We start from the raw sequence: 57,671 nt of genomic DNA, 5'->3' as shown, positions 1-57,671 counted from the left end.
TACAGGCGAAACAGCTTGAGTGATAATAGGACCTTCATCAAGATTATTATTTACAAAATGTGCCGTAGCTCCAATTATTTTAACCCCTCTTTCAAAGGCTTGTTTATAAGGATTTGCTCCTATAAATGCAGGTAAGAAAGAATGGTGAATATTTATAATCTTGCCTTCAAAATGCCTAACAAAATCAGGAGATAAAATTCTCATATATTTTGCCAAAACCAAATAATCAAATTTATATTGTTCAAGACATTTTAAAATCTGATTTTCTTGCTCTTTACGATCTAAATTTTCAGCGCTGATAAAATGATAAGGAATTTCAAATTTCTCAACTAAATCCTTTAAAGAGTTGTGATTTGAAATCACAGCTTTGATATTTGCTTCAAGTTCGTTACTATAATGCTTTATTAGCAAATCTCCCAAACAATGACTTTCTTTAGTAGCAAAAACAACAATATCTTTTTTTCTCTTCTCGCAAAGCTCTATCAAAGCTTCTTGTCCAAGCATAGCCTCAAGCGTTCCTATAAAAGCTTCTTTATCAAACTCACCTTCTAAAAGAGCACGAAAAAAAAACATTCCTTCACCTACAAATTCATCGTTTTTTACTATATTGATATGATATTTAAAAATAACATCAGAAATTCTATAAATTAAACCTTTTTGATCTTTGGTGCAAATTTTTAATACAGAAATCATTTAGCTAAACCTTTTATATATTCTTTTAATTCATTCTCTCTTGCTTCTTGAAGCTTTAAACCAAGAATTTTACCACAAAATCCAGCATTTATGAAATCTTTTGCTAAAATTTTACTTTCAAACTTATTCTCATAAAGCCCTAATCTTTTAGCTTGCTCAATACGCTTTTTACTCCAAAGTCCAAGCCATTCCTTCAAAGGCATTTCAAAAGCAATTTTTGCTAGTTCAAAATCACTTATATCATCAAGATAAAAAGCTTGATTTGCGTATTTTAGGTATTCTTTTTTAAGTTTAGTTCTTTTAAAAAATATATCTTTTTCTAAATTAAAAAAATTCAAATACAAATACAAGAATAAAGCATCGCTTTTTACAAATTCTCTACTTTGTCTGAGTAAATTTTGAAATTCCGAACTCTTAAAAACACTCTCAAAGCCGAAAACCTGTTTCTCTAAGCCAAGTTCTTGTAAATATCTATAGCCAACATCAAGTCTAGGACTTTTAAAGAATTTACAAAGCTCCGCATTGATCCTATCTTTGCTAAGATCAGTTATATCCATACTTTGCATCAATTTCAAGCTTTCACTAGTTATCTTAAAGTTAAACCTTGAGGCAAATACTACTGCTCTTAATACCCTTAAACTATCCTCTTGAAAGCTTTGTTTATCAATATGCCTTAAAAAGCCTACTCCTAGATCTTTTAATCCTCCATAAAAATCTAAAAACTCATCGTTAAAAAGATTAATCATCATAGAATTTATGGTAAAATCGCGTCTTTTGGCGCCAAGTTTTTCATCATTGCAAATTTGAACTTCAAAACCTTTATGTCCATAGCTTATTTTATTTTCGGTTCTAGCAAGAGCTAAATCATAATTTTTAAACTTATATACAAAAAAACTTTTTCCAAAGCCTTGTGCGCCCAATTTTTGCATAATCTTTTCAAAATCTTTAGGTTTTATATCATAAAGCTCTATATCATAGTCGCAAATTTTTAAACCTAAAAACAAATCCCTAACGCTACCTCCAACCAAATACGCTCGTTTGGTATAAGGCTTTAAAAACTCAGCGATAAACTGTAAATCGGGATTATTTTTTAAGCTTATCTTCGATATTTGCAAGCAAAAACTCTAAAAAATTTATGGTCAAGTTTAACCTATTTTCAAGATCATCTTTTTTTATGCTATTTAAACCTTCAAAAAGAACTAAAATTCTCTCTCTAAGATGTTTTAAAAAAATATCCTCATTAAGCGTTTGAACCTCTGTCATAACACTAGGATTTAAAATTTCATTTTGTAAAAAAGGCTCTTCTTTTTTAAACTCTTTATTTTCCTGAGTAGAAATTTCAATATTATTTTGTATTTTTTGCTCTTCTTCAAATTTTGCCATAGAAATTTTATCTTCTAAGTCTTGCGGAGTATCAAGCTCTTCGCATACAAACTCCATAGGTGGTAATTCATCTTTTATTTCAGTTTTTCTATTTAATTCTTGTTCTTTTAAAATTTCATTTTGTCTTCTTTGCTCTTCCATGATAGAGCTAACTTCGCTAATGGTTTTTTTAGCTAAATCTTCCAAATTCATATTTTTATCAACCACCTTTTAAATTCATTAATTTCTTCATCGCTTTTCATATTAATAAAAAAATCCAACATTTGAGTGTTTAAGTCTTTATGCTTGGATCTAAAACCACTAAGACGACGAACCGCATCGATAGCGTTTTGGTTATTCGGATCTTCTTTTAAGATATTTTTATAAATTTCTAAAGCTTCGTCTTTTAACCCTTGAGCCTCATAGATAGAAGCTTCAGTGACTGTATTTTTCATCACTGTTTCCTAAAATTTTTCTTTAATTCTAGCAAAAAGCTTTTTAATTTATCTTTAAGAAAATAATATGATTTTTAATGCCTATTTTGTTTTAAACAATTTTTCTATATATTCTTTTTTTTCTTTCTCTAAGCTAGAATTTAATTCTTTTTGTTCTTTTTTAACTTGCACTTTTAAATCTTGATTTTTAAAATACACATAATCAATTCCAAAAATAACACCAATTATAATAAGCAATGGGATTAAAAATACCATATACTTTACACTTTAAGAAAATTGATTAAACACACTACCATAGTAGCGAACATTCTCAGCATTTTCATTTTTTTCTATCGTTTCTATTGCGCCACTATTGATTGCTTTTTGGATATCATCATTTAAATCTTGATAAGAAAAAACCATATTAATACTGATAATATTTGGCAATTTCTCAAGCATTTTATAAGAGTTTAACTCATCTTCTAAATTTTCACTTTCAATCACAACTATAATCTTTTCATTTTCACAAAGTTCTACAGAACAAAAAGGAATTTCAGATATAGCCTTTTTTAAATCATTTATATATTCTTCTTTTGCTAAAATCAAAACACTAGAAAGATTATTCATCAATACTCCTAAACATTATACTATCACCAAAGCCTGAAACGATAAAATCTTTATTGTTTAAAAAAATAATAAACTCACTCATCAAATTTTCATTATTAAAAGTTTTAACAGGCTTAAAATCACTTGTGCTAAAAACTTCACTAACTCCAGCTTCATTATCGCTATAAACAGCGAATTCTCCACTAGGACTTAAAGCACAAGTATATATCAAAAAATCTTTTTGTAAAAAATTTTGTTCTTCATTTTTTACAACTCCTATACGCCTATCCGTTCCACAACTTAAAATAACATTATTTTTAAAATCTACTTGATAGATATTATCTTTATGCATTTTATCATAGTTTTTCAACATCTTCCAATTTTTCAAATCAAAAAGTTCTACTTCGCCACTCTCAAAACCTGCAATTAGTCTACTCTTATCTTCATTTAAAACTGCATCATTAAGACTAGAATGGGAAAAATTAAATTTTTTTATATTTTTTAAACTTTTATCAATCAATTCTATTTCAGAACCAATAGAAATCAAAAGATAAGTATTTTCATTGATAAAAAATGCTTTTATTATGCTATTTTCTTCGAGCTTTTTGATTTGTAAATTTTCCTTATAAAAACTTAAATTTTTAGCACCAAAATCACCCTCGCTAAGTATTAAAAGTGTATGTTTAAAAATATCAATGTTGTAAATTTTAGCAAAATCATCACCATAATAATTTTTAATCTTTGGCAAAGATAAAAGTTCTTTTAAACTTTTATCTTTAATGTTATATTGCAAAATTTCACCTTTATCAGTGCCTATATATAAGTTTTGCTTATCAAGCTTTAAAGCTGTTATATTGGCATTTAATTTCAGCTCATAAGCATAAGACAAAACACAAAAAAGACTCAAAATAAAAAGAAATTTTTTCATTTATTTACTTTACACCCTCATTAATCACATCAATTAAATTTGAACGACTTTTTAATTGTTCATTTTTAAATTCAGGTTTAAAGCTATTTCCCACTAAAGGTTTTGCATCACTTTGTGGAACATGACACTGAGTGCAATTAAAACGACTATCGCTAATCATATCTCCTGTGGTTTTATTGTGTCTAAAATCATAATAATGACTAGCAGGAAGTGGAGTTGCACCAGCATCTGCTGCTATAGCCTTATCATGGCAGCTTAAGCACATATTGTTATCTTTAGTTATAGGTAACAAATCTTCAATAGCATGCGGAATTAATGGTGGTGCATTTTCATAAGAACGCTCAAAACGAGTAGATTCCCCAGGCTGTAAAGTTGTGAAATTTGCCTCCACTAAATTTACTTTATTTTCATTTTCTAAACTTGCTTTTCTAAGTCCAATTTGTTCTGAACTTACCCCACTATTCATTGCACAAGCGGCAAAAAATACCACTGCAGCACTTCCTAATAAAACCAATTTCTTCTTCATCATTTATTCCTTAAATCAAAAATATTAAAATTCAAAGCATTATCATTACAAACTTCTATACATCTTGCACACCTTATACACTCTCCTGATTTCACGCTAGTACTTTCTTTTCCAACCATCCACAAAACCTGTTTTTCAGGACAAATACGGATACATTCATAACATTTAGTGCATTTATCACTATCATGCTTTATTTTAAGCAAAGCAAAACGAGAAATAAAAGCATAAAAAGCTCCTAGTGGACAAAAATGTGAACAAATTGCCCTAGGACTTAAAAAAGTATCGATACAAAAAAGTATAAAGGCTACAAAAATCCAAGAACTTGTAGCAAAAATAATCCCTCTATGTATCATTCCTATATAAGAAAAACTTTCAAACACAGGCAATGAAAATACAAAAGAAAGGACTAAAACCAAGACCAATACAAAATAGCGTAAATTTTTAGGCAAAATTAAAAATTTATTATTAAGGGTTAATTTATTTCGCACAAAAGCAGCAAAATCTGTGATTAAATTAACAGGACAAACCCAAGAGCAAAAAACCCTTCCTAAAAGCAAACCATAGATAAAAAATATAATCAAAGCTCCTATTAAAGCCATTAAATCTATACTCCAGCTTGCTAGAATGATTTGCAAAACTGCAAAAGGATCACTTAAAGGTATGGTATTAAAAAGTCTAGAAGAACTTAAATTTCCCTGCAAGATAAAATCTGTAGCTTTAAAACTAAAAAGCGCTAAAATTCCAAGCTGAACGATGCGTCTAGCAATTAAATACTTCATCACAGTTCTCCATCATTTAAATAATTGGTTGCTTTTTTAACATTAAAATGTTTTGAAGTATCTGCATTTTTTATACGACCTTCATCTTTTTCATCCCAGCCTTTTACATAATGAGATCCTGCTTTTCCCAATACATACTCCCTTGGCAAAACACGAATGGCCGGTTTTTCAGTAATACAAGCCAGTTCACAAAGCCCACAACCTACACACACTTCATGATCCACACTAGGTAGTAAAAAAGCATGTTTGGCGGTGCGTTCATTGCGTTTAAGCTCAAGTTTTAAAGCCCTATCTATCAAAGGACAAGCTCTATAACAAGCATCACATTGAATTCCCCAGTGTGCCACACAAGAAGCACTATCAACAATAGCAATACCCATTTTCAAAGATTCTATACCCTGCTCTAAATGCTTTTTATCTAAAGCATCAGTTGGACATTCTCTAATGCAAGGAATATCCTTGCAAAGATAACAAGGAATTTCTCTTGCCTTAAAAAAAGGCGTACCATTTTTTGGACTATCTAACAAGCTAGCAAGCTTTAAAGTATCATAAGGACAGGCTTTTACACAAAGCCCACAACGAATACATTTACTTAAAAATCTAGCTTCATTTTCAGCCCCAGGAGGACGCAAGGCATAATTATCATCAGCTTTTAAAGCCAAATTAGCCAAAAATCCACCTCCTGTACATAAACATGCAGCCTTAAAGGCACTAACGAAAAATTCTCTTCTACCTTTCATTTAATCAAAACCCTAAATTAAGCTTTATAAATTTTTACAGCACATTTTTTAAAGTCAGTTTGTTTTGAAAGCGGACAAGTCGCATCCAAAGTAACTTTATTGATATATACATTCTCATCAAACCACGGCACATACACAAGTCCTACAGGCGGTTTGTTTCTTCCACGCATATCTACTCTTGCTTTTACTTTACCACGACGAGATTCCACCCAAACCAAATCACCTTGATTTAAGCCTAATTTCTCTCCATCTTTCTCACTCATATAGCAAAGTGCTTCAGGCACAGCACGGTAAAGCTCAGGCACACGCATAGTCATAGTTCCACTATGCCAATGCTCTAAAACCCTTCCTGTTGCAAGCCAGAACGGATACTCTTTACTTGGTCTTTCAGGTGCTTTCATAAATGGCCTAAAGAAAATTTTAGCCTTATTTTTAATACTGTGCTCTTTTTCATCTTTAGGAGCTATTAAATCCCCATTTGTAAGCATTTTGTTAAAATCACCATAAAAAGCAAAATCTGAATTTGGAGCCGCTTTTTTAGCATAATAATCAAATTTAGTATTAAATCTCCACTGTGTTTCCTTGCCATTAACCACAGGCCATCTTAAACCCCTTACTTTATGATAGGTATCAAAATCCGCTAAATCATGTCCGTGTCCTAAGCCAAATTTACGATATTCTTCCCAAAGGTATTTTTGAACGAAAAAGCCATAGCCTGTAAATTCTTTTCCATCACTGCCTTGAATTTTTCTCTCATCACCTTTAACATCGGTATTATCAAAGCCTTTTGCGATGGCATCGTTTGGATTAAAGCTTTTTGCTTCTTTATTGGCAAATAGCACATCAAAAAGTGTATCATCTTCGCTATAACCCATAGCTTTTGCCTCTTCTAAAACGCTTGGCAAGGTAAGCTTATTATCCACTTTTTGCTCTTTCCAAACTTCTTTAAGCTTAAAGCGTTTTGCAAATTCTAAAATTTGCCAAGTATCACTCATGGCAGCACCTACAGGTAAGACTTGTTGTTTCCAATGTTGAGTTCTTCTTTCAGCATTACCATAAGCACCCCATTTTTCATAAATCATAGCGCTTGGTAAAATAAGATCAGCTACTTTTGCTGAAATTCCAGGATAACAATCACTTACAACAATAAAATTATCCATTTCTCTTGCTGCTGCAATCCAGTGATTTGCATTTGCAGTGTTTTGCCATGGATTATTCACTTGCACCCATGCAAATTTAATTTTTCCATCTTCTAAATCTCTCATGATATTAAGATAAGGAGAACCTGGTTTTGGGTTGATAGTCTTTGCAGGAACTTTCCAAATTTTTTCAGAAATTTCTCTGTGTTTTGGATTGGCTACAACCATATCTGCAGGCAAACGATGTGAGAAAGTTCCTACTTCCCTAGCTGTTCCACAGGCACTTGGCTGTCCTGTTAAAGAAAAGGCTCCACTACCTGGTTTAGCTTGCTTTCCTAGCAAAAAATGTACCATATAAGCTTGTTCATTTACCCAAGAACCTCTTGTGTGTTGATTAAAGCCCATAGTCCAAAAACTTACGACTTTGCGATTTTTCTCTATGTAAAGATTAGCTAATTCTTGAAGTTTTTTCTTAAAATCTTCCAAAGACTCATTATTATCACCTTTGGCTACTCTTGCAGTGTATTCTAAAGTATAAGGGGCTAAACCTTTTTTAAATTCGTCAAAAGAAATTTCCCAGTTTTTATCAGCCACACCTTGATGTTTCATTTCAAATTTATCACCCGCTTTAACGCCAAGATAAGATAAAGAAGTAGCCTCTTCATCATCTAAAGTGATTACATTTTCTTTTTCAACCGTATCTTTTTCACTTTCTTTAAATTTTGGATGATTTGGATTATTTCTCATACCATAACCAATATCAGCATAACCAGTTGCAAATACGCAGTGATCTTTGATAAATTTCATATCCATAGCCTCTGGATGATTATAAACAATCTCTCTTGCTATGTAGTTCCAAATAGCCAAATCTGTATTTGGTTTAAAAATAATTTCAATATCAGCAATATTTGAAGTACGGTTAGAAAAAGTGCTTAGATTAACAACTTTAACCTTATCAAGATTGCTTAGTTTTCTATCACTTACTCTTGACCAAAGGATTGGGTGCATTTCAGCCATATTAGCTCCCCAAGTGATAATAGTATCTGTAAGCTCTATATCATCATAACAGCCTGATGGCTCATCTACACCAAAAGTTTGCATAAAACCAACCACTGCAGAGGCCATACAATGTCTTGCATTTGGATCGATATTATTTGTTCTAAAACCCGCTTTTGCAAGCTTTAAAGCAGCATAACCTTCTTGGATAGTGTATTGCCCACTACCAAAAATCCCTATACCTGTAACGCCGAGTTCATTGTAGGCTTTTTTAAATTGTTTTTCCATTTCATCAAAGGCTCTTTGCCAAGAAACTTGTTGAAATTTGCCTTTTTTATCAAATTCGCCTTTTTCATTCATGCGAAGCAAAGGCATAACAAGACGATCTTCACCATACATGATCTTAGCATTAAAATAACCTTTGATACAATTAAGTCCGCGATTTACGGGTGCTGCAGGATCACCTTTTGTTGCTACGATTTTGCCATCTTTTCTGGCTATCATAATTCCACAGCCAGTTCCACAAAATCTACAAACAGCCTTATCCCATTTCCAATCTTCTTCTTGTGCACCAAGCATAGAGCTTGGAACACTAAGTCCTGCAACACTAGCAGCACTTGCAATAGCGGTATTTTTAATAAAATCCCTTCTATTCATCCTTATTCCTCCAAAATAAAAAAATCATCTTATTATAAAAAATGGAGTATAAAAATCTCTTGAAATTTTAATAAAAATAATAATTTTAAAGCTCTATTTTATAGGAGTTTTATTGTCCTTTTTATATTATTCTTACACAAAATAAATATTAAAAATAATCAACTTAACAATTAAAATATAATCAACTTAAAATAATAAAAAAATGAAGATATAAAAATTAAGCCCTAAGAATGGGCTTAATCAAAATTAATGGCAACCACAACCACCGCAGCAGCTAGAACCACCAAAAAATGCATCAAGTTTTGCAATATCTGGCATTTCTGTGATTTCATTTACAAGTTCTTTATATGCCACTTTACCCTCTTTAATCACAAATACGGCACGAGCTAAAAGCCCTTCTAAAGCACCTTCATTTATCAAAACACCATATTTTTCACCAAATTCTTTTGCCACAAAATCACTTGCAACACTTAAATTTTCAATACCTTCTGTACTGCAAAATCTTCCCATAGCAAAAGGTAAGTCCATACTTACTACAATCACTTCAGCACCATTGTAACTGGCTACTTTTTTATTAAATTCTCTAGCCTCTGTAGCACAAACTGGTGTATCTAAGCTTGGAACACTTAAAATGATTTGAGTTTTACCCGCTGCACCGATTTCAATCACGCTTAAATCTTTAGCTTTAAGATTTACCTTAGGAGCATCTGCTCCAACTTCTACTGAATTTCCTTTAAGTTTTACAGGATTTCCTTTAAAATTTACTGTACTCATTTAATTTCCTTTTTTGATATTTTAAACATTATTGCAATTAATGTTTTAGGAGTGATTATATCCTATAAATATTAATTATTTTTTAATTTCACTCAAAATTATTTTACTTCTTTCCAAGTATATTTTTTCCACACTTTTTGAGCTTCCTTACTCTTAATAAAATCTACAAATTCTAAAGCTTTTTTATTTTCTAAACCTTTTTTTGTAGGAGCAATTTCAGCTGCACGATAAATCACTGCATTTTTATCTTTGATAAATAAAGCTTTATCATCGCCTAAAGCCTTTGCCCAATGAGACCAAATGATTAAAGCATCAATATTTGGATTGTTATTCCACTCATCTACAGCAGCTTTGGAATTTTTAGCATAAATTTTTATATTTTTACGTAATTTTACCAAATTTTCTCTTTTTGCACTTTTTAAAGCCATATCTTCATAAAGTCCAACTTGTCCTGCACCATCAACCACCATAACATTTATGCCATCTTTTAAAATGTCTTCAAAATTTTTAATATTTTTTGGATTATTTGGACGCACGATAATACCTGATGGACGCACATTTAAAACGCTTAAATTTTCCAAACTTAAACTTGGAATTTTTTTAGCAAAATCATCCATCATTGAAGTATTGCCTGAAAAAATCAAATCTGCATTTTCTTTTGCTTTGTCTACCCAAGCTGGAGTTGGACCTGCGGTTACAATCACCTTTTCTTTTGTTTTTTCTTCAAATTTTAAAGCAAGCTCTTTTAGCACAGGAGCAGGACCACCTGGACCATAAACTAAAATTTCAGCATTTAAAAAACTTGCTGCTGCTAAACTTAAAATTAATATTTTTTTCATAAAATAAACCTTTCTTTGATAATATAAAGGAAATTGTATCAATCTATAGTTAACTCTCCCTTGCAAAGCCCTGCTTCTATAAGAAAACGAGAAGGAGCGAAAGAAGTTTTTTTATTTTTATCATATTTAGCATAGCTTAAATAAAGTATATTTTTTGCCCTAGTTACTGCAACATAAAAAAGCCTTCTTTCTTCTTCTAAGCTTCCACCCATTCCCATAAGCTTTTGATTAGGAAAGCGACCTTGCGCAAGATCAATCACAAAAACAAGATCAAATTCCAAGCCCTTACTTGCATGTACGCTAAGCAAATTAACTCCTTTGCCACTACTCATTTCACTTGCACCTAAAGTTAGAAAATTATAATACTTATAAATATCGCTATAATTTTTTGTAAGCTCTTTTAAGACATTAAATTTTGTTTCTATTTTTTCTAAATTTTCACTCTTTCTTAATAAATCCACCTGCCCTGCTTTGTTCGTCGCTCTTTTAGTTGCAAGTTCTTCGCAAATTTCTCTATAAAAAGAATTTTCGCAAATTAAATTGACTAAAGTCAAAGAATGTTTTATTTCCATAGCTTTTTTTAAAAAAAGATAGATTTTTTCCAAATTTCTAGCGCACAAATCATTGATTTTTGAAAGTCTTAAAATAGGATGTGCGTCAAATTCACTCTCAAATTTAAAACGAGTTTCGCTAGCTAATTCTTCTAAATCTGCAAAAAGCCCAAGTTGATAATTTCTTTTTTGATGATTTTGCAAATTTACATTTTTATCAGGATCTAAAAAACCTTTTATTAAATTTCCATGCCCTAATTTTAAAAGTGCGTCAAAAATTTCTTTTGCTAAAACTCCACCCACACCTTTGGTATATTGAACCAAATGAATAAAAGCCATGATATCTTTAGGATTTACCACAAGCGCAAGCATGGAGCTAAAAGCTTTAACTTCCAAACTTTCAAAAAAACTTCCACTTCCCTTTCTCACACTTGCAATGCCCTGCTCCCTTAAAGCTACTTCAACCCCATCAGCACTTGAGTTGTTACGAAAAATCACGGCAATTTCTTCCAAACTTACTCCGCTTGTAAGTATCATTTTGGCTATATTTTGATACTGATCAAATAATTCTTCAAAAGTAAGCAAAGATGGGGCTTTAAACTCATCATTTCTTGTAACAATAAGTTCTTTTGGATATAATCTTTCGTTATTTAAAATCACTTTATTAGCCAAAGCTAAAATACTTCTTGATGAACGGTAGTTTTTATTTAAAGAAAAAATTTTTGCATCTTTAAAACGATCTTTAAACCCACCTATGATATTAATATCCGCTCCATTAAAAGCATAAATACTTTGATCATAATCCCCTACGCAAAACAAACTTTTACTATAAAAAGCCTCTATTAAGGAACTTTGCAAAGTATTTGTGTCTTGATATTCATCTACTAAAATTTCATCAAATTCATATTTTTCTTCTTTTAAAAGATCTTTTAGATTGATAAGCAAGTCATTAAAATCTACATAATTAAAACGCTTTTTTTCATTATCATATTCTTTTAAAATATCTTCATAAATTTCAGCATAAATACTTTGATCTTCGTAGTTTTGGCAAAACCAAGTATAAAAATCTTGATTGTGCGCTTTGTTTTGAAACAAAGAATAAAGATCATATAAATAACTTGATTGATAAGGTTTTATATCACTTAAATGCCTAAAAGTTCTTTTTTCATAGACACTTTTAAGTAGAGTTTTTAACTCGCTTGCTTGCTTTAAGGCTATATTTTTATCCGCATTTCTAAGTAAAGTATAAGCCGTACTATGAAAAGTTCCTGCAAGTATTTTACTGGTAATATTTTTATCAAAAAATTTCCCTAAACGCCCTATCATTTCTTTACTGGCTTTATTTGTGAAAGTTAAAAGCATGATTTTTTGAGGTGCCACTCCCTTGCTTAAAAGATAAGAAATTCTTGCAACAATAGTAGAAGTTTTTCCCGTCCCTGCACTTGCAATAACAAGATTGTGTCCAAAATCAGCAGTAGCAGCAAGATATTGTTCATTATTTAATTTTGAAAGTGGCATTATTTTCCTTATAAAAGTTAAAATTATAAAAAAAAATTACTTAAAAATATAAAAATTTAAAATTACTTTATATTAGATTATAGTACAATGCTAAAATTATTTAACTTTCTGTTTTTAAGGGATAGCAAATGAATTTGAAAATTTTTTCTATTATTGTTGGCATATTAATTGCTGTTATTATGATATTAGGTGGAACATATTATTATCTTTTTGAATATTCAAAACCAAAGAATTACACCTTAAATACCAACACTTACACCGAACAAAAATCGTATACCAATAACTACGATAATCCCTATTCACCCTCGATCCAAACCAACAATAGTTCATCAGATATAAATATTAATAACAATACCATCCAAAAGCAAGAAACAAACCCATTAGATGAAAATCAAAGCTTAAATAACGATACATTTAATACATCAATAAGCGAAAACAATCAAAGCTTAAATAATGACACCAATACAAGTAATAATATTAATACAAATGAAAATAAGCAAATTTTAGATACGGATAAAGAAAAATTAAAACAAGAAAATAAACAAGCCAAAATAGAAGCTCTTAAAAAAGAAATCAGCAAACAACAAAAGATCTTAGAAAGAGAAAGAGCTGTAAAAAAAGAACTTCAATCAAACAAATCAAACAAAAATAAATATCTAAATACCGCTAGAGAGTATCTAAGCATAGGAAAAAACAGTCGTTTAGAACCTGAGCTTAGCACAGAAAATATGAAAGTTTACATTTTAGATGGAAAATTTTTAAGCCAATACAGAATCAATCTGTTAAAAGATATGCTAAGCATTATACAAGATAATGCAAAAGATTATTATCTAAGTATTTTTGTTAAAATGCTACCAAAAGGGGAAATGAAATTAACTATCTATAACAAAGAAATTATCTTTTCAGATATGAAAAAAGCTTATAAATATATTAGTTTAGATAGATTAAGCCCATATTTAAACAATCCAAAAGAATTAAATGAACATGTAGCACGTGAAGAAATTTTAGAAAGACTTAAACTTCAAATTAAAAAAGACGGCAAAGGAAGTGATTTTTCTAAACATATCAAAAGTTTGAAAACTGGACTTAATACAGCACAATATTTCTTCCCGTTTTGTGAAATTATAGAAATTAGCTCTATTAAATAAGCTAAAACAATAAAGGCAAATAATGTATGATAAAAATTTAGAAAAAGAGTATTATCAAATTTGCGAAGAACGCGGATATTTTGAAATCGATGGCAATAAAACCATACAAGAAAAAGATAAAAATTTCTGCATTATGATGCCTCCTCCTAATGTCACTGGAGTTTTACACATAGGACATGCTTTAACTTTTACTCTACAAGATATTATGACGCGTTATAAAAGAATGGATGGCTATAAGGTTCTTTATCAACCAGGGCTTGATCACGCAGGTATTGCCACTCAAAATGTTGTAGAAAAACAACTCCTTGCTCAAGGCATTAAAAAAGAAGAACTAGGTAGAGAGAAATTTATAGAAAAAGTCTGGGAGTGGAAAGAGCAAAGCGGTGGAAAAATTTTAGACCAAATGAGAACTCTAGGCATCACTCCTGCATGGAGTCGCTTGCGTTTTACTATGGATGAAGGTTTGGTTAATGCCGTAAAAAAAGCCTTTGTAGAACTTTATGATAAAAGACTTATTGTACGTGGAAACTACATGATAAATTGGTGTACTCATGATGGCGCTTTAAGTGATATAGAAGTTGAATACAAAGAAAACAAAGGAAAACTTTATCATATTAAATACTTTTTAAAAGATAGCGATGAATTTTTAGTAGTAGCCACAACGCGTCCTGAAACTTTTTTTGGCGATACTGCAGTTATGGTGCATCCTGATGATGAACGCTATACTAAATTTGTGGACAAAGAAGTGATTTTGCCTATAAGCAAAAAAGCCATTAAAATCATAGCCGATGAACATGTAGAAAAAGAATTTGGAACAGGAGTTGTAAAAGTTACTCCCGCTCATGACATGAACGATTATGAAGTAGGACTTAGACATAATTTAGATTTTATAAGTGTTTTTGATGAAAAAGGAATTTTAAACGAGCATTGTTTAGAGTTTCAAGGTTTAGAACGCTTAGAAGCAAGAGAAAGAATCGTAGCCAAACTTAAAAGTCTTGGTTTTATAGAAAAAATAGAAGAGCATAACAATCAAATAGGATATTGTTATCGTTGCAACAATATAGTTGAACCTTATATCTCCAAACAATGGTTTGTAAAAAAAGAAATCGCCCAAGAAAGTATAGAAAAAGTTGCGCTTGGAGAAAGCAAATTTTACCCAAATCACTGGATAAATAGCTTTAATGCTTGGATGAAAGATTTAAGAGATTGGTGTATTTCAAGACAACTTTGGTGGGGGCATCAAATTCCTGTGTATTATTGCGAATGCTCTCATGAATGGGCAAGCCAACATACGCCTAAAACTTGTCCAAAATGTCAAAGTCAAAATTTCAAACAAGATGAAGATGTACTTGATACTTGGTTTTCTTCAGGACTTTGGGCTATGAGTACTCTAGGCTGGGGAAATGAAAATTGGGGTAAAGATAAAATTTGGTCTGAAAAGGATTTAAAAGATTTTTACCCTAATTCTTTACTCATTACAGGTTTTGATATTTTATTTTTCTGGGTGGCTAGAATGATGTTTCAAAGCACTAATGCCTTACATCAACTTCCTTTTAAAGATATTTATTTACATGCTCTTGTGAAAGATGAGCAAGGTAGAAAAATGAGTAAAAGCCTTGGAAATGTCATCGATCCAAATGAAAGCATTAAAGAATATAGTGCTGATATTTTACGCTTTACTTTAGCACTTCTTGCTATACAAGGACGCGATATTAAACTTAGCAATGATAAACTTTTACAAGTTAGAAATTTTACAAATAAAATTTATAATGCTACAAATTATCTGCTTTTAAATGAAAGTAAATTTGAAGATTTGGAAAATATCACACTTCATTCAGAATTAGCAAAATATATTTATGCCAAATTTCAAACTTGTGTTAAGGATGTAAGAGAAAATTTAGACAATTATCGCTTTAATGATGCAGCCAATACTCTATATAAATTCTTTTGGGATGATTTTTGCGATTGGGGTATAGAGCTTAGCAAAGCCGAAAAATCGAGCGTTAAAGAACTTGGTAGTATTTTCAAAGAAGCTTTAAAACTTTTAAATCCTTTCATGCCTTTTATCAGCGAGTATTTATACCACAAACTAAGTGATACAGAACTTAAAACAAGCCCTTCTATTATGATAAGCAAATATCCAAAATTTAAAGAACAAGATAAAAATATAGAAAAAATCTTTTCTTTGCTCATAGAAAGCATAGTTAGTATCCGCCGTGCTAAAAGTTTAATCGATCTTGGAAATTCTAAAATAGAAAAAGCTTATATCAAATTTAACGATAAAAAAATCAAAGATGAAATCAAAGCTTATATGAATTTTATCATAATGCTCGCAAAGTGCGAGCAAATAGAATTTAGTGAAGAAAAATTACCAAAGGCAATATGTGATGTTAGCGAGAATTTAGAAATTTTTATTACGCTTGAAAATGTTGATTTAAGTGGTATTTTAACAAGACTTGAAAATCAAAAAAATAAGCTTGAAAAAGAAAGTTTCAAGCTTAACTCCATGCTTTCAAATGAAAAATTCATCGCTAACGCACCTAAAGAGGTGGTGGAGCAAAATAAAGAAGCTCTAGAAAATTTAAAAATTCAACTTGAAAAAATATCAGTTGAACTTCAAAATCTAAGAGGTTAAAAATTTGATAAAAATAAAAAATTTAAAAAAATATTATGGCAAGGAACTCGTGATAAACGATGTTTCTTTGGAGATTAAAAAGGGTGAAATTTACGCCATAGTAGGTCATAGTGGAGCTGGAAAATCCACTCTTTTAAGATGTATTAATGGACTTGAGAATTATCAAGAAGGAAGTTTAAAAGTCTTTGATCAAGAAATTAAAGATTTAAGTCAAAAAAAATCAAAAGAGTTAAGAATGCTTAGAAAAGATATAGGGATGATTTTTCAAAATTTTGCCCTAATGGAGCGCAAAAATGTATTTGAAAATGTTGCTATGCCTTTAAGAACACACTATACTCAGTGTAAATTTCATGCCAAGCTTTTTAATAAAGAATACATGAGCGAAAAAGAAATTGCCCAAAAAGTCAATTCCTTACTTGAAATCGTAGGGCTTGATCATAAAAACAAATCCTACCCAAGAGAACTGAGCGGAGGGCAAAAACAACGCGTTGCTATTGCTAGAGCCTTAGCTTTAAACCCAAAAATTTTACTTAGTGACGAAGCTACTTCGGCTCTTGATCCAAACACTACAAAAAATATTTTAGAGCTTATATCTAAAATCAATGCTGAATTTGGGATTACTGTTGTTTTAGTAACTCACGAAATGGATGTGGTAAAAGACATAGCTCAAAAAGCTTTATTACTTGAACATGGACAAATCATAGGAAGTGGAGCAATTGATGAGCTTTTTTTAAGGCCTAATGCCAAAATGAAAGAATTTTTAGGAGAAAGCGACTTCTTGCCTGAGCACGGACTTAATATCAAACTTTACTTTCCAAAAGAAGTTGCCCAAAATAGCGTCATCACTCATATGGCAAGAACTCTAAATATAGACTTTAACATAGTTTGGGGTAAAATAGAAAAACTGAATGGAAAAGCCTTGGGAAATTTAGTTATAAATATAAATGAAAAGGATAAAGACAAGGTTCTTGATTACATAGAAAAAAGTGGAGTATTATGGGAGGTGGCATCATGAATGAAGAAAACATCTCTATTGTCAGTGCTTTTTTTAGTAGAATTTCTCAATTTTTTAATGAATTTTCTTGGCAGGATATTAAAGAAGTGAGTTTAAGTTCTATCACGAGTTTCAATGAAAATTATGAAAACATTTTAAAACCTGCACTTAATGAAACAATTTATATGAGTTTAATGGCTGTACTATTTGGATTTTTATTGGCTATCATTCCTGGAATTTTACTTGCTATTTGGGATAAAAATGGAATTAAAGAAAATAAAATCGCTTATAGTATTTTAGATTTTATTACCAATATATTACGCGCCTTTCCATTTTTAATTCTTATAGTTGTTCTTTTACCACTTTCTAAAATCATAGTAGGCACAAGCATAGGTACAAATGCTGCCATAGTTCCTTTAGCTATCGGAATAGCTCCTTATTTGGCAAAGATGCTTGAAAGCGCTTTTAAAGAAATAGACAAAGGAATTATAGAAGCAGCAAAAAGTTATGGTGCTAGCAATATTCAAATTATCTTCAAGGTTATCTTTAGTGAAGCCCTTCCTGCTATAATTAGCGGAATTACCCTAACTTTGATCTTTACCATTGGTTTTTCTGCTCTTGCTGGAACTGTCGGTGGTGGAGGATTAGGAGATGTAGCTATTCGCTATGGTTATGAAAGATTTAACAAAGAAGTTATGATTCAAACTGTAGTTATTTTACTTATATTAGTTCAATTAGTTCAAATTCTAGGTAATTTATTTTATACTTGGGCTAAAAATAGTAAAACTACATATATCATTGCCACTCTATTGATTTTACTTGGAGTTAGTATAGTTATCAATATAAACAATGATGAAAATTTCTTTTGGCAAGTAATTGTTTTTATCTTATTTTTAGGAAGTTTGCTTTATAAAGGTTTCAAAAAATAAGGAGATTATATCTCCTTTTAAGATAAATATAAGTTTTTTTAAGTAAAATTTAAAAAAAATTAAAGGAATTAAAATGATGTATCAGATGCGTTAATCTGACTATCAACAAGTTTTTATATGCTTCTTCCTGATAGTCAGAGTGAATTTATTAAGATTAAAGCAAGCACAAAATGACTAAAAAGGAAAAAAATGAAAATCAAATCTTTATTTATAGCAAGTATTTTAACATTAAGTCTTAATGCAAATGCATTAGAAACCATCACAGTTGCAGCAACTCCCGTCCCTCATGCTGAAATCCTAGAACAAGTAAAACCTGATTTAGAAAAACAAGGCTATAAACTTGAAATCAAAGAATTTACGGATTATGTTTTGCCTAATCTAGCTGTTGATAACGGAGAAGCCGATGCAAATTTTTTCCAACATACTCCTTATTTGGAAGAATTTAATAAAAACAAAGGCACCAAACTTATCAAAGTAGCTGCCATACACATAGAACCTATGGCTGTTTACTCCAAAAAATACAAAAGTCTAGATGATATTAAAGAAGGGGTTAAAATCGCCATTCCAAATGATCCAACCAATGAAAGTAGAGCTTTAGATATTATTGCAAAAAAAGGTTTGGTAAAATTTAAAGATAAGGCTTTAAAAACACCTCTTGATATTATAGACAATCCTAAAAAAATTAAATTTGTAGAATTAAAGCCCGCACAACTTCCAAGAGCTTTGAATGATGTTGATTTTGCTGTAATTAATTCCAACTACGCTCTCTCTGCAAATCTAAATCCTGCAAAAGATAGCGTATTTATCGAAGATAAAGAAAGCCCGTATGCAAACATTCTTGTTGTAAGAGTGGGACATGAAAACGATCCAAAAATCAAAGCCTTAATCCAAGCTCTACAAAGTGATAAAATCAAACAATTTATCATAGAAAAATACAACGGATCTGTTTTACCTGCTTTTTAATTTTGTCCCTTACCTAGGGACTTTTTTCTTAAGTACAAAGGAGTTTTTATGAATTTATTTAAAATTATTATACTCGCTTGCATTCTAAATTTATCTAGCCTATTTGCACAAAACATTACTATAGGAGCCACTCCAAATCCTTTTGGTAGCTTACTAGAACTAATGAAAGATGATTTTAAAAACAAAGGGTATGATCTTAAAATAGTAGAATTTTCAGACTATATTTTGCCCAATCGTGCATTAGAGGAAAAAGAACTTGATGCAAATTTATATCAACACAAACCTTTTTTAGAAGAATACAACCTAAAAAAAGGTTCAAATTTAATTGCAACAACGCCTGTACTTATAGCTCCAGTAGGAGTTTATAGTAAAAAAATCAAAAATTTAGAAAATCTTAAAGAAGGTGCTAGAGTTGCTATACCTAATGATGCGACCAATGAAAGCAGAGCTTTAGAGCTTTTAGAGAAAGCAAAATTAATAGAGCTTAACAAAAATACTCTAAAAACCCCATTGGACATAAACAAAAATCCAAAAAAACTTAAATTTATAGAACTTAAAGCCGCACAACTTCCAAGAGCTTTAGATGATGTTGATATTGCTATAATTAATTCTAATTTCGCACTTGGAGCCGGTCTGAATCCAAGTAAAGATACTATTTTTAGGGAAGATAAAAATAGCCCTTATGTAAATTATGTTGTGGTACGCTCAGAAGGTAAAAATAGCGAAAAAACCAAAGTAATTGATGAAATTTTAAGAAGCGATAAATTTAAAGCCATCATTAATGAACATTATAAAGATATATTAATCCCAGCTTTTTAGGAGTATAATATGAATATTAAAAAAATATTTTTAAGTGTTTTATTTACAATTAGCCTTAGTTTTGGGGCAGATAAAACCATAATCATAGGTGCAACACCAACGCCTTATGCTGAAATTTTAAATTTCTCTAAACCCTTATTTCAAGAAAAAGGTTGGAAGTTAATAGTTAAGGAATTTAATGACTATAATATACCTAACATCGCTTTAAATGAAAAAGATTTAGATGCAAATTTATATCAGCATAAACCTTTTTTAGATGATTTTAATACCCACAAAGGAACAAAATTAAGTTCTTTAGGTGCTATTGTTTTAGTTCCTATGGCTATATATTCTAACTCCATAAAAGATATAAAAGACATTCCTAATGGTGCTAAAATCGCTATACCTAATGATGCTACCAATGAAAGCAGAGCTCTTGATTTACTAGCTAAAGCAAATTTAATAGAGTTTAAAAGTCAAAGCACCCTTAAAACCCCTATTGACATAAGTAAAAATCCAAAAAAACTTAAATTTATAGAGCTTAAAGCCGCACAACTTCCAAGAGCCCTAAATGATACTGATTTGGCTATTATTACCACAAACTATGCTCTTGGAGCAGGCTTAAACCCTTTAAAAGATGGTATTTTTATGGAAGATAAAGATAGTTTATATGCTATTGTTTTAGCTACAAGAAAAGGTGAAGAAACAAGTCAAAAAAGTCTTGTTATTAAAGAAATTTTAACAAGCGATAAAATTAAAAATTTTATCATAGAAAAATACAAAGGCTCTGTTATCCCTACTTTTTAACTCTATACAAAGCCTTCTAAAGGCTTTGTTAAACTTATAAAAGCTAAAATACTATTTATTGCATTATAATTCTTAGGATAAAAATGAAAATTATTTTTTTAACTTTTTTTATTGTGATAAATTATATCCAAGCAGCTAGTTTAGAAGAAATCAAAACAGCACTAGCTAAAGAATTTAGAAATAATTTTCCTAAAATTATAATTTCTCAAATTGATTTAAAAATAACATCATTGCCTAAAGATTTTGATCAATATGAATTTCTAAGAATCGCTAATGGGCGTTTTAATCAAGCACAAGGCTTTTTAAGGGCTGAATTTAAAACTCCGCAAAATATACAAAAAAATGTATTTTTTAGATATTTCATTCAAGCAAATTTAGAAGTTTTAAAAAGCGAACGCGCTATAAAAAGAGGAGATAAACTTGGAGCTTTTGACTATAAAAGCGTATTGATTGATTTTGATAAAGTTCCTTTAAATGCCTTAACCTTAGATGATGTAGATAATCTTGTAGCTAAAAGCAATATTAACAAAAACGCCATTTTAAGAGCAAATATGTTTAAAACCACAGCTTTAATACGCCGAAATGATCCTATAATCGGGGTTTTAAGCGAAGCAAATGTTGATGTTTTAATCGAACTTGTGGCTTTGCAAAGTGCAAATATGGGCGAAAGGATTCGTGCAAAAAACAAAGAAGGTAAAGTTATGCAAGGTATCGTAGTGGGTAAAAATAGGATGATTATACAATGAAGGTTTTATTAGGAATTTCTGGTTCAAGCAGTGTCAATTTAGGCTTAAAATTATTAAAAAATTTAGAAAATCAATGCGAACTTTATTGTATTTTAACCCAAGGTGCAAAACTTAACTTCAAAACTGAAAATCAAGCAAATTTAGAAGAAATTTGTCAAGAAAATTTTAAATACACTCATTTTTTAGATGATAAAAATTTAAGTCTAAGTGTAGCAAGTGGATCTTTTGGAATAGAAAAAACCATCATTGCTCCTTGTTCAATTTCAAGTTTAGCAAAAATTCACGCTGGTTTTGCAGACACTCTTTTAATGCGTGCTGCAGCAGTAGCCCTAAAAGAAAGAAAAAAACTCATCTTAGGGGTACGTGAAATGCCTTTTTCTACTTTAAATTTAGAACATATGTTAAAACTTAGCCAAATGGGAGTTATCATCGCCCCTCCTATTATCGCAAGCTATTCTAAAGCAAACAATCTAGAGCAAATGGAAAATTTTATCGCAGGTAAATGGTTAGATCTTTTAGAAATAAAACACAATTTATATGAAAAATGGCAAAATTTTTAGTTTAAATTTGTTATATTTTTAAAAAAAATTGGAGCAAAAATGACTTGTTTATATCCTGGGACTTTTGATCCTATTACCAACGGGCATTTAGATGTTATAAAACGGGCTTTAAAAATTTTTGATGAAGTCATCGTTGCCATAGCAAAAAGTGAACATAAAAAACCTTGCTATGATTTAGAAAAACGCAAAGAACTAGCCCTGCTCGCAACACAAAATTTAAAAAATGTTAAAATCATTGCTTTTGATAATTTACTTGTAGATTTAGCCAAAGAATTAAAAGTTAATACTATAATCCGTGGACTTAGAGCAGTGAGTGATTTTGAATACGAATTGCAAATTGGCTATGCAAATCACGCACTTTGGGAAGATATGGAAACCATTTATCTTATGCCAAGTCTAAAACATGCTTTTATTTCAAGTTCTATTGTGCGTTCTATAGTAGCACATGGGGGTGATGTAAGTTCTCTTGTTCCAAAAGAAATTCTACCTTTTTTAAAGGATCAATCTTGTATGTAGTTTTTGAAGGTATTGACTGCGTAGGAAAAAGTACGCAAATTTCACTTTTAAAAGAAATTTATAAAGACGCCATTTTCACACTCGAACCTGGCGGAACAGAACTTGGAAAACATTTAAGAGAAATTTTACTTAATAAAACTCATCCTATTAACAAAAGAGCTGAACTCTTGCTTTTTTTAGCTGATCGTGCTCAACATTTTGAAGAAATCTTAAAAACCAATCAAAACAAACTCATTATTAGCGATAGAAGTTTTATTTCAGGCATGGCTTATGCCAAAGATTTTGAAAACGATTTGCTTTTTGCTTTAAATAGTTTTGCTTTAGAAAATTTTTTTCCACAAAAAATTATCTTTTTAAAAGGAGATGCAAACCTTATCCAAGAACGCCTCAGTCAAAAAGAACTAGATAGTATAGAAAAACGTGGCATTGAGTATTTTTTAAGCGTGCAAGATAAACTCGAAAAAGTGCTTCATTTTTTAAAAGAAAAAATTTCTGTAGAAATTTTAACACTTGACGCAAAAGAAAGTAAAGAAAAATTACACCAACAAATAAAGGAATTTTTACAATGATTAACGCTTTAAAAGGAATGAAAGATTTATTAGATAAAGATGCATATTATTATGAAAAAGTGATTAAAATCTGCGAAGAAGTAGCTAAAAACTATGGCTTTACTTTTATCAATACACCGCATTTAGAACTTTGCACCCTTTTTAAAAGAAGCGTAGGAGAAAGTTCTGATATAGTAGGTAAAGAAATGTATGAATTTATCGATAAAGGCGAAAATCATGTTTGCATGCGTCCTGAAGGAACTGCTGGGGTGGTGCGTGCCTATATAGAAAAAAAACTCGATAAAAACACTAGTGTGAAAAGATGGTTTTATTATGGTTCTATGTTTCGTTATGAAAGACCTCAAAAGGGTCGCTTAAGAGAATTTCATCAATTTGGAGTTGAAAGCCTTGGCATACCTAATGTTTATGAAGATGCAAGCATTATTTTAATGCTAGTAGAAATTTTCTCACGCCTTGGTATTGATTTTAAACTTCAACTTAATTCTTTAGGCTGCTCACAATGCTTGCCAAAATACCGCGATAGGCTCGTTGAATTCTTAGATTCCAAAGAAGGTTTTTGTGAAGATTGTTTGCGTAGAAAAAATTTAAATCCTATTCGTGTCTTAGATTGTAAAAATGAGCATTGTCAAAATTTGCTTGAAAATGCTCCGCTTTTGATCAATAATTTATGCACCTCTTGCCAAAAAGACTTTGAAACACTGCAACAAATTTTAAAGGATAATGGAGTTAAATTTGAGTTAGATTCAAAACTTGTGAGGGGTTTGGATTATTATTCTAAAACGGCTTTTGAATTTATAAGCGATGAAATAGGAGCAAAGGCTGCTATCGCAGGTGGAGGACGCTACGATAGACTTATAGAGTATTTAGGTGGAAAAAGTGGCTATGGTATAGGTTTTGCCATGGGTATAGAAAGAATTATAACTATTTTAGAACAAAAAGAAGAAAAGATTCAAAGAGAAGGAATTTATCTTTGTGCTATGGATGAAATTTATATCCAAAAACTTTTGCATATCGCTACAAATTTAAGAAAAGAATATAAAGTACTTTTAAGCTATGAAGCAAGAAAACTAGCCAAACATCTTGAAAACGCGGATAAAAATAATACTGAAATTTTTCTTTGCATGGGAGAAAATGAAGCACAAAATGAAAGTTTGTTTTATAAAAATTTAGCAAAAAAAGAAGAAAAAATGATTAAAATTTCAGACTTAAAGAAGGTTTTATGATGGATTATGGTATTGATATTTGGGGAAATGAAAATTTCATTATCAAAAATGGTAAAGTTTGTATCAATTACGAGAAAAAACCTGCTATTATTGATATAGTTAAAGAATTAAGAGATGATGGATACAAGGGGCCTTTACTTTTAAGATTTCCTCATCTTATCCAAAAACAAATTGAAAATATTTACGGAAATTTCAATAAAGCAAGAAAGGAATTTGGCTATAAAGGAGGATTTAACGCTGTTTATCCTTTAAAGGTCAATCAATACCCTGGTTTTGTAAAAAATCTTGTAAAACTTGGAAAAGACTATAACTATGGACTTGAAGCAGGTTCTAAGGCAGAGCTTTTACTCGCTATGGCTTATAATAACGAAGGCGCACCTATTACCGTAAATGGCTTTAAAGATAGAGAACTTATCAACATAGGCTTTATTGCAGCTGAAATGGGACATAATATCACTTTAACCATAGAAGGACTTAATGAACTTGAAGCTATCATAGACATAGCTAAAGAACGCTTTAAACCTAAACCAAATATAGGCTTACGTGTACGTTTGCATTCTGCTGGAGTTGGAATTTGGGCAAAAAGCGGTGGGATTAATTCTAAATTTGGACTTACATCCACTGAACTCATAGAAGCGGTAAATTTACTCAAAGAAAACAAACTTTTAGAACAATTTACCATGATTCACTTTCATCTAGGCTCACAAATTACCGAAATTCACCCCTTGAAAAAAGCCTTAAATGAAGCAGGAAATATCTATACAGAACTTAGAAAAATGGGAGCTAAAAATCTAAAAGCTATTAATCTTGGTGGCGGTTTAGCTGTGGAATACTCACAATTTAAAAATGAAAAAAGTAGAAATTACACCCTAAGAGAATACGCTAACGATGTAGTTTTTATCCTAAAAAACATAGCCGAACAAAAAAAAGATTTAGAGCCTGATATTTTCATAGAAAGTGGACGTTTTGTAGCAGCTAATCACGCTGTTTTAATCGCTCCTGTATTAGAACTTTTTTCTCAAGAATACGCAGAAAACAAACTCATACTTAAAAAACAAAATCCAAAACTTATCGATGAGCTTTATGATCTTTATAAAAGTATAAAACCTTCCAATGCTTTAGAATACTTGCACGATAGCATAGATCATTTAGAGAGTATTTTAACTCTTTTTGATTTGGGCTATGTGGATTTACAAGATCGTTCCAATGCTGAAATTTTAACTCATTTGATTACAAAAAAAGCCATCTTGCTTTTAGGCGATAAGCAAAATCCTGCGGATTTACTTGCCATACAAGATGAAGTGCAAGAAAGGTATTTGGTAAATTTTTCGCTCTTTCAAAGCATGCCTGATTTTTGGGGTTTAGAACAGAATTTCCCCATCATGCCACTTGATCGCTTAGATGAAGAACCGACACGAAGTGCAAGTATTTGGGATATAACCTGCGATAGCGATGGAGAAATTTCATACTCTAAAGATAAACCTTTATTTTTGCACGATGTAGATGTAGAAAAAGAAAATTATTTTCTAGGGTTTTTTCTTGTAGGTGCCTATCAAGAAGTACTTGGAATGAAACACAATCTTTTTACTCATCCTACTGAAGCTATTATAAGCATCAATGAAAAAGGCTATGAAGTCGAGGGGATTATAGAAGCGCAATCCATACTTGATACCTTAGAAGATTTAGACTATGATATACACGCTATCATGGATATACTTAATGAACGCATAAGTAATTCTAAGCTTGTAAATGATAAGCAAAAAAAGCATATTTTAGGCGAACTTTATCTTTTCTTAAATGATAATGGTTATTTAAAAAGCATAGGAGTTTAGATGAATTTTTGGGGTATTATAAAAGAAGATTTTTCTCAGCCAAAGGCACAAGATCCAGCTTTTAATTCTTGTATAGAACTTTTTTTTAATTACCCTGGAGTATGGGCTGTAGTAAATTACCGCTTTGCACATTTTTTTTACATAAGAAATTTTAAACGCATTGCTAGAATGATTAGCGGAATTTCACAATTCTTAACTGGGGTAGATTTGCACCCTGGAGCAGAACTTGGAAGGCGTATTTTTATAGATCATGCCAATGGAGTGGTTATAGGTCAAACAGCAATTATAGAAGATGATGTTTTAATTTATCAAGGCGTTACTTTAGGTGGAACAAGCCTTGAAAAAGGTACTAAACGCCATCCAACTATAAAAAAAGGAGTGATCATAGGCTCAGGCGCAAAAGTACTTGGCAATATCACCATAGGAGAAAATGCCAAAATAGGCTCAAATGCTGTAGTGGTTAAAGATGTAGGTGCAAATTTAACTGCCGTTGGAATTCCTGCTTATATTATCGAAGAGCGTAAAAATAAAAATATTAGAGCCATAGATGCAAATTGCGATGACAAACTAGAAAAGTTAGAAAAGAAAATTTTAGAACTTGAAAATCTTATATTAAAACAACCTGAATCACAAAAATAATAATTTTTTATAATACATAAAATTATATGTATTATTATGCGTATTAATTTTTCCTAAAAATTAATACAAATTTTCACATTTATTGAAATTTATAACTCATTTTTAAATTAAATTTATTGTAAAAATGCAATTTTCTGCTAAAATTAAACAAAAATTATTAAGGATTGAAAAATGCTTACAAAAAGATCTCAAGTTTTAGAAGAATCTATCACTTTAGCTATCACTGCACTTGCCAATGAACTTAAAGCCAAAGGCGAGGATATCATTAGTTTTTCAGCGGGTGAACCTGATTTTGACACACCACAAACCATCAAAAATGCCGCTATAAGTGCTATTGAAAAAGGATGTGGAAAATACACTGCTGTTGCAGGAATTCCTGAAGTATTAAAAGCTATTCAAACCAAATTTAAAAAAGATAATAATCTTGATTATGAAACAAATGAAATCATCACCAATGTAGGCGCAAAACACTCTCTTTTTGAATGTATAGAATGCTTAGTAGAAAAAGATGATGAAGTGATTATCCCTAGTCCTTACTGGGTAAGCTATCCTGAAATGGTAAAATTTGCAGGTGGAAAACCTGTATTTATAGAAGGCTTAGAAGAAAATGGCTTTAAAATTACCGCTGAACAATTAAAAAAAGCTATCACAGCTAAAACCAAAGTTTTGATGCTAAATTCTCCTTCAAATCCTGTGGGATCGATTTATTCTAAAGAAGAATTAACTCAAATTGCTAAAGTTTTAGAAGGAACGCAAATTACTGTTTTAAGTGATGAAATGTATGAAAAACTTCGCTATGATGGTTTTGATTTTGTAGCTTTTGCAAGTGTAAGCGAAGATGCTTTAAAACGTACTGTGACCATTAACGGACTTAGCAAATGTGGAGCTATGCCAGGATGGCGTTTTGGCTATATGGCAAGCAAAAATAAAGCCCTAATTTCAGCCGTTAAAAGACTTCAAGGACAAAGCACTTCAAATATTTGCTCCATCACTCAACATGCAGCCATTCCTGCTTTAAATGGAGAATGTGATGAAGATATAGAAAAAATGCGTCAAGCTTTTGAAAAACGCCGTAACTTAGCCTTAGATATGCTTAAACAAATCCCAAAGATCAGTATTTATAAACCAGAAGGTGCTTTTTATCTTTTTGTAAATATACAAAAAATAGAAAAAGATTCTATGAAATTTTGCCAAAAATTACTTGAACAAGAAAAAGTTGCCGTTGTTCCAGGTATAGGTTTTGGAATGGATGGATACTTTAGACTTTCTTATGCTATAAGCGATGAATTTATCAAGAAAGGTTTAGAAAGAATAGCTTATTTCATTGCGAATTACAAATAGTTACCATGAAAAGACCTTTACCTTTTATACTTGCAGCCACAAATAATGGAACTATGATTATCAACCATCTAGATAGACATGATACATCCCAAGGAAGTTATGGAGTTGGTTTTCAATTTTTAAACTATGGTAGCTTTGATTCAGAGGAAATTGATCTGTGTGTTAATCTTTTAAAACTACGGAGAAAATACTACGAAGGCTATGTTTTTGCAATAGACTGCGGTGCAAATATTGGTGCTCATACTATTAAGTGGGCTATAGAAATGCATGACTGGGGGGGGGTATTAGCCTTTGAAGCACAAGAGAGACTTTTTTATGCTTTAGCAGGAAATATAGCAATAAACAATTGTTTTAATGCCAGAGCAATACATGCAGCCATTGGAAATCCTGAAAAAAATCAAAACGAACTTGAAATTTTAATCCCTGATTATACCCAAAAAGCTTCTTTTGGAAGTCTAGAATTAAAATCTCAAAACAATAATGAATTTATAGGACAAATACCTCAAAAAAAAGAAAAAGTTCCTTATTTAAAACTTGATAATTTCAATTTTAAAAGATTAGATCTTATTAAAATAGATGTAGAAGGTATGGAACAAGAAGTTATATTAGGATGTTTAAATCATATTAAAACTTTTAAACCCATTTTACAAATTGAAATTATCAAATCAAACATTCAAGATATTATCAATATATTAGAAAATTTAGAATATGAAATTTTTCAATCTGGAATCAATATCTTAGCTATTTACAAAGCAGATCCTGTAATTAATCATTTACGATCTTAACCCATAAGCCTTTAAACAAAAGGCTTATGACTAAGGCTTTTTAAGCACAGCATTTACCCTTTGAATACTATCTGATTTATTTAAACTCAATCTTATTATAGAATTTTCCAATCCACCTAAAGAATGCGCTACATTTGCCTCTAGGCTTATCATATCTAAAGCATTTAATTCAAATTTTTCCTTTTCCACTTCAAACCAAATTTTACCGCTTAAAACTTGAACATGTATAGCAAAAGGGGCTTTATGCTCTTTCATCACGCTATCTTTAGCTAATAAAATTTGAATTTCTTTACCTTTTTCATTATCAATTAAAACATTGATTTTCACTTCTTTTGGGCTAAATTCCGCTCCATTCCATTGAATGATTTTCACAAAATCTCCTTTTTTAGTTTTACAAAACTATAGCAAAAGCCAAAATATAAATTATAAACTTGTGTTAATTTATTCTTCTTTCCACCAAAAATCCTGTTTAAATTTAGCTCCTACTTCATAAGCCTCGCCCATTTTTGGTGTGATAAGGGGTAAATCTAAATTTTCATAAAGAAATTTTACCACCTCATTCCATGCATGAGTTCCTGCTAAAAATCTCCCCCAATGTATAGGCATGACAGCTTTTGTATTAAGATCTTTTGCTTCTTTTAAAATTTGCTCAGGAAAAGAGTGTGAATATGGCCAGGCGATATTAAATTGTCCGCTTTCAAGACAAGCTAAGTCAAAATCTCCAAAATACTCACCTATTTTTTTAAAATGTGTAAAATACCCTCCATCTGCGCTAAAAAACACTCTCTTATCTACACTTAAAAATTCCATCACAAAAGAAGCCCAAAGGGTTTTGTTTTTACCATCTCCCCTGCTTGAACTGTGTTGTGCAGGTGTTGCAATGATTTTTAAATCACCAAATTCTATGCCGCTCCACCAATCAAGCTCTATGATTTTTTTCTCACTCACTCCATAGCTTTTTAGATAATTTCCCACTTTTAAAGGTGTGATAAAAAATCGTGCTTTTTCTTTTAAAGCTTTGACACTCTTAGCATCTAAATGATCAAAATGCGAATGCGTGATAATCACAGCAAAAATTTCATTAAAATCATTTACATTATAAATAGGAGCATTTTTAAAAGCCTTGTTAATAAAAGAAATAGGCGAAGCATGAGTGTTAAAAACAGGATCGATCAAAATTTTATACTCTTTAAAACTTATAAAAAGCGAAGAATGTCCAAGCCAAGTAATATGTGGGGTGCTAAAACCACTCAAATCAGGCTTGAAAAAAGGTAACTTAAAAGAAGGGATGGCATTTTTTGGATAAAGATAATAATACCTCAAAATTTCTTTAAAAGACACTTTAGGAGTTATAAGACTGTGCTCATTTTCATTAAGAAAAATTTCATATTTTTTACCCTGCACTTTTTTAGCTTTTGATCGTTGTGTATTGGAAATATCAAAGGTTTTAAATGATAAATTCAAATTTTTCCTTTTATGTTTATTAAGATTATATCTAAAAAGTTTTTAGATTAATTTTATTTTATTGCTAATTTTTTAGTTTGCTTGCACTAAAATGAATTGTCTGATTTGAATTAGAACTTCAAAAAGAATTGGTTAAAAAATCAATGAAAAATTAGGTAGCAAGCTAATAAAAGAATTATATTTTACAGTTTTTGTCATTTCTTTAAAATTTTAAAAAATTTTCAAGCCTTTTAAAAAGGCTTGAATAGAGATTTTAAGATTACTCAACTTCAGCGTCGATTACATCGTCATCTTTTTTCTTTTTATCATTTGCTGTGTTTGGCTCATCTTTTTTATACATATTTTCGGCTAACTTATGAGAAACTTCACTTAAAGCTTTCATTTTGCTTTCAATCTCTTCTTTGCTTGCATTTTGATTTTTCAAAATCTCACGCAAATCATCAAGAGCTTTTTGAATATTTTCTTTATCAGCAGTGGCAACTTTTTCACCCAACTCACTTAAAGATTTTTCTACTTGATGCGCCAAGCTATCAGCTGCATTTCTAGCATCTACAGCTTCTTTGCGTTTTTTATCTTCTTCTTTGTGAAGTTCAGCATCTTTTACCATGTTATTAATCTCTTCTTCGCTAAGTCCGCTTGAACCTGTGATTTTGATCTCTTGAGCCTTACCTGTTGCTTTATCTTTTGCACTAACAGTTAAAATACCATTTGCATCGATATCAAAAGTAACTTCGATTTGTGGCATACCGCGTGGTGCTGGTGGAATTCCTTCAAGATTAAAATTTCCTAAAGATTTATTATCACGACTAAATTCTCTTTCCCCTTGTAAAACATTGATAGTTACAGCACTTTGATTATCTTCAGCGGTTGAGAAAACTTGCTCTTTTTTAGTTGGAATAGTTGTACCTTTTTCGATAATCTTAGTCATTACCCCGCCTAGAGTTTCTATACCCAAAGAGAGCGGAGTAACATCAAGTAAAAGCACATCTTTTACATCACCTTTTATAACCGCACCTTGAATCGCCGCACCGATAGCCACAACTTCATCAGGATTTACAGACTTATTAAGATCTTTATTAAAGGCTTTTTTCACTTCTTCTTGCACTAAAGGAACACGAGTAGAGCCCCCTACCATAACGATTTCTTTGATCTCATCTTTTTTAAGCCCTGCATCGCTTACTACTTCATTGATTTTAGTGATGGTTTCAGCTACTAAAGAATCAATCATACCTTCAAATTTAGCTCTAGTAAGTTTTTTAACCAAATGTTTTGGCCCACTTGCATCTGCTGTGATAAATGGTAAATTAATTTCAGTTTCATTAGCTGAACTTAATTCTTTTTTAGCATTTTCTGCTGCTTCTTTCAAGCGTTGCAAAGCCATAACATCATTTTTAAGATCTATGCCTGTTTCATCTTTAAATTCATTAGCTAGAAAATCTATAAGTTTATTATCAAAATCATCACCACCTAAGAAAGCGTTACCACCTGTTGCTAAAACTTCTACTACATTATCGCCCGTTTCAAGCACAGTAACGTCAAAAGTTCCCCCACCTAGATCATAAACCACAATTTTTTCACTATCTTTTTTATCAAGTCCGTAAGCTAGAGCTGCTGAAGTAGGCTCGTTGATAATTCTTAATACATTAAGTCCTGCTATCGCTCCCGCTTCTTTTGTCGCTTTTCTTTGTGCATCGTTAAAATAAGCAGGCACAGTAATCACCGCATCAGTAACACTTTCACCCAAAAAAGCTTCTGCATCTTCTTTTAATTTCATCAAAACTTTTGCTGAAATTTCTTGTGGGGTGTAAATTTTACCTGCGATTTCTATTGCGCACGCACCATTTCTTTCGGTGATGTGGTAAGGAAGTCTATTTTTAGCTTCTTTAGCCGCATCTTCATTGATCATTAAACCCATAATTCTTTTGATAGAATAAATGGTTTTTTCAGGGTTAGTTACCGCTTGGCGTTTTGCACTATCGCCTACTAAAACCTCGCCTTTATCTGTAAAAGCTACCACTGAAGGAGTTGTGTTTTTTCCTTCTTTGTTTGGGATTACTTTGCTCTCGCCGCGTTCATACACAGCAACACAAGAATTGGTTGTTCCTAAATCTATACCTATAACTTTACTCATTTTTTATCCTTTTATTAAAATTTATTTTGCTACACTAACTTTGGTTGGGCGGATCACGCGATCGGCTATTTTATAACCTTTTTGAAGCACTTGAACCACTTCACCACTTTGATGGTTTTCACTATCTACATGAAACATTGCTTCGTGTAAATTAGGATCAAACTCTTTTTCATCTTTGATAAGAGCCACTCCATGTTTTTCAAGTTTCTTAAGAAATAAATCTAAAGTATTTTGCACTCCTTCTTTGATTTTTAAGCTAATTTCATCTTGGCATTCGACATTAACAGCTGCTTCTAAAGCATCTAAAACATCAAGCAAATCCTTTGCAAAGCTTTCATTTGCATAAGCCATAGCACTTAGCTTTTCTTTTTCCATTCTTTTTTTAATATTTTCAAATTCAGCGTTTGCACGCATATATTTGTCTTTTAATTCATCATAGTCTTTTTGCAATTTGTTTTGCTCAACATCTTCGATATTTTGCAAATTCTCATCCTGCAAATTTTCAGAATTTTGTGCATTTTCATTTTCAATTTCTTGCTTTTGTTCGCTCATGCCGCCTCCTTTATGTATTGTAATATCTTTTTATAATCCGTATAAACACTACCTGCTAAGATAATATTTACATCTTCGCCCAAAAACTGCGCATCTACCTTAAGCCCCATAAAACCTTCTTTAAATAAAGGTTCAAATTCAAGACTTTCTTTAAAATGACGGTGAATTTGACAATCTAAGAGCTTAACAAATTCATCATTTTGATAAATTTGATAAGCTCTTTCTTCATTGCTTCTATAGCAAATCAAATTTTGTCTTAAGCTAGCTATTTTTTCTACAAGATCTATAAAATGAACTCTCAAAGCTATTTTTTCTATACTAGAAAGATCAAGCCCTATAAGACTTTGTAAAAAATTCCACGCTTCTTTTTCGTATTTTAAAACCAGCTCTTCATCTTCAAAATCAAGCACTATAAATTTAGTATTAAGATCTAGCACTTCTTTAAGTACTAAACTTCTACCTCCATAAACAAGACAATAAATTTCAAATTCTTTACTTAACTCTTTCAAAAAGCTTTCGTTTTTGATATGGATATTTTTATCTTGTTCTTTTTCCCAAAAACTTTGCCAATAATTTTGCATCGTTAAAATAGTAGGAATTCTACCACTACTTATATGAAGCTGAGTGATCAAACCCTCATCGCTAAGTCTTTTAAGATAAACGCGTATAGTCGAAGCAGGTATACAAAGGTTTGAATTTAATTCATTAGAACCAATAGGTGCATTATCCAAAAGATAAGTTTGGATAATAGACTCTAAAATCAAATCCTTTTTATCTCGACTTTTCATCATGTTTTCCTTTAAAGCTAGCACTCTATTTTTTGATTGCTAGATATATTATACAACATTGAGTGTTATTTTGTCAAGTATAAATATAAAAAAATATACTTAATTTTATTTAGTCTATATAACTAAAGTTTTATTAGTTACTTTTTTATAAGGATAGGATATATTTCAAGATTGGTAAACAGGGTGATAATTAGATAAGAAATTTTAAATAGATTCGATAATTTAACTTTTTTAAAAGCACAAGATGCTATAAACAAAAAACCAAAGAAGCCTTTACAAGCTCTTTGGCTTTTCTATCAAAGCTTAAAAACTACCATTAATGGAAATATATATTCTTCTTCCTTCTTCTATGCGATTGTAAGTATTGACCCAAGTAGTAGTACCGCTATTTTGATAAGATTCCCAACCATCTGTAAAACTTTTGTTAAAAAGATTATAAATAGCTGCGTTGATACTCCATTGCTTATTGATATCATAACGCACACCCATAGAAGCTAAAAAGATATCCTTATAATATTCCCTATTTATATTAGTATCACCCATATAGCGATCTATTTGCCATTCGCCTTTTATCCAAGGGGTAATTTTATTATAGAAGCTGTATTCAGTTTTTAACATGATATTGTGTTTTAAACTATCCTGTTCAGGTTTACCTATCACACTTTTATCTTGTGCTTCTTTAACCTCACTATCAAGATAAGTATAAGCAAAATTTACATTTAAATTATCAAGAGGGTTTATCCCTGCTCCAAGCTCTATGCCTTTATATTCGACCTTGCCATGGTTGATTGCCTTAAAACATCTATCAGCATCACAAGTACCAATTCCTGGAATCATATTGTCTTTATTATATCTTTGGGTTGAAATTTTATCTTTAAAATTTGTTAAAAAACCTGTCGCAGAAACATAAAACAAATCATTATTGTAAATAGCTGCTATTTCATAATTTAAAGATGTCTCTTCTTTTAAATCAGGATTTCCATATATAGGAAATCTACCTTGACCACTATAATTATAAGCTCCATTTATCAAACGATTTGCATAAGGAGTCCTAAAACCCGTAGATACACCGCCTTTTAAAGTAAGTTCATCAGTAGGATTATAAACTAGATAAGCTCTTGGCGAAACATTGTTTCCAAAAATTTCATGATGATTGTATCTTGCTCCAAAAGTCAATCTTAAGTTATCTTTTATACTATACTCATCCTCTGCAAATATTGCCAATAAATACTGATCAAAATTGGTCGGATTAGCTATTTTATCTTGCATTTTTTCAAGCCTATATTCACCACCTGCGCTTAAAATATGACTTTGTCCCAAAGGAATGACAGACTTAGTATCTAAGATAATATCTTCTGCGACTATATCTCTATTTTGTCCTAAAAATGGCTGATTAGCTTGTCCTACAACTTCGCGTCCATTATTGCTTACTCTATTATACTGCAAACCAGAAGTGATAGAAAAGTTTTCATAAACACCCTCATGGCTTAAATAAGTCACAAATTTATCAACTTCCATAATATCTGCATAACCACCCGTTAAGCTATCTGGCGCACTACCTGGGCTTGTGATGGTTCCTAATTGACCCTGTTTGTTATCGTAATGATTTCTTGAAAAATCTATATCAAATATAAAGGTATTATAATCATTAGCTAAATAACTAATTCTTGTTCCTATATTAAAATTATTTGCTTTTGTGGGACTTTGAGCTTGATCTCCTTGAACTCTTTGTCCACTTCCATTTGTAAATTCAACATTAGATTGCTGTCTGTAAAATTCTCTAAATCGAAGTGTTAGACCCAATTTGTCATTCATCAAAGGACCACTAGAATAAATACTCGTTCCATAAGTATTACCCCAATCTTTATTTTCATTTAAAAGAGCATCCAAACTTACAGAAGTTTCCCATTTATCACTTACTTTTTTGGTAATGATATTTACCACCCCGCCTAAAGCTTCAGAGCCATATAAAGTACTCATAGGGCCTTTTATAACTTCTATCCTTTCTATACTAGAAATCGGAGGTAAGAAAGAATTTGAAATTTCATTAAAACCATTAGGGCCCACCTCTCCGCCAATACCCTGACGACGCCCATCAATCAAAACCAAAGTATATCCAGTAATACCCCTCATAGTGATATTATAAGAACCTGTTTTTCCCTTGCTAGCATATAAATCAACGCCTGGGATATCTGCGATAGCCTCTGCAACATCTCTATAAGGCTTACTTTGTAATTCTTTTTTACTGATAACATTGATAGTAGCAGGAGCTTCTTTAATATCTTGGGTAAAGCCAGAAGCACTAACGATTGAGCTATCTAGTTCTACATTTTGCGATATGGCATTGGAGCTTAAGAGACCAATGGCGCAAACTGATAGACATATTTTTTTCATTTTTCTCCTTTTGTCAAATATTGATTTAGAAATCAAAATATTATGATAATAATTATTAATTTAATATAAATTTTGTATCAATTATGATAATTAGTATTAATTAAAAATTTATTTTTTCTTGCTATAATTCTTAAAAATATAAGTTTTTTTAGAGAAGTAAATAGCAAAAATTAAATATCTTTTAGATACAAGCTTGATTATTTGATTGTTATTTTTCTCTGTGAAATTTGTTTCAAAATTTATCTTTTTAAACAATTTACCATAGAATGTGTTTTAAGAAATAAAGATATTTAAATCAAAAAATAAAATCATAACGGAGTAAAAGATGAAAACATTTATAAGCAATCATAAAAACCAATCTTCTTTTATCACTTTATTTGTTTTTACACCTTTATTTTTTGTTTTTCTTTATTCTAAAGATTTTTTACACATACAACCCAATGAAATTATTAAAGAAAATAAATTTAATATGGCAATCAAACATTTTGTACAAAATTCCTCCGATATGAAACCGACACAACCCACACAAACTATACAAGAGCCTTCGAATGTGCAACCCAAAGAACCTGTGCAAGAAATAAAAAAAATAAAACCGAGAAAAGAAAAACCTATCGCTAAACCTAAAAAAATAATCCCTCCAGCAAATGCAAAGGCAATAAGTCAACCCAAAAAAGATACAAACATGCAGCAACCAATCATGCAGCAACAAACTCCACAAGCCAGCTCTTACCAAAGCGTATCTTTAACTAGTAATAGTGAGCTTTTAAAAGAAATAAAATCAGCAATCGATGAAGCCCTAATCTACCCTAGACAAGCTAGAAAAATGCGTATGAGTGGGGAGGTTCTTGTAGAATTTACCTGGACAAAAGAAAAGAAATTAGAAAATTTAAAAATACTTAAGCCTTCAAAATATGATTTTCTAAATAAAAGTGCTTTAGAAACTATACGCATAGCTTCTAAAAAATTTCCACAATATGAAAAAACTTTTCATATAAAAATACCATTGGTATATAAATTAAGCTAAATCTTTCACAATATACTCTATTTTTAATGCAAATCACTCCAGCTTTGCTAACGCTTAGAAGTAGAAGCTTCCTAGCTAAAGCTAACTAGTATTAGCTAATTCGAAAGGCTTTGAGTTTATAGTCCTCAAGGCTAATTCCTAACCCAAACGACTTTAATCCACGCTTTAAGATATTATTTGCAGCATTAATATCTCTATGTAAAGTGTTGCCACATTTTTCACAAAGATACACTCTATCTTTAAACATAAGATTTTTTTTGATATTTCCACATACACTACAAGTTTTGCTTGTATATTGTGGATTGACTTTTATAAAGAATTTGCCATTATGCTTTGCTTTATACTCTAGATATTGAGAGAATTGATAGAATGAAGTATTAAGAATAGATTTATTTAAACCACTTTTAGCTTTTATATTCTTTAATTTAGCTCTTTTACACATATTCTTAATTTGCAAATCTTCAACTGCTAGCAAGTCAAATTCTTGTATGAGTTTTGAAGTTATCTTGTGATAACTATCCTTTTTGATTTTGAACTTTTTTCATAGATTTTATTTAATTTTAATTGTGTTTTTTTGAAATTATGGCTTAACTTTGTTTTCTCCTTTTTTGTTTTTAATATTCTCCTGCTTTGTTTTCTTTGCAATCTTTTAATATTCAGCTCTACTAAGTAGCTTTGAGTTAGTAGCTATTAACTCTCCACTGCTTAAGGTAATCTCATTGATATTTAAATCAATGTCAACTGCTTTTTTAATATCAAAATCTTTGCTAGACATTAAAGAAACATTCGATTCATCATAAATGATACTAAAAGCTAAATAGTATTTATTGTGATTTTTGATAATAGTGATTTGATTAAACTTATAAGTATTTGGTAAATCTCTGTGATAACGCATTTTAAAAAATGTATTCATAAGTCTAAATATCTTAAACTTAGTAGTATCACTATCTTTGATTTTGTAGGCTTGATTATTCCAATTAAAGCTTTGCTTTGCAAATTTAGAGTTTTTAAATTTGAGAAAGCCTTTGTTTTTATCTCTAATTGCTTGCTCTAAGGCACGAGAAGATTAATCCTTGCTTGTTGGGTTACAACACTTTTATAGCTTAATTCTCTTGCTTTTATAAGGCTAGTTTTATTGATTATCTATCTTACTTGCCTTTAAATAACTCCTATCTTTTTTATCTAAATTCTTATTTTTATCCCACTCTCTTGCTGTAAATTTAAACAAATATTATAGGCTTGATATAGATGAAACATTGATGATTAATAAGCTTTTGTTGTTCTTTGTTTAGGTAGAATTCTATATTTAAAACCTTTGGTTATTTGCATTGCTTTGTTCCATTAGGGCTTTTTTTCTTTTTGGTTATATATTTTTTTAGGGTAATTATCTTCTATGCCTTGATTTTCTGCATATTTTTTAAGAGTTTCTAGCATTATTCCGCATAGGTATTCTATAAAAAATTACTGATTATGTCAAATACCTAACTAGAGCCGTACAACTAACACTGTAAGCAATTCATCTCCCACTTAAGAAGTGAGAGTTTTATTGAATAAAAAAAGATAAATTTAAAGCAAGTAATCTTTTTTTAGACAACACTAAACCCTTGCATGTATTTACAGCAATATTTATTTCATCATAAACAACCCCCAACCCATAAAACCTCAATAAACACTATAAAATAAAAGTATTTGTAAAGAACAAGCAAACAATAAATCTCAATCACCCAGACAAAAACAATCTCAACCGACCCATAAAGCAATAAATCAAGCAAGCATAATTAATTTAATTGATTAAACTAATAAATTTAATTTATAAGATTAACAATAAAAAACCATAAATTAACCAAGCTAATCCCACCCAAACCCAAACAAGCCATAAATTACACACACTTTTTTACAAACATCAATTAAATAGCAAGACTATCGATAATAAAAAATTTATCTCAAGTATAACATTCATTCTCGCCAACAAGAATAGACAATCATAGTCTATCCACCCTAACCCAACATTAACCCCTAACCCAACTAAGAAGTGTATAACAACCCCAACCCATAAACCTCAATAAACACTATAAAATAAACTTGAGTGATTAAAAATCCAACCCAATTATTGAACAAACCCAACCTACATAATAAAATATAAACTAGACATATAAAGAACAATTGACACATAAAAATAGATTGAATAAATAAACCTATACAAGTAAACATAAAGATTAATTATTGATACAAAAGATTCAATAAATAAATAAAAAGAATAATTGAGATATAAAAACATATAAACTAAACAACTCAAACAACCATTAAATCAACCCAAGCTAATTAAACCTATAAACATAAAAAAATAATTAAATATAAAAACAACGATTGACGTATAAAAACTAAGATTTTAAATCTATAAGAATAAGATAAAGTAGAATTAACAAGTCCGCAATGAGCTACTTTCCCCCTGCCAGTAAGGCGTAGTATCATCACCCACGATGTGCTTAGCTTCTTGGTTCGGGATGGAGCAAGGCGTTTCCACATCTGTATAATCACGGACATTGTTATTTAAATATTCTTTGAAAAATTGAATTTAAGAATAAAACTTAATCTTTTATTCCTTTACTTTTTTCTTTATTCTCTTTCTTCTTTTCTTATCTTTTATCTTTGATAAGTTTTTATATAGAATACTTAAAAAACAATGTTAAGAGCAAGTTCTAATACAAACTCTACTTGAAAGATTTCTATTAAACTCTAAATATTATCTATATTCAAAGTCTTCTAAAAACCTTAACAAGGAAGTGATGCTTTATTAAAGATAAGCCAAACGCTCTATTAGTACTGGTCAGCTAAAGGACTTTCATCCATTACACACCCAGCCTATCAAACTAGTAGTCTTCTAGAGAGCTTAGAGAAGATTCATCTTAGAGTTGGCTTCACGCTTAGATGCTTTCAGCGTTTATCCTTTCCAAACTTAGCTACGCTGCGATGCTCTTGGCAGAACAACAGCTACACCAGTGGTTTGTTCAACCCGGTCCTCTCGTACTAGGGTCAAATCTCTTCAATCTTCTTACGCCCACGGCAGATAGGGACCGAACTGTCTCACGACGTTCTGAACCCAGCTCGCGTACCGCTTTAAATGGCGAACAGCCATACCCTTGGGACCTGCTCCAGCCCCAGGATGCGATGAGCCGACATCGAGGTGCCAAACCTCCCCGTCGATGTGAGCTCTTGGGGGAGATCAGCCTGTTATCCCCGGGGTACCTTTTATCCTTTGAGCGATGGCCCTTCCACACAGAACCACCGGATCACTAAGACCGACTTTCGTCTCTGCTTGACTTGTATGTCTTGCAGTTAAGCTGGCTTATACCTTTATACTCTACGAACGATTTCCAACCGTTCTGAGCCAACCTTTGTAAGCCTCCGTTATTATTTGGGAGGCGACCGCCCCAGTCAAACTACCCACCAGACATTGTCCCACTTGAGGATAACTCAAGCTGGTTAGCTACCCAAATAAGAAAGAGTGGTATCTCAACAATGGCTCATATACAACTGGCGTCATATACTCAAAGCCTCCCACCTATCCTGCACATTCTTATCCAAGTAGCAGTGTCAAGCTGTAGTAAAGGTCCACGGGGTCTTTCCGTCTTGCCGCGGGTAGGAGGAATTTTCACCTCCACTACAATTTCACTGGATCCCTCTTTGAGACAGCTCCCATCTCGTTACGCCATTCATGCAGGTCGGTATTTAACCGACAAGGAATTTCGCTACCTTAGGACCGTTATAGTTACGGCCGCCGTTTACTCGGGCTTCGATCAAGAGCTTCGCTAATGCTAACCCCATCAATTAACCTTCGAGCACCGGGCAGGCGTCACACCCTATACATCCTCTTACGAGTTAGCAGAGTGCTGTGTTTTTGGTAAACAGTCGGGAGGGACTCTTTGTTGTAAGTTTCCTTGCTTTCGGAGTAAATCCTAATACAAAGCTAACCACACCTTATACCGAAGATACGGTGCTATTTTGCAGAGTTCCTTAAAGAGAGTTCTTCCACGCGCCTTAGAATACTCATCCCACCCACCTGTGTCGGTTTACGGTACGGGCAACATTAGCTAAACTTAGAAACTTTTCTTGGCTCGACGGCATCAGGGGTTCTTCTATCCATCCGAAGACTTCAAAAAGCCTTTCAGTTCTCGGAGTATTGTTATACGGATTTGCCTGTATAACCTCCTACGACCTTAGACTAGCACTTCCATCCGCTAGCCCCCTTAGCCCTAAGCGTCCTTCCATCGCACACTAATGTTGGTATTGGAATATTAACCAATTTGCCATCGTCTACCCCTTTCGGACTCGACTTAGGACCCGACTAACCCTACGATGACGAGCATCGCGTAGGAAACCTTGGGTTTACGGCGTTAATGATTCTCACATTAATTATCGCTACTCATGCCTGCATGCTCACTTCTATTCGCTCCAGCACTCCTTACCGGTATACCTTCGACGCAAATAGAACGCTCTCCTACCACTTAGTAAACTAAGTCTACAGCTTCGGTACTTACTTTAGCCCCGTTATATTTTCCGCGCAAAATCACTAGACCAGTGAGCTATTACGCTTTCTTTAAAGGATGGCTGCTTCTAAGCCAACCTCCTGGTTGTTTAAGTAACTTCACATCGTTTTCCACTTAAGTAAGATTTAGGGACCTTAGCTGGTAGTCTGGGTTGTTTCCCTCTTGACGACGGATTTTATCACTCGCCGCCTGACTGCTGTGATTACATATAAGGTATTCGGAGTTTGATAGGGTTTGGTACATTGGTGTATGCCCTAGCCCATTCAGTGCTCTACCCCCTTATATTACGACACAACGCTATACCTAAATATATTTCGGAGAGAACCAGCTATCACGAAGTTTGATTGGCCTTTCACCCCTATCCACAAGTCATCCCGGGGCTTTTCAACGCCTATGGGTTCAGTCCTCCACTAGTTCTTACACTAGCTTCAACTTGCTCATGGATAGATCACTTCGTTTCGGGTCTGCAGCATCTGACTAAGCGCCCTATTCAGACTCGCTTTCGCTACGGCTTCGCGTTTGCTTAACCTTGCCAGACACCACAACTCGCAGGCTCATTATGCAAAAGGCAGTCCATCACCCTGTATTGCTACATAGGGCTCTGAATGATTGTAAGCAAATGGTTTCAGGTTCTATTTCACTCTGATCACCTCAGTTCTTTTCACCTTTCCCTCACGGTACTTGTGCACTATCGATCTGGTATTAGTATTTAGGGTTGGATCGTGGTCGACCCGGATTCAGACAGGATTCCTCGTGTCCCGCCCTACTCAGGATACTGCTAGCTAAGGTTTGTTTTTCGCATACGGGACTATCACCCTCTATGGTTATACTTTCCAGAATGTTCTGCTAAACTTACCTCTTGCACATTGCAGTCCTACAACCCCCAGTGCAAGCACTGGGTTTGCCCTCTTGCGCTTTCGCTCGCCGCTACTGACGCAATCTCTATTGATTTCTTTTCCTGAGGGTACTAAGATGTTTCAATTCCCCTCGTTCGCTCCTATATAGGTAATGTATATCTCTATACATTGGGTTGCCCCATTCGGAAATCTACGGATCAAAGCTTCTTGACAGCTCCCCGTAGCTTATCGCAGTCTAGTACGTCCTTCATCGCCTTTACCAGTCAAGGCATCCACCATTCGCTCTTAGTAGCTTACCTTTTTTACCTTTTATTATTGATTCTAAAACGCATCACTTCCTTGTTAAAGTTTTTATGATAAGACTTCTTTATCTTAAGACGGAAAGCATTCAAACACTTAATATAAAACTAAATGATTTAGTCTCAACTAAGCTGTGAGTTTGAAACTTGTCTTTAATTTATAATCCTTAAATCTAATATTCTCTTTATTCATAGAAATAAAGACAGCTAAAAGTTAAGTTAAACTAAAGAAAAGATAAATAGGTTTTATCCTTTAACAAGTCCTGTAAAATTGTTTTTATTAAAACTTGCTTGTGACTCTTAACAATGATAATTAAAAAGAACATTTAGGTTTAAAACCTAAAGGAAGTATATATATTAACATAATCATTATAAATATAAATGCATAATGTATATGCTACTTATATCTATTAAAGTATATTCTTTTATAGTTAAAGATAAAAATAAATCTAAGTATAGAGTTTATATTTTATATTTAATCTATTTTATATACTTGCTTTAGATTTTAAAGCTTCTTTATTCAAATCTTTTTTATGGTGGGCCTAACAAGACTTGAACTTGTGACCTCACCCTTATCAGGGGTGCACTCTAACCAGCTGAGCTATAGGCCCTTAATAAATGGTGGAGAATAGCGGGATCGAACCGCTGACCTCCTGCGTGCAAAGCAGGCGCTCTCCCAGCTGAGCTAATTCCCCATAAACAATTAGCTTTATCATCAATCTTTGAAATCTAAACAAGAATCAATTGAGTTTATATATTGAAGTAATAGTTGTGAGACTTATTACTTTGTACTCTAGAAAGGAGGTGATCCAACCGCAGGTTCTCCTACGGTTACCTTGTTACGACTTCACCCCAGTCGCTGATTCCACTGTGGACGGTAACTAGTTTAGTATTCCGGCTTCGAGTGAAATCAACTCCCATGGTGTGACGGGCGGTGAGTACAAGACCCGGGAACGTATTCACCGTAGCATGGCTGATCTACGATTACTAGCGATTCCGGCTTCATGCTCTCGAGTTGCAGAGAACAATCCGAACTGGGACATATTTTATAGATTTGCTCCACCTCGCGGTATTGCGTCTCATTGTATATGCCATTGTAGCACGTGTGTCGCCCTGGGCATAAGGGCCATGATGACTTGACGTCGTCCACACCTTCCTCCTCCTTACGAAGGCAGTCTATTTAGAGTGCTCGGCCGAACCGTTAGCAACTAAATACGTGGGTTGCGCTCGTTGCGGGACTTAACCCAACATCTCACGACACGAGCTGACGACAGCCGTGCAGCACCTGTCTCTAAGTTCTAGCAAGCTAGCACCCTCTTATCTCTAAAAGGTTCTTAGGATATCAAGCCCAGGTAAGGTTCTTCGCGTATCTTCGAATTAAACCACATGCTCCACCGCTTGTGCGGGTCCCCGTCTATTCCTTTGAGTTTTAATCTTGCGACCGTACTCCCCAGGCGGTACACTTAATGCGTTAGCTGCATTACTGAGATGACTAGCACCCCAACAACTAGTGTACATCGTTTAGGGCGTGGACTACCAGGGTATCTAATCCTGTTTGCTCCCCACGCTTTCGCGCCTTAGCGTCAGTTGAGTTCCAGCAGATCGCCTTCGCAATGGGTATTCTTGGTGATATCTACGGATTTTACCCCTACACCACCAATTCCATCTGCCTCTCCCTCACTCTAGACTATCAGTTTCCCAAGCAGTTTAATGGTTAAGCCATTAGATTTCACAAGAGACTTGATAATCCGCCTACGCGCCCTTTACGCCCAGTGATTCCGAGTAACGCTTGCACCCTCCGTATTACCGCGGCTGCTGGCACGGAGTTAGCCGGTGCTTATTCCTTAGGTACCGTCAGAATTCTTCCCTAAGAAAAGGAGTTTACGCTCCGAAAAGTGTCATCCTCCACGCGGCGTTGCTGCGTCAGGGTTTCCCCCATTGCGCAATATTCCCTACTGCTGCCTCCCGTAGGAGTCTGGACCGTGTCTCAGTTCCAGTGTGACTGATCATCCTCTCAGACCAGTTAAGCGTCATAGCCTTGGTAAGCCATTACCTTACCAACTAGCTGATACTATATAGTCTCATCCTACACCGAAAAACTTTCCCTACTCAACTTGTGTTAAGCAGGAGTATAGAGTATTAGCAGTCGTTTCCAACTGTTGTCCTCTTGTGTAGGGCAGATTAACTATACCTTACTCACCCGTGCGCCACTAATCCACTTCTAGCAAGCTAGAAGCTTCATCGTTCGACTTGCATGTATTAGGCACGCCGCCAGCGTTCACTCTGAGCCAGGATCAAACTCTCCATAAAAAATTATAGATAGTTTAATCTTTTTCTTCAAAGAAAAAGTTATGAAAGATTAAAAGAAAAGTTTTTAATCTTTTTAATTATTAGATTGAATAGATTTTACATAATTGCTTATGCCTAAATCTGTTCTGGCTCAATCGATCACTTATTTAGATTTCAAAGATTGACTAATAAGATTTGAATAACAATACTAATTTAAAAGAACAAAACAAAAAATCATTTTTAAAAGAAAAGTTTTTAAATTAAAAAACAAGATTTATAAAAAAGCTTTTAGTTTATAAGACAAAAACCAAAAGAGTTAATTTATAAAATCTACTAAGCTAGTGAAACTTTATAATTTAAAAGATTTTAAGTCCTTTTTTCAAAAAAGGAAATGAAAGTATAACCAATTAAACTTAAAAGGGGATTAAACAAAGGATTAAATAGTATAAATATTTGTGTAAGTATTTATATAAGTATTTGGTGGGTTTAAAAATGGGGGGGGGGGGAATTTTCCAATCACCCCAAAGTTAAAAGTATTTTTCTAGGCTTGCATAAACTCTTGCTCGATGTTCTCCATCGTGTTTAAACTGATGAACAGCTCTTGCAGCATCCATTTTTACATAAAAATTAGCACTTCTTGTATAGAGTATTTATATACCCATTGCATCCATAAGATAATGATTTTCACTTTGATATTCTTTATTTTCATACCAAGAATACCCTATATCATAAAAAGGAGTCGAGTAAAGCCCTTCTAAAGGTGTTTGAAATCTTATTCCCAAGGCGCCAGAAACAACATTATCCGCACTTCCCTCACCTTCTAAACAAACACATACACCACAAGGTCTACCTAAAGATACGGATTCACTACTATCTAAAACAGCATCGCTGATAACTTTTTGATAATTGAGTTGAAAAATGTGAGTTAAGCGTTCTTAGAATTGATATTTGTTGCTTAAATTTAAATTCATTTTTCCAAAATTTCCTAAATTTACTCCATTAAATCCAGAAAAATCACCATCATTTTCAACATTACCATATATAAAATTTAAAGTATAACTTAGGACATTATTCTCCAAACCTCTATAAGTTCTTTCTATGCCCAAATTTACACTATTTCTCGCTTTTTCATTGCTTACTAAACCATCAAGATAATAATCTTTAATCTTTTTATGAGTAAAACCCGAAACAAGATATAAAGAATACTCAGTATATAAAAACACAGGATAAGAAAAATTTACTCCAACATTCATAGAGTCCCTATAAAAACTAAGATTTCTATAAATTCTGCCAGGAACATAATGTCCTTGAGTTGCAAATGGAGTAATTTTTAAATTCCCTATAAAAGTACTATAATTAATCCCATAATCTGTTTGATTTTCATCACTATCTTGAAGATAAAAATTTAAGTTATCCCCTTATCTTGCTATATTGTTTAAACTTTGACTCATTCCTGCTCTAAAACGACCTGTTTCTTTAGTCCCATAGTTGTTAGAATATAAAGTTAAAGTTACACTATCTCACCTTTGTTTACTTCTATAATAACATCGCTTTCTCCACAACCATCACCTGATTGTAAATTAGCATTGGTTTGGATTCCGTATATTTCATTGATTTTATAAATTTCATTTTCCACATTTTTAGTTGTGATAACTTTCCCTTTAAGATTTTTGTTCAATTTACTCTCTAAAGCATAATCTCTGACACCTGAGTTGTTTTTAATAATTACTTTTCCTATAAAGTTCCAAAAGCTATGTTAATTTGCACTTTGTTAGAACTTAAATCTTGCGGTGGTATATAAGCAGTTGCCGAAGGATGGCCACTTAATTGACAATAATAAGCTATAATGTTTGTTATATCTTTTAAATTTTGTAAGCTTAATTCTTGGTTGCGATATTCAGCTATTGCATCTTGAATTTATTTTTCGCTAATTCTTAATTTTTTAAATGTCAAATCTTTATTATCGATATGCAAAACATACTCTCTTACAAAAACCTTAGCTTCATTTTGATCAGTTTGTAAATTTGCAATATTTGTAGTATTTTGCTCTTTAAAATTTACAGGGCTTTTTTGATTTTTTAATGTATTTTTTAATTTTTATTTTGTGGTCCATTTGCTTCAGAAGAGCTTTCTATAAGCTCTCTTATTTTATTATTATTTAGCTCTTCAGCATGTGAAAATACTTGCAATAAGATTAAATTTCTCATTTTTATTTCCTATTTTGCATTTACACAAATGTTCATTGTCTTAAAATTATCACTTACAATACAACGCAAACCACTACTTCTAGCATCTGCTTTTCCTATGTCCACTTGATCATCATCTTCTTTTTTTTGTGTCTACTTTAGTTTGAATTTTTATAGGAGCTTCTACAACCTTTTCAGGAATTTCAGGCGGCAATACAGAAGGTTTGTCTGGGTCTTCACCCCCCCCTCCCTCTTTTTTTGTTTATCTGGCTCATAGATAGATATATTTGATTTTTCTGGCAATGAGGCTAATTTTCCTTCAAAATTATATTTTCCAGTGTACACTTTACCATCTACATCGCTTCCATTTATAGCAAAACCTTGAGAATTTAGAATCTCATTTTCAAGCTTATAGTGAAATCCTTCATTTCCACTAAGATCCGCAAACTGCTTTTCAAGAGCTTCTTTTTGTTCTAAAAGTTTTGCATACATAACTCTAAGCGTTTCATCGCTAACTAAGCCTGATTCTTTGATTTTTTCATAGTTTTTATTTTCTTTGTCAAGTTGAGCTAAGGCTTCTTGGTATTTTTGTAATTCTTCTTTAAAACTAGCGAAACAACCTTTGCCGGTTTTGATTTTATCCATAGCAGTTTTCTTTTGCGTCCATTTTTCATAAAGATTGGTATAATTTTTATAACTTTGTTCTTGCGAACCTTGCCATAACTTTAAAAATTCTTGTTCTACTCCAGTATCTTTAAATGTATTTAAGAAATTTAAACTTTGAGTGATCTCACTGGCTTCATTTTCCCCTGCCACACCCTTGATATCTGCGTAAATCCAAGTTTTGGTATCAAAATCATAAGTGTATTTTCCATTCATCAAATCATCTAAAATTCTTTGAAGCAATTTAGGGTCAAAGTCGTCTTTGGATAATTTCACAGCATCTGTTGCCTTGGTAAAAGAATCAGCAAAAGCATAAGAATTATTATCAAGATATTTTATATCGTTAAATTTCTTTCTTACAGCACTATCAAAATCTTTTTTTCCTGTTACTTCATTATTATATTGCACAGACTTAAAAAATTCTGTCCTTCATCAATGTAACCATTTTCTAAATTATGATAAACATAAATATTACTAAAATTATTATTTACACTAATTCCAGGATCACCAATAACTTTTCCAGCTTGTGTTTTATAGTTTCCAGCACTCAAAATTGCTCCATTTTATAAAATAAGTAAGCATTATTAATCTTTAAATTTCCAACTTTTCCAGTAAATCCTCCTGTTTTACTATCATTCCCAGAAGTTATAAGTTTTTCTATGTCATTAACCACAACATTATTAAAATTACCACCATCAATTTGTCTGCCTATGCCACCCACATAAGAACCTTCTTTGCTACTATACTTATATTATTAATAGCAACATTTGTAAAATTGATAGTGTTATTCCCTCCACTACCATTTCCCCAGCCTATTATTCCGCCAACTTTAGTATTTACAGCTGTATTAATAACGAGATCATTAACAGTCACATTTTCAAAACCCGTATAACTGTTTGCAATATTTTGCCCTACTATACCTCCAACTAAGCATCATAACCAGTTGAAGCAATTTTCAATCCTTGAATATTAAAGTTTCTTATATAGCTATTTTGAACAACTCCAAAAATTCCTACATATTGATTTGATGAATTAATATTAACATTTTTTAAAGCATAACCAGAACCATCGAAAGATTTAGCAAAAGCATTGCTTGTATTATCACCTACTATGTATGTTTTCACGCCACTAAAATCAATATCATCAATCAAACGAAAATGATCAAAAGCTGTTCTAAATTTTTCTTTATTTACATTCCAAAAATCAGCAAATTTATTCCATTCTGTTGCATCCGCAATACTTCCATATTTAGTCCAGTTTTTAACTTTACTACTATCATCAAAACTAAATTTACTACTAGAATTACCCAATAAAGCTCCATCTTCTTCAAAACTTGTTATGCTTTGTTGAATGATAGCTTCTTGCTCTGCTTTGGCTACGATATTTTTTGTATCTTTTACCACTCCAGCATCAACATAAACTTTATTACCTTCAAGTTTTAATACATCCAAAGTAATTTTTCCTTTATTGATTTCAACCTTATTTCCTATTAAAACAATATTATCTGCATTGATCTTTCCAAGATTTATAATATTTCCTTGTTTGCTTACATCAAATGCCGGAGAGAAACTAGCTCCTTTCTCTAAAAAAGTTTTGACATTATCATCACTTAAAGCTGTTGTGCTAGCTACAAATTTTCCCGCAGTAATAGTTCCTGTTTTGCCAATCAAAACTCCCATAGGATTAACTAAAAAGATATTGTTATTCCCTCTATTTAAAGCTCCGTCTATCTTAGAAGCATCTTTTTGATAAGCAATGTTTAGGTAGTTTTGATTTTTGCCGTTAAAATTTACACTTTCATTTTGTCCTATATTAAAACCGCCACCCCATTGGATAACATGATTTTGTCCTTTTCCTGTAATCGTTACAGTATTGCCAGAGGTATGGATAGTCCCACTTGTACCATGAGTAAATTTACCCCCACTTGGTAAAGCATAAGCTTGAGAAAAGAGCAAAGAACTCACCGCAAATGATAAAACTATATGTTTACTCATCTTTTTCATGTTACTCTCCTTTAAAGTATGTTGATATAAATTATTTTTGCATCATCTGAAACTTCAAAGCTAAAATTTACATTTTTCAATGTACTTTTAGCCAACTTTTCTATCTTGTTGTAATTAAATTTATTTTTATTATTTTTCATTTTTTCTAACAAATTTTCTAATTCTTGTTGATTTAACAATCCATTGTCACCATCATAAATTCCAACATCACTTTGTATGAGAATATATTTTCCTTTTGTTGGTTTATTTTTAGTAAGAATTTCCATACTTCCATTTGCAGGAAGATTGATAAGTTTTTCTATAGTCAAGATAGGATTTTTTATTTTATTTGGTAAAATAAAAGTAAAATTTTCAAAGTTATTTACCACTTCTGATTTGACATCTTGAGTATCTATAATCAAACGATTGTTTTTAGAAAAATCTTCTTGATGCGGTAGAATTTGAGTGATTATTTTACCTTTTTTATTTACTTCATGAAAAACAGAACCAGAAAGCAAATCGATATTTACATCTTTAAAGAAATTCAACTCTCCACCTAAATATAAAGTATTGTTATAAGATTTAAAATTTGAAATATCCGAAGTTCCAGATGGAGCTAAAAATATAGCATCTTGATTTTTATACTCATCTATATTTAAATTAACAAGCTCCATGATATTATCATGAGAATTTGCAGACACTCCAGCTATCAACCCCACATAACCTTGTCTTTTATCTGAGGCAGTACTAAAAGCTGTGTTGTTGATGATGATTTTATTAAAAGCACTTTCTTTATCTGCTTTTATGATGCACGAACTTTCCACGGCAGCCGAAGAACAATCTTTAAGCTTTATAAGATTGTTGTTTGCATTTTGAGTTGCTTTTAAAATAATTTTTGAGCCCTTTCCTAAAGAACTCGCTTCGGTTAAACTCTGAATGAGATTATAATTTATTTTATTATTTGAAACATTTTTAGCATTGATCATCAAACTTAAATTTTTAGATGATTTAATATTTTCAAAATTTACTTCATTATTGTTTGATTCATCGGCGATATAGTCTATACCATCTAGCGTAGTTTCACTTGTAATAAAAGCATATAAAGGCAATGAAATAACAGAATCTTTTATACTTAAGGTATTATTATTTGCTTTTCCACTTAAAGTTCTTGCCGCATATACGGTAAATTTATCAGAATAATTTTGTGGAACTTTTTCATAGGTTAAATCATTTTGTATATCAAAAACATTAAAATTCGCACCCTCTGTAGCAAAACCTCCGTAAAGATTGTAATAATTTTTTCCATAAAAATTATCACTGATTTTTAAAGGTTTTTTAAGACGAAATACAATTTTATTTCCATTAGCTTCACCATCATTAGAATACCCACCATAGAGGTTTAACGATGCATGTGTTTTAATGTTTTTATTAAGATGATCTAATGAGTTAAAATGATAAACTTCTATAGAATTTTTCTCTGCATTACCCTGTAATGTTCTTCCACCGTAAATTTCTCCAAATAAAACAGCATCATAAAAAGTTATTTTATTTTGCGAATTTACCATTAAATCTAAATTTAAATTTTAATTATTACAGAATTTTTACTTACATTGTATTTTTTAAGATTATTTACATCAGCTAAAGCACCTAAAATTTCAAAGGTCGAACGAGCTGTATACTCACCATCTGGCCCATGAAGGACGATATTGGCTGAATCGATAAGAACTTTATTGTTTTGTAAATTAGAATTTATGCCAAAAGCTCCCATTAAACGAGTAATTCTTTCATCATAAATATCCTTACCTTCTTCATCTGAAAAATACTGGGAATTATGAAGGTCAATTTTTGTATTTGACTCTAAGATTAATTTATTGTCTTTATCTTCACCATCAAAAGCTACAGATCCTGAAATATAAGGAACTCCATTTAAGGGCAAGGTGTAGATATTTTCTACACCCATTATTGATATAGGAGTTTTCTTTTAAAATGGTTTGATTGTTAAATCCCTCCCCCCTGTCAGTAAACGCCGCAGTAATTAAATACTTAAAACGATCGCCTTTTTGAGAATTATTAGGTACTCCACAATCCCCTATGCTTGGTTTGCAAAAATACACAGAAGATAATTCTCCATTTTCTAATATAAGTTTATTATTTGTTGCATTTGTATTTTGCGCATAAGCTGTTACAATAAAAGGCATAAAAGAACTAGGAACGGCTTGAGTATCTGAAGATACGGTTCCTAAAGTGCTAAAAGCTGTTATGATCTCTTCTTTTGAAGTATCCGGAGTTAAAATTTCAAGCTTGGATAAATTTTTATTTCCAGATTTAGGGTTATTATAAATCATAGTTAAATTTGATATAGGGTATTTTGACTTAGAAGCATAGAAATTTTTTCCATTAATTTTTTTAAAAATTTCTGCTTGAGGATCATAAACTTGATTATCCTTAAAAGAATGTTCAGAAATATAAAAAATTTTTCCATCCTTGCTTGCAGCCTGAACCGCCGCAAAACAAACCGAAGAAGATAAAACCACACTACAAACGCCCAAGCCAAATTTTGCATTTGTCTTATTTGTAAAAATTTTAAAAATATTAAAATATTTTTTCATCTCATTTCTTACTAAAATAAAACCTTTTGATTTATCGCAAATTGATTATTTGCAACACTATCCCGTATGTCCTGAGTTGATTATAAAATATTAATTTGATATTTTATTTTTCAATATTTAAATTTAATGAAAATTTAACAAATTTTATATTAATATATTCTTAAATAAAATTTTATTTTAAATATTAAAAGAATACTTTTATAATTATTTAAATATTATCTAAAAGCACAACATTAATATAACTTTTCTAAAAATTGATCCAGACTTAATTAAATATAAATTTAAAATAAGTATAATTTTAAAACATTTTATATCAAAGGAAAAAAATGAAAAAAATATTAAGCATTGCTCTAGTTGCTTTAGTTGGTTTATTTTTAGGTGCTTGTAGTGATTCTAAAAATAAAGAATCAAATGCAAGTTTAGAATTAAAGGTTGGAACTGCTCCAAATTATAAACCTTTTAATTATAAAGAAAACTCAAAACTTACAGGTTTTGATACTGATTTGGTTGAAGAGATTGCCAAAAAAAATGGTATTAAAATTGTTTGGGTTGAAACCAATTTCGATGGATTGATTCCTGCTTTAAAAGCTGACAAAATCGATATGATTGCCTCAGCTATGAGCGCAACTGACGAAAGAAGACAAAGTGTTGATTTTACCAAACCTTACTATATGAGTAAAAATCTTTATCTTAAGCTAAAAAACAACGACTCTCTTCAAACGAAAAATGATTTAGAAGGTAAAAAAATAGGAGTTCAACTAGGAACTTTACAAGAAAATACTGCAAAAGCTATCAAAAATGCACAAGTACAAAGCAATAAAGATTTAAACATAGCTGTTTTAGCACTAAAAAACAACAAAATCGATGCTATTGTAGCTGATCAAGATACTGCTAAAGGTTTTTTAGCTGAAAATCCAGAATTGGCAAGCTTCTACCAAGAAACAGATGGAGGGGAAGGCTTTAGTTTTGCTTTTGATAAAAATAAACAAAAAAATATTATTGAAATATTTAACAAAGGCATAGATGAAGCAAAAACTGATGGATTTTATGATACTTTAATTAAAAAATATGAATTAGAATAAGCGTGAATTTTCACGCTTATAGCTTAAAAAGTTAAAATTTCATATTTTCTCTCTTTTGCAATTTTTAAAATTTTTTCATCACCATTACATACAAAGGCTTTGCTAACAGACTCTAGTAAAGGTAAATCATTGATAGAATCACTAAAAAAATAAGAATCTTTCATCCATTTTTCATAATCTTTACCCAAATATTCCTTAAGTCTTAAAACCTTGCCTTCCTTAAAGCTATAAATCCCGTAAGCTTTTCCACTAAATTTATCACCCACACGCTCACATTTTATGGCTATGCTTTCTCTCACTCCCAAAAAAGAGGCGATTTTTCTAACTAAAAATTCAGCCGTAGCTGAAATTATAATACACCTTTGATCTTGATATTTGATTATAAGTTCTTTAGCTTTTTCATAAGGTTTTATATAAATTTTTATAAATTCATCTACTAAAGATGAAATTCTATCTTCATTTTTACCCTTAACACTTTGAAGAAAAAAAGTCATAAATTCATCCATATCAAGCTTTTTTTCTTGATATTGTTTTTGATAAAAAACGATTTTTTCTAAATATTCTTGAGGTAAAAAACCTTTTTCAACACAAAATTTAAGCCAAAGTTTAGCACTATCGCCTTGTATTAAAGTATCATCTAAATCAAATAAAACAAGCTTCATTTTAACTCTTTTGCTAAAGAAAGATTGAATTTTAAAGCGATTTTATCACCTGCTTCATAAGTACTATGAGTGCTAAAATTTAAAGTATCTACCTTAAATTCAATTTCTTGCACTCTAACCGTTCCTACAAACCTATAAAATCCTATAAAAAGATATAAAACTCTATAAATAGGATTTTTGTTGTATTCCTGTTTCAACCTTGCTAGTTGCTATTTGATTTATTGCTAAATCATTTAACAGAGCTGTCAAGTCCGCAGGCGTAAATTCGGCAAGAACTTTGCCTATTTTTTGCTTTAATTGTGAAAGCAAATTAAGACTAGCATTGTAGTCTCTATCAATGCTAATTCCACATTCATCGCAAATATAAACTCTATCTTTTAGAGCTAAATTTTCTTTTATAGTTCCACAATTAGAGCATAATTTAGAACTAGGATAAAATCTATCTACTTGATAGATTTCTTTATCGTTGTAGCTAGATTTATATTCTAGTTGCCTTTTAAACTCATAAAAACTTACATCGCTTATAGATTTAGCAAGTCTATGATTACTCATCATCCCTTTTACATTTAAATCCTCTAAGCAAAAATATTTAGCATTTGCTACCAAGCTAGAAGTAAGCTTGTGTAAAAAATCACTTCTTATATTTGCTATTTTACGATGCAATTTATTTAGCTTAATACTTGCTTTTAGATAATTGCTAGATTTTTTAATGCCTTGTAATGCTTCTTGCTTGGTTTTTGCGTGTTGCTTTTTGCTTAGCTGTCTAGCTCTTTTTATCATTAAACGATTAAACTTAGCTAATGGTTTAGGTGCTTTTATCTCTAAGCCATTAGATAAACTTAAAAACGATTTTAAGCCTACATCTATGCTAAGTGCTAGATTATTATTTTTAGCTTTATTATGAGTTTTTAGATACTCATCTTTACTAATTTGCATACTAAAAGAAACAAAGAATTTATCAGCACTTTGAGAAATAGTAAAAGAATTGATTTTACCATTAAATCTCAATTTCTCTTTCATTTTTACAAGTCCTAAATTTGGCACTTTTAGATATTTTTCATCTTTGATTATTGCTTGGTCTCCACCTATGTAATAAGAGCCGAAATTATCTTTCTTTTTCTTAAATTTTGGATAGCTTACTTTACCTTGTTTTAAATCTCTAAAAAATTTTTGAAATGCTAGATTTAGATTTAAAAAAGGCTGTTGCGTAGCATATTTACTTACTTCATAAACGAAAGGAAATTGTTCTTTTTTTATAACATTAAACTCTTTTTTAAGCTCTAAATGAGATTTTTTAATGCCTTGCTTATAGTATTCTTGCCATTTAGCAAGTCCCCAATTATAAGCAAGTCTAGCACAACCAAAGGCTTTTTTAAAATGAGTTTTAGCTTTATTATTTGGCTTTAACTCTATCTTATGAGAAATGCTAATAAGCTCATTATTATTTGCTGACATTTTCTACCACCACTTCTTGCATTTCATCTAAAAGTTTTTTATTTTTCTTTGAGCGTGAGCCATAAAGTCTAGCTGAAAATACTGTGATTATTTCCAACACATCTTTGGCTAATTCTTCTTCAAATTTTACGCTTTCTTCGCCTTTATTTATTATTATTACTTCTACTTCTTTGGCTTCACATATAGCAAATACTAGCTCAGCACCAAAGCGTAAAAGTCTGTCTTTGTGAGTTAAAACTAATCTTTTTACTTTGCCATCTAGAATTTGATTTAGCAATTTAGTTAAGCCTTTTTTATAATAATTCATACCAGAGCCTAAATCTTGTATAACTTCATAATTAAAGCCTTGTTTAGAACAATATAGCTCTAAGACTTGAACTTGCCTTATTAAATCATCTTTTTGGTCGTGGCTAGAAACACGAGCATAAGCAATAGTTTTTAAGCTATCTTTATTAAAAACTAGGTTTTTATTTATAGCTTTTAATGTTTCTAGCTTATACCTACGCTCTCCACCCTTAGTCATATCATCAGGTTTTAATAAGCCTTTTTTATCCCAATTTCTAAGAGTTTGGATAGTAACACCAAGAGCTTTACTAGCTTGACCGATTGATAATAATTTATTCATAGGACTATTTTAGCAAATTTTAAAAAATAAGTCAAGTAAAATCTATAAAATATTTATATAATTTTATAGATTTTTTTATAATTTACTTAGCAGTTATAAGCCCCGGAGCAGGCTCACAAGAACGCTGTCGAGCTGGCAGAGCATACAAAGGCATGGAAAGGGCATGAAGTTCTGATAGCCACGCATATAGACAAGGGGCATATACACACGCACTTTATTGTCAATTCCGTAAATTATGAGAACGGTCATAAGCTCCAATGGATGTAGGACGGATTTTGCGGACATTCAAAATAAAAAAGAATGTGGAGGTAACAGACAATGGCAAAATCATTATTTGAGGAACTGGGCGGCAAATACGAAAGGCAAGGGGATTATTTGATACCGTGCTTAACTGTACCCGCCGAAGAAGAACAGGCAATAGGCATCTGGGGGCAACGGCATTTAGATTATCTAAAACAGTACCGTAAAGTTACATACACCAATCTTCTTACAAGCGGCAGGCTAAACGCCTACCTTGCCGACATCAACAGACAGGCACAGGAACGCTTTGAAAGGCTCATAGAGGGTATGAAACAGGCACAGGGCATAACGGAACAGCTAAAGGCAGAAAACGCCTTAGAATGGACAGGATGCCTCAATAACATAAGGGCTTGTGCGAGGGAGATTGTGGAAAAGGAAATTATTTTTGCATAAACAGATGATTAGTGGCAGGGGGAAATCCTGCCGCTTTTTCTGCTTTAGTTTGTCAGCTTGACAAATAAAGGGTTAAGGAATATAATTAGATTCAGTTTTATACAAGGAGTTAATAAATATGCGGCAAGGTATTCTTAAATAAACTGTCAATTTGATAGTGGGAACAAAAAGTAGCAGTCCCGTTTCACTTTTAATATGGGGCTTAGTTTTTTGTACCCAGTTTAAGAATACTTTTATCATGTAATTTTATATGCCCGAAAACATATAAGTGTTTTGGGGCTATTGGAGTTATTTACCCAGTGATAGGAGTATTTATCACTGGGTATTTTTATGCCCTTTTTT

Annotated in this window: 54 protein-coding genes, 2 tRNA genes, 3 rRNA genes and 2 pseudogenes (1 of these 61 cut by a window edge); 21 read left to right on the top strand and 40 right to left on the bottom strand. The window is 31.7% G+C overall.

Features of this window, described 5'->3' with window-relative positions; translation table 11 throughout:
- The 14 genes from purU to FBF11_RS03820 form a co-directional block, all read right to left on the bottom strand.
- Window positions 1–693, bottom strand: partial view of a formyltetrahydrofolate deformylase gene (gene purU, locus FBF11_RS03885; protein WP_002852510.1) — the 5' portion only. Its footprint begins 132 nt before the window's first position; only the first 693 of its 825 coding nucleotides appear in the window; it begins with the start codon at window positions 691–693; its stop codon lies beyond the left edge, outside the window.
- On the bottom strand, window positions 690–1,808 hold the full coding sequence (locus FBF11_RS03880; RefSeq protein ID WP_002868507.1) for a CCA tRNA nucleotidyltransferase: 1,119 nt from the start codon (window positions 1,806–1,808) through the stop codon (window positions 690–692). The genes purU and FBF11_RS03880 overlap by 4 nt, the downstream gene beginning before the upstream one ends.
- Window positions 1,777–2,268, bottom strand: coding sequence for a hypothetical protein (locus FBF11_RS03875; RefSeq protein ID WP_002852635.1), 492 nt, complete (start codon window positions 2,266–2,268; stop codon window positions 1,777–1,779). The genes FBF11_RS03880 and FBF11_RS03875 overlap by 32 nt, the downstream gene beginning before the upstream one ends.
- Window positions 2,265–2,513 (bottom strand): tetratricopeptide repeat protein, encoded by a 249-nt coding sequence (locus FBF11_RS03870; RefSeq protein WP_010891888.1) that lies wholly within the window; start codon window positions 2,511–2,513, stop codon window positions 2,265–2,267. Before FBF11_RS03870 ends, FBF11_RS03875 begins: the two co-directional genes overlap by 4 nt.
- Window positions 2,514–2,591: 78 nt before the next feature.
- A complete protein-coding gene (tatA2, locus tag FBF11_RS03865; protein ID WP_002852615.1) occupies window positions 2,592–2,765 on the bottom strand; it encodes a Sec-independent protein translocase subunit TatA2 in 174 nt (57 codons plus the stop codon).
- 12 nt (window positions 2,766–2,777) lie between these two features.
- Entirely contained in the window at window positions 2,778–3,116 is a 339-nt protein-coding gene (locus FBF11_RS03860; RefSeq protein ID WP_002852435.1) for a chaperone NapD, read from the bottom strand.
- Window positions 3,109–4,023, bottom strand: coding sequence for a WD40 repeat domain-containing protein (locus tag FBF11_RS03855; RefSeq protein ID WP_002852557.1), 915 nt, complete (start codon window positions 4,021–4,023; stop codon window positions 3,109–3,111). The genes FBF11_RS03860 and FBF11_RS03855 overlap by 8 nt, the downstream gene beginning before the upstream one ends.
- A 4-nt stretch (window positions 4,024–4,027) precedes the next feature.
- On the bottom strand, window positions 4,028–4,552 hold the full coding sequence (locus FBF11_RS03850) for a nitrate reductase cytochrome c-type subunit (protein ID WP_010891887.1): 525 nt from the start codon (window positions 4,550–4,552) through the stop codon (window positions 4,028–4,030).
- Window positions 4,549–5,331, bottom strand: coding sequence for a quinol dehydrogenase ferredoxin subunit NapH (gene napH, locus FBF11_RS03845; RefSeq protein WP_079742846.1), 783 nt, complete (start codon window positions 5,329–5,331; stop codon window positions 4,549–4,551). The genes FBF11_RS03850 and napH overlap by 4 nt, the downstream gene beginning before the upstream one ends.
- Window positions 5,328–6,068 carry a ferredoxin-type protein NapG gene (gene napG / locus FBF11_RS03840; RefSeq protein ID WP_002852504.1) on the bottom strand — a complete coding sequence of 247 codons (741 nt, stop codon included), beginning with the start codon at window positions 6,066–6,068 and terminating at the stop codon, window positions 5,328–5,330. The genes napH and napG overlap by 4 nt, the downstream gene beginning before the upstream one ends.
- A 17-nt stretch (window positions 6,069–6,085) precedes the next feature.
- Window positions 6,086–8,860 carry a periplasmic nitrate reductase subunit alpha gene (gene napA / locus FBF11_RS03835; protein ID WP_168977458.1) on the bottom strand — a complete coding sequence of 925 codons (2,775 nt, stop codon included), beginning with the start codon at window positions 8,858–8,860 and terminating at the stop codon, window positions 6,086–6,088.
- Window positions 8,861–9,106: 246 nt separating this feature from the next.
- On the bottom strand, window positions 9,107–9,634 hold the full coding sequence (gene tpx, locus FBF11_RS03830; RefSeq protein ID WP_002856712.1) for a thiol peroxidase: 528 nt from the start codon (window positions 9,632–9,634) through the stop codon (window positions 9,107–9,109).
- Between the two features lie 98 nt (window positions 9,635–9,732).
- Window positions 9,733–10,473: an AcfC family adhesin PEB2 gene (gene peb2, locus FBF11_RS03825; RefSeq protein WP_057042377.1), complete on the bottom strand. Its 741-nt coding sequence runs from the start codon at window positions 10,471–10,473 to the stop codon at window positions 9,733–9,735.
- A gap of 38 nt (window positions 10,474–10,511) precedes the next feature.
- Window positions 10,512–12,542: an ATP-dependent helicase gene (locus FBF11_RS03820; RefSeq protein ID WP_057042376.1), complete on the bottom strand. Its 2,031-nt coding sequence runs from the start codon at window positions 12,540–12,542 to the stop codon at window positions 10,512–10,514.
- Between the two features lie 128 nt (window positions 12,543–12,670).
- On the opposite strand from FBF11_RS03820, the gene FBF11_RS03815 reads away from it, so the two are divergent.
- The 16 genes from FBF11_RS03815 (at window position 12,671) to FBF11_RS03740 (ending at window position 29,027) form a co-directional block, all read left to right on the top strand.
- Window positions 12,671–13,690, top strand: a complete 1,020-nt coding sequence (locus tag FBF11_RS03815; RefSeq protein WP_057042375.1) for a hypothetical protein — start codon at window positions 12,671–12,673, stop codon at window positions 13,688–13,690.
- 22 nt (window positions 13,691–13,712) lie between these two features.
- The gene (locus FBF11_RS03810) at window positions 13,713–16,325 is read left to right on the top strand and encodes a valine--tRNA ligase (protein ID WP_057042374.1); all 2,613 of its coding nucleotides are present in this window, start codon (window positions 13,713–13,715) and stop codon (window positions 16,323–16,325) included.
- A gap of 4 nt (window positions 16,326–16,329) precedes the next feature.
- Window positions 16,330–17,340: a methionine ABC transporter ATP-binding protein gene (locus FBF11_RS03805; RefSeq protein ID WP_002852619.1), complete on the top strand. Its 1,011-nt coding sequence runs from the start codon at window positions 16,330–16,332 to the stop codon at window positions 17,338–17,340.
- Window positions 17,337–18,248 (top strand): methionine ABC transporter permease, encoded by a 912-nt coding sequence (locus tag FBF11_RS03800; RefSeq protein ID WP_002852518.1) that lies wholly within the window; start codon window positions 17,337–17,339, stop codon window positions 18,246–18,248. Before FBF11_RS03805 ends, FBF11_RS03800 begins: the two co-directional genes overlap by 4 nt.
- Window positions 18,249–18,437: 189 nt before the next feature.
- Complete coding sequence (locus FBF11_RS03795; RefSeq protein WP_002852410.1) at window positions 18,438–19,211, top strand: MetQ/NlpA family ABC transporter substrate-binding protein; 774 nt, start codon at window positions 18,438–18,440, stop codon at window positions 19,209–19,211.
- 48 nt (window positions 19,212–19,259) lie between these two features.
- Window positions 19,260–20,030: a MetQ/NlpA family ABC transporter substrate-binding protein gene (locus FBF11_RS03790; RefSeq protein ID WP_019260235.1), complete on the top strand. Its 771-nt coding sequence runs from the start codon at window positions 19,260–19,262 to the stop codon at window positions 20,028–20,030.
- 9 nt (window positions 20,031–20,039) lie between these two features.
- Window positions 20,040–20,816, top strand: a complete 777-nt coding sequence (locus tag FBF11_RS03785) for a MetQ/NlpA family ABC transporter substrate-binding protein (protein WP_002852406.1) — start codon at window positions 20,040–20,042, stop codon at window positions 20,814–20,816.
- An 83-nt stretch (window positions 20,817–20,899) separates the two neighbouring features.
- A complete protein-coding gene (gene flgA, locus FBF11_RS03780) occupies window positions 20,900–21,562 on the top strand; it encodes a flagellar basal body P-ring formation chaperone FlgA (protein WP_002852578.1) in 663 nt (220 codons plus the stop codon).
- Complete coding sequence (locus FBF11_RS03775) at window positions 21,559–22,122, top strand: UbiX family flavin prenyltransferase (protein ID WP_002852466.1); 564 nt, start codon at window positions 21,559–21,561, stop codon at window positions 22,120–22,122. Before flgA ends, FBF11_RS03775 begins: the two co-directional genes overlap by 4 nt.
- Before the next feature lie 39 nt (window positions 22,123–22,161).
- Window positions 22,162–22,638 (top strand): pantetheine-phosphate adenylyltransferase, encoded by a 477-nt coding sequence (gene coaD / locus FBF11_RS03770; protein ID WP_002852633.1) that lies wholly within the window; start codon window positions 22,162–22,164, stop codon window positions 22,636–22,638.
- Entirely contained in the window at window positions 22,629–23,207 is a 579-nt protein-coding gene (gene tmk, locus FBF11_RS03765; protein ID WP_002852526.1) for a dTMP kinase, read from the top strand. Before coaD ends, tmk begins: the two co-directional genes overlap by 10 nt.
- A complete protein-coding gene (hisS, locus tag FBF11_RS03760; RefSeq protein WP_002852541.1) occupies window positions 23,204–24,430 on the top strand; it encodes a histidine--tRNA ligase in 1,227 nt (408 codons plus the stop codon). The genes tmk and hisS overlap by 4 nt, the downstream gene beginning before the upstream one ends.
- Entirely contained in the window at window positions 24,427–26,262 is a 1,836-nt protein-coding gene (gene speA, locus FBF11_RS03755) for a biosynthetic arginine decarboxylase (RefSeq protein WP_010891885.1), read from the top strand. Before hisS ends, speA begins: the two co-directional genes overlap by 4 nt.
- Window positions 26,263–26,901, top strand: coding sequence for a serine O-acetyltransferase (gene cysE, locus FBF11_RS03750; protein ID WP_002860746.1), 639 nt, complete (start codon window positions 26,263–26,265; stop codon window positions 26,899–26,901).
- Window positions 26,902–27,072: 171 nt separating this feature from the next.
- A complete protein-coding gene (locus FBF11_RS03745) occupies window positions 27,073–28,242 on the top strand; it encodes a pyridoxal phosphate-dependent aminotransferase (RefSeq protein WP_002897405.1) in 1,170 nt (389 codons plus the stop codon).
- A gap of 5 nt (window positions 28,243–28,247) precedes the next feature.
- The gene (locus FBF11_RS03740; RefSeq protein ID WP_041160083.1) at window positions 28,248–29,027 is read left to right on the top strand and encodes an FkbM family methyltransferase; all 780 of its coding nucleotides are present in this window, start codon (window positions 28,248–28,250) and stop codon (window positions 29,025–29,027) included.
- Window positions 29,028–29,057: 30 nt separating this feature from the next.
- Here FBF11_RS03740 and FBF11_RS03735 read toward each other — a convergent pair whose 3' ends face one another.
- Together FBF11_RS03735 and FBF11_RS03730 are read right to left on the bottom strand one after the other, a co-directional pair.
- Window positions 29,058–29,399: a cupin domain-containing protein gene (locus FBF11_RS03735; protein ID WP_002868516.1), complete on the bottom strand. Its 342-nt coding sequence runs from the start codon at window positions 29,397–29,399 to the stop codon at window positions 29,058–29,060.
- Window positions 29,400–29,468: 69 nt separating this feature from the next.
- Window positions 29,469–30,491 carry an MBL fold metallo-hydrolase gene (locus FBF11_RS03730; protein ID WP_002897400.1) on the bottom strand — a complete coding sequence of 341 codons (1,023 nt, stop codon included), beginning with the start codon at window positions 30,489–30,491 and terminating at the stop codon, window positions 29,469–29,471.
- Window positions 30,492–30,595: 104 nt separating this feature from the next.
- Between FBF11_RS03730 and FBF11_RS08640 the strand changes: the two are divergent.
- A pseudogene (locus tag FBF11_RS08640) lies at window positions 30,596–30,705 on the top strand (flagellar basal body protein FliL); the annotation flags it as partial.
- A gap of 45 nt (window positions 30,706–30,750) precedes the next feature.
- On the opposite strand, the gene dnaK reads toward FBF11_RS08640, so the two are convergent.
- From dnaK to cfrA, 4 genes are all read right to left on the bottom strand, one after another.
- Window positions 30,751–32,622 (bottom strand): molecular chaperone DnaK, encoded by a 1,872-nt coding sequence (dnaK, locus tag FBF11_RS03725; protein ID WP_168977457.1) that lies wholly within the window; start codon window positions 32,620–32,622, stop codon window positions 30,751–30,753.
- Between the two features lie 21 nt (window positions 32,623–32,643).
- Window positions 32,644–33,174 carry a nucleotide exchange factor GrpE gene (grpE, locus tag FBF11_RS03720; protein ID WP_057097065.1) on the bottom strand — a complete coding sequence of 177 codons (531 nt, stop codon included), beginning with the start codon at window positions 33,172–33,174 and terminating at the stop codon, window positions 32,644–32,646.
- Window positions 33,171–33,965 carry an HrcA family transcriptional regulator gene (locus FBF11_RS03715; RefSeq protein ID WP_011049776.1) on the bottom strand — a complete coding sequence of 265 codons (795 nt, stop codon included), beginning with the start codon at window positions 33,963–33,965 and terminating at the stop codon, window positions 33,171–33,173. Before FBF11_RS03715 ends, grpE begins: the two co-directional genes overlap by 4 nt.
- Window positions 33,966–34,265: 300 nt before the next feature.
- Window positions 34,266–36,356, bottom strand: a complete 2,091-nt coding sequence (gene cfrA / locus FBF11_RS03710; protein WP_168977456.1) for a TonB-dependent ferric enterobactin receptor CfrA — start codon at window positions 36,354–36,356, stop codon at window positions 34,266–34,268.
- Between the two features lie 325 nt (window positions 36,357–36,681).
- On the opposite strand from cfrA, the gene FBF11_RS03705 reads away from it, so the two are divergent.
- The gene (locus FBF11_RS03705; RefSeq protein WP_002858756.1) at window positions 36,682–37,380 is read left to right on the top strand and encodes an energy transducer TonB; all 699 of its coding nucleotides are present in this window, start codon (window positions 36,682–36,684) and stop codon (window positions 37,378–37,380) included.
- Between the two features lie 91 nt (window positions 37,381–37,471).
- Here the strand turns inward: FBF11_RS03705 and FBF11_RS03700 are convergent, their stop codons facing one another.
- The 17 genes and pseudogenes from FBF11_RS03700 to FBF11_RS03635 form a co-directional block, all read right to left on the bottom strand.
- Window positions 37,472–37,855 (bottom strand): RNA-guided endonuclease TnpB family protein, encoded by a 384-nt coding sequence (locus FBF11_RS03700; RefSeq protein ID WP_002792118.1) that lies wholly within the window; start codon window positions 37,853–37,855, stop codon window positions 37,472–37,474.
- 174 nt (window positions 37,856–38,029) lie between these two features.
- Entirely contained in the window at window positions 38,030–38,293 is a 264-nt protein-coding gene (locus tag FBF11_RS03695) for a hypothetical protein (protein ID WP_002792117.1), read from the bottom strand.
- A gap of 428 nt (window positions 38,294–38,721) precedes the next feature.
- Window positions 38,722–38,814, bottom strand: a complete 93-nt coding sequence (locus tag FBF11_RS03690; RefSeq protein WP_002776614.1) for a hypothetical protein — start codon at window positions 38,812–38,814, stop codon at window positions 38,722–38,724.
- Between the two features lie 991 nt (window positions 38,815–39,805).
- A 5S ribosomal RNA gene (gene rrf / locus FBF11_RS03685) occupies window positions 39,806–39,922 on the bottom strand.
- A gap of 254 nt (window positions 39,923–40,176) precedes the next feature.
- Window positions 40,177–43,083: ribosomal RNA gene (locus tag FBF11_RS03680) — 23S ribosomal RNA — on the bottom strand.
- A 534-nt stretch (window positions 43,084–43,617) separates the two neighbouring features.
- Window positions 43,618–43,694, bottom strand: a tRNA-Ile gene (locus tag FBF11_RS03675).
- Between the two features lie 8 nt (window positions 43,695–43,702).
- Window positions 43,703–43,778: transfer RNA gene (locus FBF11_RS03670), tRNA-Ala, on the bottom strand.
- 102 nt (window positions 43,779–43,880) lie between these two features.
- Window positions 43,881–45,393, bottom strand: a 16S ribosomal RNA gene (locus FBF11_RS03665).
- Together the 16S, 23S and 5S rRNA genes with 2 tRNA genes alongside form the textbook arrangement of a ribosomal RNA operon.
- A 629-nt stretch (window positions 45,394–46,022) precedes the next feature.
- Window positions 46,023–46,154 (bottom strand): hypothetical protein, encoded by a 132-nt coding sequence (locus FBF11_RS08580; protein WP_002858570.1) that lies wholly within the window; start codon window positions 46,152–46,154, stop codon window positions 46,023–46,025.
- Window positions 46,155–46,307: 153 nt separating this feature from the next.
- Window positions 46,308–46,625, bottom strand: a complete 318-nt coding sequence (locus FBF11_RS08490; RefSeq protein ID WP_002858604.1) for a hypothetical protein — start codon at window positions 46,623–46,625, stop codon at window positions 46,308–46,310.
- 257 nt (window positions 46,626–46,882) lie between these two features.
- The gene (locus FBF11_RS08485; protein WP_002864369.1) at window positions 46,883–47,050 is read right to left on the bottom strand and encodes a hypothetical protein; all 168 of its coding nucleotides are present in this window, start codon (window positions 47,048–47,050) and stop codon (window positions 46,883–46,885) included.
- A 56-nt stretch (window positions 47,051–47,106) separates the two neighbouring features.
- Window positions 47,107–47,229 carry a hypothetical protein gene (locus tag FBF11_RS08480; RefSeq protein ID WP_285816309.1) on the bottom strand — a complete coding sequence of 41 codons (123 nt, stop codon included), beginning with the start codon at window positions 47,227–47,229 and terminating at the stop codon, window positions 47,107–47,109.
- A 512-nt stretch (window positions 47,230–47,741) separates the two neighbouring features.
- On the bottom strand, window positions 47,742–48,629 hold the full coding sequence (locus FBF11_RS03655; protein ID WP_100630099.1) for a hypothetical protein: 888 nt from the start codon (window positions 48,627–48,629) through the stop codon (window positions 47,742–47,744).
- 139 nt (window positions 48,630–48,768) lie between these two features.
- Complete coding sequence (locus FBF11_RS08475; RefSeq protein ID WP_002858593.1) at window positions 48,769–48,942, bottom strand: hypothetical protein; 174 nt, start codon at window positions 48,940–48,942, stop codon at window positions 48,769–48,771.
- A gap of 205 nt (window positions 48,943–49,147) precedes the next feature.
- Window positions 49,148–50,224 carry a filamentous hemagglutinin N-terminal domain-containing protein gene (locus FBF11_RS03645; protein ID WP_002874873.1) on the bottom strand — a complete coding sequence of 359 codons (1,077 nt, stop codon included), beginning with the start codon at window positions 50,222–50,224 and terminating at the stop codon, window positions 49,148–49,150.
- Between the two features lie 11 nt (window positions 50,225–50,235).
- Window positions 50,236–52,163: pseudogene (locus FBF11_RS03640) on the bottom strand (hypothetical protein).
- A complete protein-coding gene (locus FBF11_RS03635) occupies window positions 52,093–52,812 on the bottom strand; it encodes a hypothetical protein (protein WP_002852321.1) in 720 nt (239 codons plus the stop codon). Before FBF11_RS03635 ends, FBF11_RS03640 begins: the two are co-directional and overlap by 71 nt.
- Window positions 52,813–53,138: 326 nt before the next feature.
- Between FBF11_RS03635 and FBF11_RS03630 the strand changes: the two genes are divergently transcribed.
- Complete coding sequence (locus tag FBF11_RS03630) at window positions 53,139–53,894, top strand: transporter substrate-binding domain-containing protein (protein ID WP_057042314.1); 756 nt, start codon at window positions 53,139–53,141, stop codon at window positions 53,892–53,894.
- Window positions 53,895–53,917: 23 nt separating this feature from the next.
- On the opposite strand, the gene FBF11_RS03625 is transcribed toward FBF11_RS03630, so the two are convergent.
- The 3 genes from FBF11_RS03625 to FBF11_RS03615 form a co-directional block, all read right to left on the bottom strand.
- Window positions 53,918–54,556, bottom strand: coding sequence for an HAD family phosphatase (locus FBF11_RS03625; protein ID WP_002781807.1), 639 nt, complete (start codon window positions 54,554–54,556; stop codon window positions 53,918–53,920).
- 162 nt (window positions 54,557–54,718) lie between these two features.
- The gene (locus FBF11_RS03620) at window positions 54,719–56,011 is read right to left on the bottom strand and encodes an RNA-guided endonuclease TnpB family protein (RefSeq protein WP_002915795.1); all 1,293 of its coding nucleotides are present in this window, start codon (window positions 56,009–56,011) and stop codon (window positions 54,719–54,721) included.
- Window positions 55,998–56,636: an IS607-like element ISChh1 family transposase gene (locus tag FBF11_RS03615; protein ID WP_002782963.1), complete on the bottom strand. Its 639-nt coding sequence runs from the start codon at window positions 56,634–56,636 to the stop codon at window positions 55,998–56,000. The genes FBF11_RS03620 and FBF11_RS03615 overlap by 14 nt, the downstream gene beginning before the upstream one ends.
- A 132-nt stretch (window positions 56,637–56,768) precedes the next feature.
- Between FBF11_RS03615 and FBF11_RS08635 the strand changes: the two genes are divergently transcribed.
- Together FBF11_RS08635 and FBF11_RS03605 are read left to right on the top strand one after the other, a co-directional pair.
- The gene (locus FBF11_RS08635; protein WP_086243386.1) at window positions 56,769–56,903 is read left to right on the top strand and encodes a relaxase/mobilization nuclease domain-containing protein; all 135 of its coding nucleotides are present in this window, start codon (window positions 56,769–56,771) and stop codon (window positions 56,901–56,903) included.
- Window positions 56,904–56,954: 51 nt separating this feature from the next.
- Window positions 56,955–57,329 carry a TnpV protein gene (locus FBF11_RS03605; protein WP_001129922.1) on the top strand — a complete coding sequence of 125 codons (375 nt, stop codon included), beginning with the start codon at window positions 56,955–56,957 and terminating at the stop codon, window positions 57,327–57,329.
- Window positions 57,330–57,671: the final 342 nt, after the last annotated feature.

The organism is Campylobacter sp. CFSAN093224 (genome assembly GCF_012897395.1).
Lineage (GTDB): Bacteria > Campylobacterota > Campylobacteria > Campylobacterales > Campylobacteraceae > Campylobacter_D > Campylobacter_D jejuni.
This window is presented reverse-complemented; position numbering and strand designations above follow the sequence as displayed.

Bases quoted from the DNA above. Each gene is read 5' to 3' on its own strand.
- FBF11_RS03875 (WP_002852635.1), bottom strand. From the start codon at position 2,268: ATGAATTTGGAAGATTTAGCTAAAAAAACCATTAGCGAAGTTAGCTCT.
- tatA2 (WP_002852615.1), bottom strand. From the start codon at position 2,765: ATGGTATTTTTAATCCCATTGCTTATTATAATTGGTGTTATTTTTGGA.
- FBF11_RS03860 (WP_002852435.1), bottom strand. From the start codon at position 3,116: ATGAATAATCTTTCTAGTGTTTTGATTTTAGCAAAAGAAGAATATATA.
- FBF11_RS03855 (WP_002852557.1), bottom strand. From the start codon at position 4,023: ATGAAAAAATTTCTTTTTATTTTGAGTCTTTTTTGTGTTTTGTCTTAT.
- FBF11_RS03850 (WP_010891887.1), bottom strand. From the start codon at position 4,552: ATGATGAAGAAGAAATTGGTTTTATTAGGAAGTGCTGCAGTGGTATTT.
- napG (WP_002852504.1), bottom strand. From the start codon at position 6,068: ATGAAAGGTAGAAGAGAATTTTTCGTTAGTGCCTTTAAGGCTGCATGT.
- napA (WP_168977458.1), bottom strand. From the start codon at position 8,860: ATGAATAGAAGGGATTTTATTAAAAATACCGCTATTGCAAGTGCTGCT.
- tpx (WP_002856712.1), bottom strand. From the start codon at position 9,634: ATGAGTACAGTAAATTTTAAAGGAAATCCTGTAAAACTTAAAGGAAAT.
- peb2 (WP_057042377.1), bottom strand. From the start codon at position 10,473: ATGAAAAAAATATTAATTTTAAGTTTAGCAGCAGCAAGTTTTTTAAAT.
- FBF11_RS03820 (WP_057042376.1), bottom strand. From the start codon at position 12,542: ATGCCACTTTCAAAATTAAATAATGAACAATATCTTGCTGCTACTGCT.
- FBF11_RS03815 (WP_057042375.1), top strand. From the start codon at position 12,671: ATGAATTTGAAAATTTTTTCTATTATTGTTGGCATATTAATTGCTGTT.
- FBF11_RS03810 (WP_057042374.1), top strand. From the start codon at position 13,713: ATGTATGATAAAAATTTAGAAAAAGAGTATTATCAAATTTGCGAAGAA.
- FBF11_RS03800 (WP_002852518.1), top strand. From the start codon at position 17,337: ATGAATGAAGAAAACATCTCTATTGTCAGTGCTTTTTTTAGTAGAATT.
- FBF11_RS03795 (WP_002852410.1), top strand. From the start codon at position 18,438: ATGAAAATCAAATCTTTATTTATAGCAAGTATTTTAACATTAAGTCTT.
- FBF11_RS03790 (WP_019260235.1), top strand. From the start codon at position 19,260: ATGAATTTATTTAAAATTATTATACTCGCTTGCATTCTAAATTTATCT.
- FBF11_RS03785 (WP_002852406.1), top strand. From the start codon at position 20,040: ATGAATATTAAAAAAATATTTTTAAGTGTTTTATTTACAATTAGCCTT.
- flgA (WP_002852578.1), top strand. From the start codon at position 20,900: ATGAAAATTATTTTTTTAACTTTTTTTATTGTGATAAATTATATCCAA.
- FBF11_RS03775 (WP_002852466.1), top strand. From the start codon at position 21,559: ATGAAGGTTTTATTAGGAATTTCTGGTTCAAGCAGTGTCAATTTAGGC.
- coaD (WP_002852633.1), top strand. From the start codon at position 22,162: ATGACTTGTTTATATCCTGGGACTTTTGATCCTATTACCAACGGGCAT.
- hisS (WP_002852541.1), top strand. From the start codon at position 23,204: ATGATTAACGCTTTAAAAGGAATGAAAGATTTATTAGATAAAGATGCA.
- speA (WP_010891885.1), top strand. From the start codon at position 24,427: ATGATGGATTATGGTATTGATATTTGGGGAAATGAAAATTTCATTATC.
- cysE (WP_002860746.1), top strand. From the start codon at position 26,263: ATGAATTTTTGGGGTATTATAAAAGAAGATTTTTCTCAGCCAAAGGCA.
- FBF11_RS03745 (WP_002897405.1), top strand. From the start codon at position 27,073: ATGCTTACAAAAAGATCTCAAGTTTTAGAAGAATCTATCACTTTAGCT.
- FBF11_RS03740 (WP_041160083.1), top strand. From the start codon at position 28,248: ATGAAAAGACCTTTACCTTTTATACTTGCAGCCACAAATAATGGAACT.
- dnaK (WP_168977457.1), bottom strand. From the start codon at position 32,622: ATGAGTAAAGTTATAGGTATAGATTTAGGAACAACCAATTCTTGTGTT.
- grpE (WP_057097065.1), bottom strand. From the start codon at position 33,174: ATGAGCGAACAAAAGCAAGAAATTGAAAATGAAAATGCACAAAATTCT.
- FBF11_RS03715 (WP_011049776.1), bottom strand. From the start codon at position 33,965: ATGATGAAAAGTCGAGATAAAAAGGATTTGATTTTAGAGTCTATTATC.
- cfrA (WP_168977456.1), bottom strand. From the start codon at position 36,356: ATGAAAAAAATATGTCTATCAGTTTGCGCCATTGGTCTCTTAAGCTCC.
- FBF11_RS03705 (WP_002858756.1), top strand. From the start codon at position 36,682: ATGAAAACATTTATAAGCAATCATAAAAACCAATCTTCTTTTATCACT.
- FBF11_RS03695 (WP_002792117.1), bottom strand. From the start codon at position 38,293: ATGAATACATTTTTTAAAATGCGTTATCACAGAGATTTACCAAATACT.
- FBF11_RS03690 (WP_002776614.1), bottom strand. From the start codon at position 38,814: ATGCTAGAAACTCTTAAAAAATATGCAGAAAATCAAGGCATAGAAGAT.
- FBF11_RS08490 (WP_002858604.1), bottom strand. From the start codon at position 46,625: ATGAATGTTGGAGTAAATTTTTCTTATCCTGTGTTTTTATATACTGAG.
- FBF11_RS03645 (WP_002874873.1), bottom strand. From the start codon at position 50,224: ATGAAAAAGATGAGTAAACATATAGTTTTATCATTTGCGGTGAGTTCT.
- FBF11_RS03635 (WP_002852321.1), bottom strand. From the start codon at position 52,812: ATGAAAAAATATTTTAATATTTTTAAAATTTTTACAAATAAGACAAAT.
- FBF11_RS03630 (WP_057042314.1), top strand. From the start codon at position 53,139: ATGAAAAAAATATTAAGCATTGCTCTAGTTGCTTTAGTTGGTTTATTT.
- FBF11_RS03625 (WP_002781807.1), bottom strand. From the start codon at position 54,556: ATGAAGCTTGTTTTATTTGATTTAGATGATACTTTAATACAAGGCGAT.
- FBF11_RS03620 (WP_002915795.1), bottom strand. From the start codon at position 56,011: ATGTCAGCAAATAATAATGAGCTTATTAGCATTTCTCATAAGATAGAG.
- FBF11_RS03615 (WP_002782963.1), bottom strand. From the start codon at position 56,636: ATGAATAAATTATTATCAATCGGTCAAGCTAGTAAAGCTCTTGGTGTT.
- FBF11_RS03605 (WP_001129922.1), top strand. From the start codon at position 56,955: ATGGCAAAATCATTATTTGAGGAACTGGGCGGCAAATACGAAAGGCAA.